This is a genomic window from Pseudomonas sp. Pseusp10 (assembly GCF_059492225.1).
The window spans coordinates 3,272,191-3,329,861 of record NZ_CP168528.1 but is presented as its reverse complement, the minus strand read 5'-3'; the positions used below and the strand labels follow the sequence as shown (position 1 = coordinate 3,329,861).

The 57,671-nt window shown below is 57.9% G+C and carries 52 protein-coding genes and 2 pseudogenes (1 of these 54 running past the window's edge); 28 read left to right on the top strand and 26 right to left on the bottom strand.

All coding sequences use genetic code 11. The annotated features are described in order from the left end of the window. The 6 genes from ACEN8Z_RS15000 to ACEN8Z_RS14975 form a co-directional block, all read left to right on the top strand. Positions 1-207 carry the 3' end of an HlyD family secretion protein gene (locus ACEN8Z_RS15000; RefSeq protein ID WP_495594687.1) on the top strand. 1,011 nt of this gene lie to the left of the window's left edge, so the window shows 207 of its 1,218 coding nt (coding positions 1,012-1,218); its start codon lies off the left edge, out of view; the stop codon is at positions 205-207. Then, a complete protein-coding gene (locus ACEN8Z_RS14995) occupies positions 200-1,738 on the top strand; it encodes a DHA2 family efflux MFS transporter permease subunit (protein WP_007997369.1) in 1,539 nt (512 codons plus the stop codon). The genes ACEN8Z_RS15000 and ACEN8Z_RS14995 overlap by 8 nt, the downstream gene beginning before the upstream one ends. Positions 1,739-1,891: 153 nt before the next feature. Continuing rightward, positions 1,892-3,169: a tyrosine/phenylalanine carboxypeptidase domain-containing protein gene (locus ACEN8Z_RS14990; protein ID WP_495594686.1), complete on the top strand. Its 1,278-nt coding sequence runs from the start codon at positions 1,892-1,894 to the stop codon at positions 3,167-3,169. Between the two features lie 160 nt (positions 3,170-3,329). Continuing rightward, positions 3,330-4,850 carry a DUF3300 domain-containing protein gene (locus ACEN8Z_RS14985; RefSeq protein WP_495594685.1) on the top strand — a complete coding sequence of 507 codons (1,521 nt, stop codon included), beginning with the start codon at positions 3,330-3,332 and terminating at the stop codon, positions 4,848-4,850. Positions 4,851-4,876: 26 nt separating this feature from the next. Continuing rightward, complete coding sequence (locus ACEN8Z_RS14980) at positions 4,877-5,782, top strand: DUF2950 domain-containing protein (RefSeq protein WP_495594684.1); 906 nt, start codon at positions 4,877-4,879, stop codon at positions 5,780-5,782. Between the two features lie 139 nt (positions 5,783-5,921). Beyond that, positions 5,922-6,119 carry a hypothetical protein gene (locus tag ACEN8Z_RS14975; RefSeq protein WP_495594683.1) on the top strand — a complete coding sequence of 66 codons (198 nt, stop codon included), beginning with the start codon at positions 5,922-5,924 and terminating at the stop codon, positions 6,117-6,119. Between the two features lie 64 nt (positions 6,120-6,183). On the opposite strand, the gene ACEN8Z_RS14970 is transcribed toward ACEN8Z_RS14975, so the two are convergent. Next, complete coding sequence (locus ACEN8Z_RS14970; RefSeq protein ID WP_495594682.1) at positions 6,184-7,149, bottom strand: LysR family transcriptional regulator; 966 nt, start codon at positions 7,147-7,149, stop codon at positions 6,184-6,186. A gap of 295 nt (positions 7,150-7,444) precedes the next feature. Here ACEN8Z_RS14970 and argH point away from each other — a divergent pair, with 295 nt between their 5' ends. The 8 genes from argH to ACEN8Z_RS14930 all read left to right on the top strand — a co-directional run bounded on the left by argH (position 7,445) and on the right by ACEN8Z_RS14930 (position 16,099). Then, a complete protein-coding gene (gene argH, locus ACEN8Z_RS14965; protein WP_495594681.1) occupies positions 7,445-8,872 on the top strand; it encodes an argininosuccinate lyase in 1,428 nt (475 codons plus the stop codon). A gap of 140 nt (positions 8,873-9,012) precedes the next feature. Further along, the gene (locus tag ACEN8Z_RS14960) at positions 9,013-9,891 is read left to right on the top strand and encodes an amino acid ABC transporter permease (protein WP_008001410.1); all 879 of its coding nucleotides are present in this window, start codon (positions 9,013-9,015) and stop codon (positions 9,889-9,891) included. 10 nt (positions 9,892-9,901) lie between these two features. Then, positions 9,902-10,666 carry an amino acid ABC transporter ATP-binding protein gene (locus ACEN8Z_RS14955; RefSeq protein ID WP_495594680.1) on the top strand — a complete coding sequence of 255 codons (765 nt, stop codon included), beginning with the start codon at positions 9,902-9,904 and terminating at the stop codon, positions 10,664-10,666. Positions 10,667-10,719: 53 nt separating this feature from the next. Further along, complete coding sequence (locus ACEN8Z_RS14950) at positions 10,720-11,544, top strand: ABC transporter substrate-binding protein (protein WP_495594679.1); 825 nt, start codon at positions 10,720-10,722, stop codon at positions 11,542-11,544. A gap of 153 nt (positions 11,545-11,697) precedes the next feature. Further along, positions 11,698-12,546 (top strand): polysaccharide deacetylase family protein, encoded by an 849-nt coding sequence (locus ACEN8Z_RS14945; RefSeq protein WP_495594678.1) that lies wholly within the window; start codon positions 11,698-11,700, stop codon positions 12,544-12,546. Then, positions 12,539-13,426, top strand: a complete 888-nt coding sequence (locus ACEN8Z_RS14940) for a polysaccharide deacetylase family protein (RefSeq protein ID WP_495594677.1) — start codon at positions 12,539-12,541, stop codon at positions 13,424-13,426. The genes ACEN8Z_RS14945 and ACEN8Z_RS14940 overlap by 8 nt, the downstream gene beginning before the upstream one ends. After that, positions 13,423-14,772, top strand: coding sequence for an MmgE/PrpD family protein (locus tag ACEN8Z_RS14935; protein WP_495594676.1), 1,350 nt, complete (start codon positions 13,423-13,425; stop codon positions 14,770-14,772). The genes ACEN8Z_RS14940 and ACEN8Z_RS14935 overlap by 4 nt, the downstream gene beginning before the upstream one ends. A gap of 148 nt (positions 14,773-14,920) precedes the next feature. Then, the gene (locus ACEN8Z_RS14930) at positions 14,921-16,099 is read left to right on the top strand and encodes an MFS transporter (RefSeq protein WP_495594675.1); all 1,179 of its coding nucleotides are present in this window, start codon (positions 14,921-14,923) and stop codon (positions 16,097-16,099) included. A gap of 27 nt (positions 16,100-16,126) precedes the next feature. Here the strand turns inward: ACEN8Z_RS14930 and ACEN8Z_RS14925 are convergent. The 6 genes and pseudogenes from ACEN8Z_RS14925 to treP form a co-directional block, all read right to left on the bottom strand. Then, positions 16,127-16,240 (bottom strand): annotated as a pseudogene (locus ACEN8Z_RS14925) (aldehyde dehydrogenase family protein); the annotation flags it as partial. 23 nt (positions 16,241-16,263) lie between these two features. Then, on the bottom strand, positions 16,264-16,560 hold the full coding sequence (locus ACEN8Z_RS14920; RefSeq protein ID WP_495594674.1) for a PTS sugar transporter subunit IIB: 297 nt from the start codon (positions 16,558-16,560) through the stop codon (positions 16,264-16,266). Positions 16,561-16,562: 2 nt separating this feature from the next. Next, entirely contained in the window at positions 16,563-19,097 is a 2,535-nt protein-coding gene (ptsP, locus tag ACEN8Z_RS14915; protein WP_495594673.1) for a phosphoenolpyruvate--protein phosphotransferase, read from the bottom strand. A 61-nt stretch (positions 19,098-19,158) separates the two neighbouring features. Continuing rightward, on the bottom strand, positions 19,159-20,382 hold the full coding sequence (locus ACEN8Z_RS14910; RefSeq protein WP_495594672.1) for a maltoporin: 1,224 nt from the start codon (positions 20,380-20,382) through the stop codon (positions 19,159-19,161). 93 nt (positions 20,383-20,475) lie between these two features. After that, complete coding sequence (gene treC / locus ACEN8Z_RS14905) at positions 20,476-22,125, bottom strand: alpha,alpha-phosphotrehalase (RefSeq protein ID WP_495594671.1); 1,650 nt, start codon at positions 22,123-22,125, stop codon at positions 20,476-20,478. Positions 22,126-22,242: 117 nt separating this feature from the next. Further along, positions 22,243-23,685, bottom strand: a complete 1,443-nt coding sequence (gene treP, locus ACEN8Z_RS14900; protein WP_495594670.1) for a PTS system trehalose-specific EIIBC component — start codon at positions 23,683-23,685, stop codon at positions 22,243-22,245. Positions 23,686-23,912: 227 nt separating this feature from the next. On the opposite strand from treP, the gene treR reads away from it, so the two are divergent. Continuing rightward, positions 23,913-24,617, top strand: a complete 705-nt coding sequence (gene treR, locus ACEN8Z_RS14895; RefSeq protein WP_495594669.1) for a trehalose operon repressor — start codon at positions 23,913-23,915, stop codon at positions 24,615-24,617. Positions 24,618-24,649: 32 nt separating this feature from the next. On the opposite strand, the gene ACEN8Z_RS14890 is transcribed toward treR, so the two are convergent. The 3 genes and pseudogenes from ACEN8Z_RS14890 to ACEN8Z_RS14880 all read right to left on the bottom strand — a co-directional run. After that, the gene (locus tag ACEN8Z_RS14890) at positions 24,650-25,213 is read right to left on the bottom strand and encodes a GNAT family N-acetyltransferase (RefSeq protein ID WP_495594668.1); all 564 of its coding nucleotides are present in this window, start codon (positions 25,211-25,213) and stop codon (positions 24,650-24,652) included. 385 nt (positions 25,214-25,598) lie between these two features. Further along, positions 25,599-26,294: a hypothetical protein gene (locus tag ACEN8Z_RS14885; RefSeq protein ID WP_495594667.1), complete on the bottom strand. Its 696-nt coding sequence runs from the start codon at positions 26,292-26,294 to the stop codon at positions 25,599-25,601. Between the two features lie 331 nt (positions 26,295-26,625). Beyond that, positions 26,626-26,901: pseudogene (locus ACEN8Z_RS14880) on the bottom strand (copper-binding protein); the annotation flags it as partial. 259 nt (positions 26,902-27,160) lie between these two features. On the opposite strand from ACEN8Z_RS14880, the gene ACEN8Z_RS14875 reads away from it, so the two are divergent. The 8 genes from ACEN8Z_RS14875 to ACEN8Z_RS14840 all read left to right on the top strand — a co-directional run bounded on the left by ACEN8Z_RS14875 (position 27,161) and on the right by ACEN8Z_RS14840 (position 33,845). After that, positions 27,161-28,243: a 2OG-Fe(II) oxygenase gene (locus tag ACEN8Z_RS14875; RefSeq protein WP_495594666.1), complete on the top strand. Its 1,083-nt coding sequence runs from the start codon at positions 27,161-27,163 to the stop codon at positions 28,241-28,243. Between the two features lie 231 nt (positions 28,244-28,474). After that, on the top strand, positions 28,475-29,419 hold the full coding sequence (locus tag ACEN8Z_RS14870) for a chromate resistance protein ChrB domain-containing protein (protein ID WP_495594665.1): 945 nt from the start codon (positions 28,475-28,477) through the stop codon (positions 29,417-29,419). After that, positions 29,412-30,770: a chromate efflux transporter gene (chrA, locus tag ACEN8Z_RS14865; RefSeq protein WP_442101089.1), complete on the top strand. Its 1,359-nt coding sequence runs from the start codon at positions 29,412-29,414 to the stop codon at positions 30,768-30,770. Before ACEN8Z_RS14870 ends, chrA begins: the two co-directional genes overlap by 8 nt. An 83-nt stretch (positions 30,771-30,853) precedes the next feature. Continuing rightward, entirely contained in the window at positions 30,854-31,306 is a 453-nt protein-coding gene (locus tag ACEN8Z_RS14860) for a chromate resistance protein ChrB domain-containing protein (RefSeq protein WP_108232398.1), read from the top strand. A 439-nt stretch (positions 31,307-31,745) separates the two neighbouring features. Next, complete coding sequence (locus ACEN8Z_RS14855; RefSeq protein ID WP_008000866.1) at positions 31,746-32,024, top strand: DUF2790 domain-containing protein; 279 nt, start codon at positions 31,746-31,748, stop codon at positions 32,022-32,024. Positions 32,025-32,301: 277 nt separating this feature from the next. Continuing rightward, entirely contained in the window at positions 32,302-32,955 is a 654-nt protein-coding gene (locus tag ACEN8Z_RS14850) for a hypothetical protein (RefSeq protein WP_495598133.1), read from the top strand. Between the two features lie 83 nt (positions 32,956-33,038). Continuing rightward, entirely contained in the window at positions 33,039-33,245 is a 207-nt protein-coding gene (locus ACEN8Z_RS14845; RefSeq protein WP_007993354.1) for a co-regulatory protein PtrA N-terminal domain-containing protein, read from the top strand. A 150-nt stretch (positions 33,246-33,395) separates the two neighbouring features. Beyond that, positions 33,396-33,845: a thiol-disulfide oxidoreductase DCC family protein gene (locus ACEN8Z_RS14840; RefSeq protein WP_495598132.1), complete on the top strand. Its 450-nt coding sequence runs from the start codon at positions 33,396-33,398 to the stop codon at positions 33,843-33,845. A gap of 44 nt (positions 33,846-33,889) precedes the next feature. On the opposite strand, the gene ACEN8Z_RS14835 is transcribed toward ACEN8Z_RS14840, so the two are convergent. Continuing rightward, complete coding sequence (locus ACEN8Z_RS14835; RefSeq protein WP_495598131.1) at positions 33,890-36,013, bottom strand: TonB-dependent receptor; 2,124 nt, start codon at positions 36,011-36,013, stop codon at positions 33,890-33,892. 279 nt (positions 36,014-36,292) lie between these two features. Between ACEN8Z_RS14835 and ACEN8Z_RS14830 the strand changes: the two genes are divergently transcribed. Continuing rightward, complete coding sequence (locus ACEN8Z_RS14830; protein ID WP_495594664.1) at positions 36,293-36,709, top strand: hypothetical protein; 417 nt, start codon at positions 36,293-36,295, stop codon at positions 36,707-36,709. An 84-nt stretch (positions 36,710-36,793) separates the two neighbouring features. Here the strand turns inward: ACEN8Z_RS14830 and ACEN8Z_RS14825 are convergent, their stop codons facing one another. Together ACEN8Z_RS14825 and ACEN8Z_RS14820 are read right to left on the bottom strand one after the other, a co-directional pair. After that, complete coding sequence (locus ACEN8Z_RS14825) at positions 36,794-37,492, bottom strand: ion channel (protein ID WP_495594663.1); 699 nt, start codon at positions 37,490-37,492, stop codon at positions 36,794-36,796. An 80-nt stretch (positions 37,493-37,572) separates the two neighbouring features. Beyond that, a complete protein-coding gene (locus tag ACEN8Z_RS14820; RefSeq protein ID WP_495594662.1) occupies positions 37,573-37,941 on the bottom strand; it encodes an NAD(P)-dependent oxidoreductase in 369 nt (122 codons plus the stop codon). 38 nt (positions 37,942-37,979) lie between these two features. On the opposite strand from ACEN8Z_RS14820, the gene ACEN8Z_RS14815 reads away from it, so the two are divergent. Beyond that, positions 37,980-38,291, top strand: a complete 312-nt coding sequence (locus ACEN8Z_RS14815) for a trimeric intracellular cation channel family protein (RefSeq protein ID WP_495594661.1) — start codon at positions 37,980-37,982, stop codon at positions 38,289-38,291. A gap of 628 nt (positions 38,292-38,919) precedes the next feature. On the opposite strand, the gene ACEN8Z_RS14810 is transcribed toward ACEN8Z_RS14815, so the two are convergent. From ACEN8Z_RS14810 to ACEN8Z_RS14750, 13 genes are all read right to left on the bottom strand, one after another. Then, the gene (locus ACEN8Z_RS14810; protein ID WP_495594660.1) at positions 38,920-40,416 is read right to left on the bottom strand and encodes an aldehyde dehydrogenase; all 1,497 of its coding nucleotides are present in this window, start codon (positions 40,414-40,416) and stop codon (positions 38,920-38,922) included. Further along, a complete protein-coding gene (locus ACEN8Z_RS14805) occupies positions 40,413-41,318 on the bottom strand; it encodes a dihydrodipicolinate synthase family protein (protein ID WP_495594659.1) in 906 nt (301 codons plus the stop codon). The genes ACEN8Z_RS14810 and ACEN8Z_RS14805 overlap by 4 nt, the downstream gene beginning before the upstream one ends. An 81-nt stretch (positions 41,319-41,399) precedes the next feature. Next, on the bottom strand, positions 41,400-42,731 hold the full coding sequence (locus ACEN8Z_RS14800) for an MFS transporter (protein WP_495594658.1): 1,332 nt from the start codon (positions 42,729-42,731) through the stop codon (positions 41,400-41,402). A 172-nt stretch (positions 42,732-42,903) separates the two neighbouring features. After that, on the bottom strand, positions 42,904-44,223 hold the full coding sequence (locus ACEN8Z_RS14795) for an NAD(P)/FAD-dependent oxidoreductase (RefSeq protein WP_495594657.1): 1,320 nt from the start codon (positions 44,221-44,223) through the stop codon (positions 42,904-42,906). A 99-nt stretch (positions 44,224-44,322) separates the two neighbouring features. Further along, positions 44,323-45,045: a GntR family transcriptional regulator gene (locus tag ACEN8Z_RS14790; RefSeq protein ID WP_116265415.1), complete on the bottom strand. Its 723-nt coding sequence runs from the start codon at positions 45,043-45,045 to the stop codon at positions 44,323-44,325. Positions 45,046-45,343: 298 nt separating this feature from the next. Continuing rightward, a complete protein-coding gene (locus ACEN8Z_RS14785) occupies positions 45,344-46,327 on the bottom strand; it encodes a GlxA family transcriptional regulator (RefSeq protein ID WP_495598130.1) in 984 nt (327 codons plus the stop codon). A gap of 110 nt (positions 46,328-46,437) precedes the next feature. Further along, positions 46,438-47,436, bottom strand: coding sequence for a 4-hydroxyproline epimerase (locus ACEN8Z_RS14780; RefSeq protein ID WP_495594656.1), 999 nt, complete (start codon positions 47,434-47,436; stop codon positions 46,438-46,440). A gap of 12 nt (positions 47,437-47,448) precedes the next feature. Next, entirely contained in the window at positions 47,449-48,300 is an 852-nt protein-coding gene (locus ACEN8Z_RS14775; RefSeq protein WP_495594655.1) for an ABC transporter permease, read from the bottom strand. Beyond that, positions 48,297-49,145, bottom strand: coding sequence for an ABC transporter permease (locus ACEN8Z_RS14770; RefSeq protein WP_495594654.1), 849 nt, complete (start codon positions 49,143-49,145; stop codon positions 48,297-48,299). Before ACEN8Z_RS14770 ends, ACEN8Z_RS14775 begins: the two co-directional genes overlap by 4 nt. Next, complete coding sequence (locus ACEN8Z_RS14765) at positions 49,142-50,260, bottom strand: quaternary amine ABC transporter ATP-binding protein (RefSeq protein ID WP_495594653.1); 1,119 nt, start codon at positions 50,258-50,260, stop codon at positions 49,142-49,144. Before ACEN8Z_RS14765 ends, ACEN8Z_RS14770 begins: the two co-directional genes overlap by 4 nt. A 78-nt stretch (positions 50,261-50,338) precedes the next feature. After that, entirely contained in the window at positions 50,339-51,187 is an 849-nt protein-coding gene (locus ACEN8Z_RS14760) for a glycine betaine ABC transporter substrate-binding protein (RefSeq protein ID WP_495594652.1), read from the bottom strand. A gap of 170 nt (positions 51,188-51,357) precedes the next feature. Continuing rightward, a complete protein-coding gene (locus tag ACEN8Z_RS14755; RefSeq protein ID WP_495594651.1) occupies positions 51,358-52,044 on the bottom strand; it encodes a GntR family transcriptional regulator in 687 nt (228 codons plus the stop codon). A 492-nt stretch (positions 52,045-52,536) separates the two neighbouring features. Next, positions 52,537-52,884 (bottom strand): hypothetical protein, encoded by a 348-nt coding sequence (locus ACEN8Z_RS14750; protein WP_495594650.1) that lies wholly within the window; start codon positions 52,882-52,884, stop codon positions 52,537-52,539. A 183-nt stretch (positions 52,885-53,067) separates the two neighbouring features. Here ACEN8Z_RS14750 and ACEN8Z_RS14745 point away from each other — a divergent pair, with 183 nt between their 5' ends. Genes ACEN8Z_RS14745 through ACEN8Z_RS14735 form a run of 3 tightly spaced genes read left to right on the top strand, consistent with a single transcriptional unit; the run spans position 53,068 to position 57,230 of the window. Continuing rightward, positions 53,068-53,976 carry a peptidyl-prolyl cis-trans isomerase gene (locus ACEN8Z_RS14745; RefSeq protein ID WP_495594649.1) on the top strand — a complete coding sequence of 303 codons (909 nt, stop codon included), beginning with the start codon at positions 53,068-53,070 and terminating at the stop codon, positions 53,974-53,976. After that, positions 53,976-54,974, top strand: coding sequence for a HupE/UreJ family protein (locus tag ACEN8Z_RS14740; protein WP_495594648.1), 999 nt, complete (start codon positions 53,976-53,978; stop codon positions 54,972-54,974). Before ACEN8Z_RS14745 ends, ACEN8Z_RS14740 begins: the two co-directional genes overlap by 1 nt. Before the next feature lie 39 nt (positions 54,975-55,013). Then, positions 55,014-57,230, top strand: coding sequence for a DUF3604 domain-containing protein (locus ACEN8Z_RS14735; RefSeq protein ID WP_495594647.1), 2,217 nt, complete (start codon positions 55,014-55,016; stop codon positions 57,228-57,230). Positions 57,231-57,671: the final 441 nt, after the last annotated feature.

The window sequence follows — 57,671 nt, the reverse complement described above, 5'->3', positions numbered from 1 at the left end:
GCGCAAAACACCACCGGCAACTGGGTCAAGGTCGTGCAACGGATTCCCGTGCGCATCAGCATCGATGATGCCGGGGATAAACCGCCGCTGCGCACCGGCATGAGTGTGCAGGCCGAGATCGATACAGGCTCGGCACGTGGCTTGCCGCACCTGTTCTCGGGGCTGCTGGCGAGCAAGGTCCCTGCCCCGGCTCTGGCCCATGAATAACCCGGCACCGACCGAAGCGGTGGCCCATCGCGGGATGATCACCGCTTGCGTCGTGCTGGCGGTGATCATGCAAGCGCTCGACACCACCATCGCCAATGTCGCCCTGCCCTACATGCAAGGCAGCATCTCGGCCAGTTCGGACCAGATCAACTGGGTGCTGACGTCATACATCGTCGCCGCGGCAATCATGACGCCGCCGTCTGCCTTCCTGGCCAGGCGCTTCGGGCGCAAACGCGTGCTGCTGTGGGCGATTGTCGGCTTTGTGGTCTCGTCGATCCTTTGCGGCCTGGCGCAATCGCTGGAAGAAATCATCCTCGCCCGCCTGCTGCAGGGCCTGGCGGGCGCGGCGCTGGTGCCCCTTTCCCAGGGCATTCTGCTGGACATCTACAGCCTCAAGGAACGCGGTTCAGCCATGGCGCTGTTCGGCGTGTCGGTCATGGTCGGCCCGGTGCTGGGGCCGATGCTCGGCGGCTGGCTGACCGAGAGTTTCAGCTGGCGCTGGGTGTTCTTCATCAATTTGCCCATTGGTTTGCTGGCGCTGGCCGGGATCGTCTATTACGTCAGTGAAACGACCACCGACACCTCGACCCGCCTGGACTGGCTCGGCTTCGGTTCGCTGAGCGTGGCGATCATGGCCCTGCAACTGTTTCTGGACCGGGGCGAGCAACTGGGCTGGTTCGCCTCCGGGGAAATCCTGGTCGAAGCGGTGGTGGCCGCTGTCGCCCTGTATGTGTTCCTGGTCCACACCTTCACCACCGACACGCCCTTTATCAGCCCGAAGCTGTTCAAGGACCGCAACTTTTCGATCAGCGTCATCTTTATTTTCATCGTCGGCATTACCTACCTGGCCTCACTGGCGCTGATGACCCCCTATCTGCAAACCCTGATGGGCTATCCGGTGCTGACCGCCGGCATGGTGATGGGCCCGCGTGGTCTGGGCACGATGTTGACCATGTTCCTCGCCGGCCGACTGTTGGGCAAAGTCGATACCCGCCTGTTACTGCTGACGGGCCTGGGGTTGTCGGCGCTGTCGATGGGGCTGATGACCGGCTGGACGCCGGATGTGTCGATGCAGACCGTCATCTGGGTCGGCTTCATCCAGGGCACCAGCCTGGGCATGCTGTTTGTGCCACTGACCACGGTTGCCTTCGCGACACTGCCCGCCTCCTTGCGCGCCGAAGGCACCGGGCTTTACAGCCTGTCGCGAAATGTCGGCTCCAGTGTCGGGATCTCCATCGTGACAGTGCTGCTGACCCAGAACATCCAGGCCAACCACGAGCAGATCGGTGCCTACGTCACGCCCTTCAACCGGGCCTTCGACGCAGGGTCGATCAAGAGTTACCTGGACCCGATGGCCGCGTCCGGGCGCGCCACCCTGGATGCATTGGTCACTGTGCAAGCCAGCTGGATCGCTTACGTGGACGACTTCAAGCTGCTGATGCTGTTGTCACTGGCCGTCATGCCATTGTTGCTGATTATCAAAACCCCAAAAACCCAGGTAAATGAAGAGCCGGCACCGGTCGTCGAGTAATCACAACCGCGTACCTGGCCTCTCAAGCGCAGGAACCGGGACCCGCCCGTTTTTTTGGCGAAACCTTTGCCCACGCGGCCCGCCAGCTCAACACGTAACCGCACGCGACGACTAAGCTTTTGTAACGTCACCTCGTCCCTCAAGGAGATATCCATGAGTGCCGCCCTCTTGTCCGAACTCGATGCCGCCCTGCCCGACCTGACCCGCAAGATCCGCGTGCTGGATGCCCTGTCCTGGCCCGATGGCGTCGAGGAAGACTTCCTGGCGAAATGGCGCGGCGGGCGAGCCGAGTTACCCAAGGTCGAGTTGCAGCCCCGCGACCACAGCGCCGACATCGCCGCCCTGGAAACCTTTATCAGCCGTTGCGATGTGGGGCATCCAGCCGGGAATTTCCTCGCCATGACCGCCCGTAGCTATGCCACGGCCGGACACATGCTGGGGGCCATTGGTACTCCCGCCTTTACCCAATACTCGTCAGCGCTGTACCGGCGTCCGGATTTCTACTACACGCGCTTGCAACTGAGCATGCTCGATGCCGCCCGTTTTTTCCTCAAGACCACAGACGCCCTGCTCGGGGGTGCGCGGATTCCACCCTGCCCGGCCGAGATCCCGGCCAAGGCATTCGCCGCCTGGATTCAACCGGAACTGGACCGTTTCTTCGGCGTCGGACAGATCACGGTCGTGCTCGATCCGAACCTGGCCGCCAAGGCCATCGCCGGATCGAGCCGCATTCGCCTGCGGGCCAGCGCGCTGTTCTCCGAGCTGGACAAGCACCAGCTGCTGCAACACGAGGCCTTCGTGCATATCGCCACGGCACAAAACGGTGCGCGGCAGCCCAACCTCATAAGCCTCGGCCTGGGAGCGCCCCGCACAACCCAGACCCAAGAGGGCATTGCCACCCTGGCCGAACTGTTCACCGGCAGCATGGACATCAACCGCCTGCGTCGCCTGGCCCTGCGCGTGCTCGCCGTCCAGCAGGCGCTGGAGGGTGCCGACTTCATCCAGGTGTTCGAAGGTTTCATGGCGGCCGGGCAGTCGCAAGAGGAGTCCTTCCGCTCGACCCAACGGGTGTTCCGCGGCGCCGACCTGCGGGGCGGTTCGGCATTCACCAAGGATGCCGCTTACCTGACCGGGTTGCTCGGTGTCCACACCCTGCTGCGCATTGCAATCCGCGATAACCGGCCGGAACTGGTGGGGCATTTGTTTGCCGGGCGCCTCAGCCTGGCTGACACCGTGCGCCTGGCGCCACTGTTCGAATCCGGCTGGCTCAAGGGACCGACCTATCTTCCGGCCTGGGCCAGCGACCTGCGCCTGCTGGCGGCCAACCTGGCCTTCTCTGCGTTCATCGCCCAGATCAAACTGGACGTGCTGGACCTGAAGGTGTTCATGGCATTTGCCGAGGAACACGAAAGCGATGCCAGCGCCCAGTGATCAGGGTGACACCGAATTAAAGACAACCTGGGACCTTCGAATGAGCTGCTACGCTTATGAAGCGAAATAGAAGCTGCGCTCTGTGGCTTGCAAAGTCAGCTTTCACCTCTGCGGCATTGACTCACTCATTTCAAGCCTGCCTGACTACATAGGGGGTGCAATGCGCATTCCATTTTTTTACGCGTTGTCAGCCGTACTGTTCTTGAGTGGATCTTCCTGCCTGGCACTGGCTGCGGATGCGACCGCCGCACCGGCACCCGCTGCCGATACAGCGCCTGTCACCGCGCCTGCCAAAGATCCCGTGTTTACCCAGGAGCAGCTGGCTCAAATGCTGGCGCCCATTGCGCTGTACCCGGACCCACTGCTGGCACAGGTACTGATGGCCACCACCTACCCGGGGGAAGTCGGCGAGGCGGTCACCTGGTCCAAAGCGCACCCGGACGCCAAGGGCGACGATGCGGTCAAACAGGTGGCGAACCAGCCCTGGGATCCGAGCGTGCAGGCACTGGTCGCCTTCCCGCAGGTCCTGGCAACGCTGGGACAGGATCCCGTCTGGGTACAACGCCTGGGTGATGCCTTCCTGGCGCAACCCGACGATGTCATGCAGGGTGTGCAACGCTTGCGTCATCAGGCGCAGGCCGCCGGCAACCTGCAGAGCAACCAGTATCAGAACGTAACGATCCAGAATGTCGCGGCGCCGGCCCCCGCGACCACAACGTCGGCACCGGCTCCAGCCGCTGAACCGGCCCCGGCCAGCAACTCCACCATCATCATTCAGCCTGCCGATCCGCAGGTGGTGTACGTACCCACCTATAACCCGACAACCACCTACGGCACATGGGCCTATCCGGCGTCGCCGCCCGTGTACTATCCACCGCCACCGGCCTATTACCCTGGTCAAGCCCTGATGGCCGGACTCGCGTTTGGTGCCGGTGTGGCGATCATTGGATCGTTGTGGGGTGAATGTGACTGGGGTAATAACGACGTCGACATCGACGTCAATCGCTACAACAACATCAACGGCAACAACCGGATCACCAACAACAAATGGCAGCACAACCCGGTGCACCGCAATGGCGTGCCCTATCGAGACAGCGCGAGCCGCGCACAGTACGGTCGGCAACTGAACGGCGCCAATCAGCGTGAAGCCTATCGCGGGGACAATGCCCAGCGCGCCCAGGCGCGTGAAAATGCCCGCACCTCAATGGACAGGCACGGTATCGAACGACCTGCCACCAGCAACCGAGAAGCCCGTGATCAAACGCGCAAACTGCAGTCCGGAACCGCGGGCGACAATCGGTTACAGGCGGGTGCAGACAGGCCGAAGGCGGCTGACAGAGGACAGGGCACGGCCAGAAACACCCGGGAGAATCAGCAACCCCGCAAACAAGCCTCTCAAGTCAATCAGCAACCCAGAAACCAGAGCGCTCAGTTGAATCAGCGCAGAGAGGGCCAGGCGCAGACGCGTCAAACGGCGAACCAACGGCCGGCCGCCAGTACCGGCAGTGCCCGCAACAACGCCTTCGCCGGCGCACGCTCACCGTCCCAGGCTAACATCCAGGCCAATCGTGGCCGGGCCAGCCAGGCATCCGCCCAACGCCCAAGTGCCGCACGATCTGCCGGTCACCAGGTCAGTCGGCCATCCAGTCCACCAGCGCGTCAAAGGGGGGGCCGTCGTTGAAAAACCATCCTCGAGTGAAACGACTCATGGGCCTGCTCCCTCATGTCCTTGCGATAGCTGCCGGCCTGGCGTGGTCGTGCCTGGCGACGGCACAACAGGCCTTTCCAACGCCAGAAAAGGCCGCTGAAGCGTTCGTCGAAGCACTGGGTACGGAACACGCCGACCAGGCACACCTGACGAAGCTGCTGGGCAGTGACTGGCACAGTTACATCCCCCGTGAAGGCGTGCAGCGCGAAGATGTGGATGCGTTTTTGCAGCAATACCGCGAGCAACACCACATTGAAAACCCCAGCGAGCGCAAGGCAATCCTGGCGGTCGGCAGCAAGAACTGGACACTGCCCATCCCTATGACAAAAGACGCGAACGGTTGGCGCTTCGACTTGAAGGCCGGCAGTGCCGAGATCCGTGCCCGTCAAATCGGTCGCAATGAACTCGCCGCGGTGCAATCGGTGCTGGCCTATCACGATGCGCAGATGGACTATGCGTCAGTCGATCGTGACGGTGACGGCGCACTCGAGTATGCGCAGAAGATCTTCAGCACTCCCGGCAAACACGACGGACTCTATTGGGCAGAAGACGACAGCGGCCAGATCAGCCCGTTGGGGCCTTCGTTCGGCAAAGCCATTGCCGACGAAGAGTGGCACGGTTACCGCTTCCGCATCCTTGATGGCCAGGGCCCTTCGGCACCGGGTGGCGCCTACAGCTACCTCATCGGTGACAAGATGAGCCGGGGCTTTGCCCTGATCGCCTGGCCGGCGAAATACGACGAAACCGGGGTGATGAGTTTCATGATCAGTCATGAAGGACAGGTGTTCGAGAAAGACCTGGGGCCAGGTGGTGAAAAACTGGCGAAATCGATGAAGCGCTTCGATCCGGATGACAGCTGGAAGGAGGTGCCTGAAGATCAGGCCCCATTTGTCACGATGCATTGACACGTTGTCACGATGACCTGACATGAGAACGCTTTAGCGCATCAATCAGTGCAAAAAAACCACCCAAACCAACGTGCCAAGGTGGTTTTTTCGCATAAAGGTTTTGAGCGTAACCGTCGATCGGGAGCGCATCTGCTGGATGGCTGTGCCTCTCGGTGACTTGGCCAAGACTGTTACGGCCTGGTATTGGATAAACAACACATCAGAAAACGGCCAGCAGTTGCTGGCGATAATTTATCGCGATCTTCACGGCCCGGCATTGGGAACTCTACAAGCAGTATTGAGCGGACGTTTCAATAAAAACGATTTCGTGTTGCTGCAAGTGCTGAAGCCTTAAGCCTGGCCCCATCATCCCCATTGGCCGCCAGTGTTCGTTAGTTAATGTTCAACGCGGTGAACAATCAAACCGAGGCTTTTAAATCCACGCCCAGTGCCTGGGCAAATGCCTTCACCAAGGGGCTGCGCACAGTGTTATGGCGCAGAATCAGACTGAACGGCGTGACGATGTTGATCAGGTCCGGGCGCACCGCGCGAAACTCTCCTCGCGCCACCATCGGCGCGGCGTAATGCTGGGGCAGGAACCCCAGGAAACGACCAGTCTTGATCAGCAGCGCAACGGCCTCCACCTGGGTTGCCGAGGCGGAAAAGCTGTCGTAGTGGGCAAATTTCAGTTTGTCGCGATGAATCGCGTAGCGATGGTTGATGCACTCGTAATCCTTGAGCACATTACCCCCCATGTCCGCGTCCGCCATGGAGAACAGCGGGTGGCCGAGCGCGCAATAAATCTCCGAGCGTTCTTCGTATAGCTCGTAGTAATCGAACTCTTCGCGCTTTTGATAAACCGGCACAATTCCCGCCACCAACCGCCCCTCGACGACACCTCTTTCAACCTCATCAAGCTGCGTGGCCTGAAGTTGAAATCTAACCTTGGGAGATTGTTCGTTAATACGTTTAAGCGCGGCAACTAACGGCGAATTGGCGTCAGAGATTGTGTTATCAATAATCCCCACACCAAGATCACCGACAAGTTCGTTTTGCGCTGAACTAAGGCGATCGCGAAAGTTGTCGACCGAGGCAAATAAGTCTATCGACGCCTGATACACCAGACGCCCTTCTTCCGTCAGGTGAAAGCCCTCTCTCCCCCGCGTGCAAAGGCGCATGCCGATTCGGATTTCCAGGTCGGAAATCTGTTTGCTGATGGCTGCCAGCCCCACATTCAGCTCATTTTGCGCGGCACTGAAGCCACCTGCCTCGACCACGGCCTTGAATACTTTGAGCAGTTTGAAGTCCAGCCCACTGAGGGCTAACGGTGCCCGTTGCAGCGTTTTCGGCGGCGGGTTTCCGGAACTGGAAAGTGGGGTTTCCATAATGCTTATTTACCTCTGGCGCCCTATTCAACAATCTGTGCCCAACAACAAAAACATAGCTGGCCTAATAATAATGAACACAGAAAACCAGGCTTGGCAACCGCCAATAAATCCCGAACATCAGTGCCAAATCACTGATCTCAAAACATTAAAAGCTGACACTTCGATCAGCTCTCGCTCCTTTGCAACTGCCCTCTTGAAAACTGCTCTGGCCTGATTTCGTTCGCTGACTTTGTAGCGACGTTGCGGCCCGGCATACCCATTTCAGTTCGCGTTACCGACGAGGAAAACAACAATGTCTCAAACCACCGACCGTCTCTGGGGTGCTCGCTTCAAAAGCGGCCCTTCCGAAGCCTTGGCGGCCCTGTCCCGTTGCCCTGAGCGCTACTTCCGGCTCACCCCGTACGACCTCGCCGGCTCCAAGGCCCATGCCCGGGAACTGCAGCGCGCCGGACTGCTGAGCGAGCAAGAAACCCGGACCATGCTCGACGCCCTGGAACGTATCGGTGCGGACTACCGCGCCGGCAGCATCGCCCCGACCCTGGACGACGAAGACGTCCACACCTTCATCGAGCGTCTGCTGACCGAACGCCTTGGCACCCTCGGTGGCAAGCTGCGCGCCGGTCGTTCGCGCAACGACCAGACGGCCAACGACCTGCGGCTGTTCCTGCGTGACCACGTGCGCACCCTGGCCGTTGAAGTGCTCGGCTTGCAGCAGGCGCTGGTGGACCAGGCCGAGCATCACATCGAGAGCATCTGCCCCGGCTTCACCCACCTGCAGCAGGCACAACCGATCGTGTTTGCTCATCACCTGCTGGCCCACGCTCAGTCGATGCTGCGCGACGTGCAGCGCCTGGTGGACTGGGACGCGCGTACTTCGCTGTCGCCACTCGGTGCGGCGGCCATGGCTGGCTCGGCTATCGCTCGTTTACCTCAGCAATCGGCAAAAGAAATGGGCTACAGCGGTGTTTGCGAAAACTCCATCGACGCCGTGGCCAGCCGCGATCACGTCGCCGAGTTCCTGTTCATCGCCAGCATGCTCGGCATCAACATCTCGCGCCTCGCCGAAGAGTTTTGCCTGTGGTCGTCGCGGCAATTCCGCTGGGTCGTGCTGGACGATGCCTACGCCACCGGCAGTTCGATCATGCCGCAGAAAAAGAATCCGGACATCGCCGAACTGGCGCGGGGCAAGGCAGGTCGCCTGATCGGCAACCTGACCGGTCTGTTGTCCACCCTCAAATCCCTGCCGCTGTCCTACAACCGCGACTTGAGCGAAGACAAGAACGGCGTGCTCGACAGCGTCGACACCCTGCTGCTGGTGCTGCCGGCCATGGCCGGAATGGTTGCGACCATGAAGGTCAACGTCGAAGAGCTGCGTCGCCAGGCACCGCTGGGCTTCACCCTCGCCACCGAAGTCGCCGACTGGCTGGCGGTGCGCGGCGTGCCGTTCAAGGAAGCCCACGAAATCACCGGTGCGTTGGTCCAGGCTTGCGAGAAACACGACATCGAATTGTGGGAAGCCTCCCCGGCACTGCTGGCGGAAATCGACCCGCGCCTCACACCGGAAGTACGCGAAAGCCTGACCCTCGAAGCCGCCATCGCCGCCCGTAGCGGCTGGGGCGGGACCGCGCCACAACAGGTGCGTGAACAGATCGGCCGCCTGAAAACCGCCCTCGCCGCCCAGCAGCAATGGACCGAGGACTATCAGGGCTTCCGCCTCTGACCCACAACGCAAAACCTTGTAGGAGCGAGCCTGCTCGCGATGGAGGCACAGACACCGCGGGGTGTCAGGCAACCAGCGTCATCGTTGACGACCATCGCGAGCAAGCTCGCTCCTACAGATAACGTGTACGGAGAACCAACATGAGCCAGACACAGGCAGAACGACTCCAGGCGGAGCGCAAACTGGCGGAAAGCCAGTTCGACATCACCCAATACGATCATGTGCCCCGGCGTTACTACGGGCGGATTTTCTTCGCCACGGTGATCGTCGTAGCCATCATCGGCCTGGTACGCGCCTTCGCCGAAGGCAAGATCGAATGGTCGTACATCGGCCAGTTCCTCACCTCCCAGGCGATCATGTGGGGCTTGCTCAACACCATCGTCATGGCGGTGCTGGCGATGGCGCTGGGCATTGTGTTCGGCGTGATCACTGCGATCATGCGCATGTCGGCCAACCCGATCCTGCGCTATGTGGCGCTGACCTACACCTGGCTGTTTCGCGGTACGCCGCTGATTCTGCAACTGCTGTTGTGGTTCAACCTGGCGCTGATCTTCCCCACCATCGGCATCCCCGGCCTGTTCGAAATGGACACCGTGAGCCTGATGACCCCGTTCGTGGCCGCCCTGCTTGGCTTGAGCATCAACCAGGGTGCCTACACCGCCGAAGTGGTGCGTGCCGGCCTGCTCTCGGTGGACACCGGGCAGTATGAAGCCGCCAAGTCGATCGGCATGCCGCGCCTGCAAGCGCTGCGCCGAATCATCCTGCCGCAGGCCATGCGCATCATCATTCCACCAGTGGGCAACGAGTTCATCGGCATGGTGAAAATGACCTCGCTGGCGAGCGTCATCCAGTACTCGGAACTGCTCTACAACGCGCAGAACATCTACTACGCCAACGCCCGCGTGATGGAGCTGCTGATCGTCGCCGGTATCTGGTACCTGGCCACCGTCACGGTCCTGTCCTTTGGTCAAAGCCGCCTGGAGCGTCGTTTCGCCCGCGGCGCCGGCAAGCGTTCCTGAGGAGCCGCACATGAGAAGCATCGTCAAGGCCGTGAGCCTGAACAAGTATTACGACCAATTCCACGCACTCAAGGACATCAACATCGAAGTCGAGCAAGGCGAAGTGCTGTGCATCATCGGCCCGTCCGGCTCCGGCAAAAGTACCTTGCTGCGCTGCGTCAACCAGCTGGAAAAGATCGACAAGGGCGGCCTGTGGGTCGACGGCGAGCTGGTGGGCTACCGGATCGTCGGCAACAAACTGCACGAGCTCAACGAGACACAGATCGCCCGCCAGCGCCTGTCCACCGGCATGGTGTTCCAGCGTTTCAACCTGTTCCCGCACATGACCGTGCTGCAAAACATCGTTGAAGGGCCGTGCCAGGTGCTCAAGCGTTCGCCCAAAGAGGCGAATGAAGAAGCCCTGGAATTGCTCGCCCGCGTCGGCCTGGCCGACAAACGCAACAGCTACCCGATCGAACTGTCGGGTGGTCAGCAACAACGCGTCGCCATTGCTCGTGCATTGGCCATGCGCCCCAAGCTGATGCTGTTCGATGAACCCACTTCGGCACTCGACCCGGAACTGGTCGGTGAGGTGCTGTCGGTGATGCGCGATCTGGCGCAGACCGGCATGACCATGATCGTCGTCACCCATGAACTGGGCTTCGCTCGCGAGGTTTCCAACCGCATGGTGTTCATGGACGGCGGGCAGATCGTGGAGGCTGGAAGCCCCGAAGAAATACTAATAAGTCCGCAAAACCCTCGCACCCAAAGCTTCATTTCTGCCGTTCGAACCTAAGGGCCTGGCTTGCAAATCAAGAGCTGCCTCACAACACTCATAAGAGAACGACCATGAAGAAACTCGTTATCCCAGCAATACTCGCCGGCGTTATGGCATCCGGCTTCACCTTCGCTGCCGAATTGCCGGCCAGCATCAAGGCCAAGGGCGAGATCGTCGTAGCGATCATGCCGAACTACCCGCCGATGGATTTCAAGGACCCGGCCACCAATACCCTCACCGGTCTGGACTATGACCTGGGCAATGCCCTGGCCGAACGTCTGGGCGTGAAGATCAAATGGCAGGAAACCGGTTTCGAGCAAATGATCAACGCCCTGACCACCGACCGCGTGGACATGGTGCTGTCGGGCATGACCGACACCGCCGAACGTCAGGCCAGCGTGACCTTCGTCGACTACTTCACCAGCGGTCCGCAGTTCTACACCCTGCAGAAAAACAAGGACACCCACGAGATCGTCGACCTGTGCGGCAAGAAGGTCGGCACCAGCCGCCGTACCACCTTCCCGGCGGAAATCGCCGAGTGGAGCAAGGTCAACTGTGAAGCCGCCGGCAAGCCTGCGATCAATGTGATCGGCACCGAAGGCTCGGCCGATGCCCGTGCGCAACTGCGCCAGAGCCGCATCGACGCGGCCATGCAGGGCAGCGAAACCCTGCCCTACCTCAAGACCCAGGAAAAGGATATGTACAAAACCGTGGGCCTGCCGATCTCCGAGCAGTACACCGGGATGGGCGTGAGCAAGAAAAAACCTGAGCTCAGTGAAGCGGTGAAGGTTGCGCTGCAGAGCATGATCGACGACGGCAGTTACCAGGCGATCCTGAAGAAGTGGGATCTGGAACTGGGTGCGATCAAGACGGTGACCGTCAACGCCGGGAAGTAAGTTCGCAAGGATAAATGCAATACCTGTGGGAGCGGGCTTGCCCGCGAAGGGGCCATCACATTCAACATTGATGTCGCCTGCGAGTCCGCCATCGCGAGCAAGCTCGCTCCCACAAGGTCTTGTGATTGTTTATAGATCGTCGGAGCACCAACGATGTCCTCCTCCCCCCAACCCACCTGGCCCGGCCGGCACAAAGCCTGTCTGGCCCTGGCCTTCGACCTCGACGGCCCCACCGGCGATGCCATGCTCAACGGCTCGATCTGGCGCAAGCCCGAGTATTTCGGCTTCGGCGGTTATGGCCCGTACCGGGCGCTGCCACGGATTCTCGATCTGCTCGACGAATTCCGTCTGCCGACGACGTTCTTTGTCCCGGCCTGGGTCGTGGAGAACTGGCCGAAACAGTGTCAGGCGATTGTCGAACGCGGGCATGAGGTGGCTTATCACGGCTACAAACACGAATCCTTCTACGCCCTGACGCTGGAACAGCAAAAGGACGTGATGAAACGGTCCCGCGAGGTGTTCTGGAAGCACCTGCACATCCGCGCCGAAGGTTTCCGCACGCCGTCCGGCGACTGGCGGGCCGAAACCCCGGCGATGCTGGTGGAGGCCGGCGTGACTTACTCCAGCAGCATGCGCGGCGATGACCGGCCGTACCTGGTGAATGTACCGGGCCACGCCACGCCGCTGGTGGAAATCCCCGGTCGCTGGGAAATGGACGACTACGCCTCCATCGCCTATACCCGCGCACCGGACTTCCCTTCGGGGCTGGACCGCACCGCCAGCTACGCCCTGACCCTGGACAACTGGTGCCGCGAATACGACGGCGCCATGGATGAAGGGCTGTGCCTGACCACCCTGTTCCACCCCAAGATCGCCGGCAAACCAGGACGCATCCTGTTGCTGGAAAAACTCTTCGAACACATGCGCCAACGCGACGACGTCTGGTTCGCCACCTGCCGCGACGTCGCCCAGTGGTGGCTGAAGGAACATCACCATGGTTGATTCCACTGTCTGGCCCAAGGGCTACCGCTGCGCCGTGGTACTGACCGTCGACTACAACGACATCCACGGCATTCTCACCCAGGCCCCGGAAGTCGCCGGACGCGACAAGACCCTGTCGGTCTGGCGCTACGGCACCCAACGCGGCGTCGAGCGTTTGCTCGCTTTGTTCAAGGAACTCGGTGTTTCCAGCAGCTGGTTCGTACCCGGTATCGTCGCCGAGGAAAACCCCGAGCATATCCGTGCGATCCAGGCGGGCGGGCATGAAATCGCCTGTGCTGGATATCGCCATCAGAACTACGACAACCTCGACCTCGCCGCGCAGAGCGCCGACATCGCCAAAGGATACGCGGCGTTGACGGCGCTGACCGGTCAGAGTCCCACCGGTTTGCGCATCCCCGCCGGCAATGGTGCGCCAGGCTTCATCGAGGCGTTGAGGGATCAAGGCATTCGCTGGTCGTCGTCCTGGCGTGGTGATGATTTGCCGTTCGCTCACCCGACCGCGCCCGACGTAATCGAGTTGCCCCTGCATTACGAGCTGGAGGACGAGCCCTACTTCGCCTTCAATCTCAGCCCGGCGGTGCCGCCGGCGCAATCGCGGATCGCATCCTACAGCCACACCCTGGGCAACCTGCAAATGGACTTCGCCGGGTTTCATCGCTTCGGCCTGTGCTACGTGTTGCGCCTGCATCCGGAAATCATCGCTACACCGGGGCGCATTGGTGTGTTGCGTGAGTTGCTCGAAGGGATTTTGCAGCACGATGACGTATGGATCGCTACCGGTGCTGATGTCGCCCAGTGGTGGGCGGAATCCGCAGCGCCGATCACTGAAGATCATCCGGCGTCGGTGTATGAGCGGCATTACAGGGACTACGTGCAATGACAGAGCGCATGCAACGACTGGCGAAATTTTGTGTGGATACGCGGTTCGAGGACCTGCCGCCCGCACTGGTGGAACAAGCCAAGCGCCACATCCTCGATACTTTCGGCGCGACCCTGGCCGGGGCAGACAGCGAAGTCGCGAAAACGGCTCGGCAGGTATTCGAAGACGAAACGGGCGACACCTTGGTCTGGAGCACTCGCCGGCGGGTCGGCGCCGCCCAGGCAGCCATGCTCAACGGCATCGCCGCCCATGCCCTGGAACTGGACGACACCGGTGGCTGCGATCACTCCGGCGCCGTAGTGCTGCCGGCGGTCATGGCGGCGGTGTCGATGGCCGGGCAACCGGTGAGCGGCCGCGAGTTCATCACGGCCGTGGTGATCGGTTACGAAGTCGGGCGCCGAGTGCTCGAAGCCTGCGGCGGCTACTCAGCCCATAACGGCGCTGGCTGGCACTCCACGGCGACCTGCGGGGTGTTCGGCGCGGCAGCCGCCGGTGCACGGATTTTTCGATTGAATGCCGGGCAAACCTTGTCGGCACTGGGCATCGCCGGCAGCTTCAGCGGTGGCTTGTGGGCTTTCATCCACGACGGCTCGCAAAGTAAAAAACTGCACAGTGGCCGGGCCGCCGAAGGGGGGTTGCTGGCGGTGCGGTTTGCGCAGCAGGGCATCAGTGGTCCAACAAAGTTGTTCGAGGATGTCTGGGGCGGCTTTTTGCAGACACTTGCCAGCGCCAACTCAACCCCCGAAGCACTGGATGCCGATCTCGGCGCCGTATGGAAACTCGCCCGCTGCTCGATCAAGCCCTACGCCTCGTGTCGCGGCACGCATTCGGCCATTGATGCGTTGGGGCTTTTGCTCGACCAATTGAATGTGCCAGTCGATCAGGTTGAAGACATACAGGTTTCGCTATGCAGTTTTCTCAAGGACATGTGTGGCGGCCAGGATGTCGGCACCCTCGCGGCGGCGCAGATGAGCCTGGCGTATGCACTGGCGGCACGGCTGGTACATGGCCACTGTCGATTGCAGGCCTATGACGATGAAGCGCGCAACGATCCACGCATTGTCCAGTGGATGTCACGCATTCGCCTTGAAGTGGACCCGCTACTGTCCGAGGATGGCGAGCCCGTGGTGACACTGCGGACCGTGGACGGTCGGCAAGCGAGCCTGTGCGTTGAAGTGCCGTTGGGCGCGCCGGGTAATCCGCTGAGTGATGTGGCGCTGGAGGAGAAGTTCTTCAGTTTGGCGATGCGGGTCATGTCCCGGGAGCGGGTTGAGGAACTGCTCGGGCAGTTGTGGCGGATTGAAGAATTGGAATCGGTGCGCTCGCTGGATCGGTGGCTGGCTTGAGCACTGTATCGCCCGGTCGGACCTCATCGCGAGCAAGCCCGCTCCCACAGGTACTGCGGCGCTTTTGTGGGAGCGGGCTTGCCCGCGATGGCAGCGACGCGATATTGCGGCGAACACCAACAATCTGAATAAGGACATTTGCACCACCGTGGCCACTTACTCGCTCGTTATCCGCCGCTTGATGATCGTTTCACTGACCATCGTGGTCAGCCGCGCCATCACCAGCCCCTTGCTCACGCTATTCCTGAGCAACAAGCTGGGCCTCAACCAACAGGACGTTGGCTTGCTGCTCGGTATCGCGGTGTTCATCGCCACCCTGCTGGCGCTTTACGGCGGCTATATCATCGACCGCCTGGAAAAGCGCCGGCTGCTGATCCTGGCGATGCTCTCCAGCGCTATCGGCTTCGTGCTGCTGACCTTTGCCGAAAACCTCTACCTGACCACCGCCACCCTGGTGATCACCGAGACCGCGTCAGCGCTGTTCCTCATCGGCTCCAAAGCGATCCTCAGCGAAAACCTGCCCATGGGCCAGCGGGCCAAGGCGTTTTCCCTGCGCTACACGCTGACCAACATCGGCTATGCCACAGGTCCCATGCTCGGCGTGGTGATTGCCGGGGTCTATCCGATCGCACCGTTCCTGATTGCCGGTGGCATCGCGTTCTTCAGCATCTTCCTGATGATCGGCATTCCCGGGGATTCGGCGCAGACACCCGCCATTGGGCAACCCCAGAGTTTCCTGAAAACCCTGGTCACCCTGAAAAACGACCGTACCCTGATCATGTTCACTTGTGGCTGCCTGCTCAGCACCGTGGTGCACGGGCGTTACACCCTCTACTTGTCGCAATACCTGCTGGTGACCCACGATTCCAAACGCGCCCTGGAAATCATGGCCGCCCTGCTCGCCTGCAACGCCATCAGCGTGATCCTGCTGCAGTACCAGATCGGCCGGTTCCTCAATCGCGAGAAGCTGCGCTACTGGATTGCCGCGGGCACCAGCCTGTTCATCCTTGGCCTGATCGGCTTCAGCCTGGCCGGCAGCATGGTGAGTTGGTGCGTGGCGATGTTCATCTTCACCCTCGGTGAAATGATCATTTACCCGGCCGAATTCCTCTTCGTCGACACCCTGGCCCCGGAAGAGCTGCGCGGCAGCTATTACGGAGCCCAGAACCTGGCGGCCCTCGGTGGCGCCCTGAGCCCGGTGATTTGTGGCTTTCTATTGATGCACACCCCCGCGCCCACGATGTTCTATGCCTTGAGCACACTGACCGCGATGGGTGGGTTCCTGTGCTTCATGAGCGGTCGTCGGGTGGCTATAGTGCAAAAATAACGCACTGGAACCGCATTAATATGAACCTTTCAGTGGCACGAGCTTGTGGTTGAACTTCTCCAGAAAGCTGTCGACGACCTGCTCGTGCACAAAGAGGATCTTCAAGGCGGTGCAACGCTGGCCGTTGAACGACAGCGAACCCTGCGCGGATCACGCGCAGACCGTCAGTCCCGCCTTGGGCACCGGGTCAATACGTGCACCACGCCATCCGCCAGCACCATCACCCCCGGCACACCCGCCGCACGCAAGGCCTGTTCGTCCAGTCGGGTTACATCACGCAACCGGACCCGCACTCGCGTTATCGCAATGCGCTGTTGCGACGCCAGGTTATCCAGCCCACCCAGCGCGGCGACCACGCTCGACGGCAGGTCCGTAGAAAGCGGGGCAGCCACCTTCGGCTCATCCACCAGCAGATCCGGGGTCAATGCCCTCCAGAACGCCCGTTGCATTTTCTCGAACATGTTCAGTTCTCCAACACCTGTGAAGTTTCGATCATCGCCTGCTGCTGCAAAGACAAGACCTCACGGACCTGCTCAGCACTCTCCAGCCCGAGTACCTGATGCGCGACAGCCTTACAGTCGCTGAGCTCGACCTCGCGAATCGCGGCCTTGATCGCCGGAATCAGCGGCACGCTGACCGACAGTTCATCCACCCCAAGCCCCAGCAACAGCGGCACCGCCAGAGTCTCCGAGGCCAGCGCGCCACACACCCCGACCCACTTGCCATGGGCATGGGCGGCCTTCACGGTGCTGGCGATCAGACGCAGTACCGAGGGGTGAAAACTGTCGGCCTGGCTGGCCAGACGTGGGTGATCGCGGTCCATGGCCAGGGTGTATTGGGTCAGGTCGTTGGTGCCAATGGAAAAGAAGTCCACCTCGGGGGCAAACAGGTCCGCCATCAATGCCGCGGACGGGACTTCGATCATGATGCCCAGTTTCGGCAGCGCCTTGAGCCCGAGCGCCAGCGCCTCTTCTTCCAGCATCTGCCGCGCCAGGCGCAGTTCCGACAACTGGCTGACCATCGGCAGCATGATGTGCAGACGGGCCAGACCGGCGCTGCTCAGAATTGCCCGGAACTGCTCGCGCAACAGTTGCGGACGCTCCAGGCACAAGCGAATTCCGCGCATGCCCAGAAACGGATTGGCCTCGCTGTCCATTGGCACGTAGGCCAGCGGTTTGTCGCCGCCCACATCCAGCGTGCGCACCACCAGATTGCGCTCTGGCCCAAGGGCCCTGGCAATGGCGCTGTAAGTGACCGCTTGCTCGTCATGGCTGGGCGCGTTGTTGCGCTCCAGATAAAGAAACTCCGAACGCAGCAGACCGACACCCTCGCCGCCTAGCGTCATCGCCTGCTCGACCTCAAGCAGCGAGGCAACGTTGGCCGTCACCTCGAAATGATGGCCGTCACGGGTACAGGCCGCCAGCGAAGCCTGCTCGAGTTCGCGCTGATGTCGTTGCCGTTGCTGCTGACGTTTGCCGTGCAGCTGTTCGATAGCCGACAGATCAGGGTCCAGGTGCAACTCACCCTTGTCCGCATCAAGCAGCACTCGGGTTCCGCTGGCCAGCGACAGCACCTGCACCGGTAAACCACACACCGCCGGCAAACCCAAGGCCTGGGCGAGTATCGCCACATGGCTGGTCGCACCGCCGCCCACAGTAGCGAACCCCAACACCTTGTCGGTATCCAGGGCAGCGGTCTGCGACGGTGTCAGTTGTTCGGCAATCAAAATCGCCTGGTCCGGCAACTCCCAGATACCGTCCGGCACCCCGAGAATCAGCTTGAGCACGCGCTGGCCGACATCCATCAGGTCCAACGCCCGCTCGGCCAACAAGGTGTTGCCCAGCGACTTGAACAGCGTAGCGGTGGCTTGAGTGGCACTGTTCCAGGCAAACGCCGCGCTCTTGCCCTCAGCAACCAGGGCCTGGGCTTGCTCCAGCAGACTCGGGTCTTCCAGTAACTGCTGATGCGCCTTGAAAATATCCTCTTGCGCCTTGCCTTTCGCGTTGTCGCGCAAGTGTTGCAGCGCCTGCGTCGCGCGGGTCAGCGCATGCTCCAGGGACTCGCGCTCCGCGCGTTGATCCGTGGCAAACTCATGCACCTCCAGGGTGCGCTCAGCCACCTGCACCACCTGCCCAAAGGCCGAACCCGCCGAAGCACAGACACCGCGCAACAGCTTCGTCGACACCTCCTGCGCCTGAACCACCGGCGCTACGACCGCCACCGCAGTCACGGCCTCGCCACAGCCATCCGCCAGTAGTTGGGCCAACGTACTGATTGCCAACTCGGCATCTTCGCCCACCGCACTGACCTGCAGCGCATCGCCGTGAACCGTCTGCAACGCCATGATCGCCACCAGGGACTTGGCGTTTGCGCTGTCCTGCTGCTTGTGCAGGCAAATGCTTGCCGCAAAACCTTTCGCCGCCTGCGCAAAGATCGCTGCCGGCCGCGCGTGCAGACCATTGGCGTTGGGCAGGTGGACCGGTTTGGAGAACAGCGCTTCGCCCTCCTCCTGCGCAACGCTGGAACGCGGATCGCCGAGGCTCAGACGCAACACGGGCTGTGCACACGCCACCAGACCATTGTCAGGTGTCAGCAGGCTGAAGGGCTCGCCACTGACCAACAGCATCAAGGTCAACAGGCTGCGGGCATGCAGGGCTACATAGTCGGCATCGAACTCGATCAACGGCTGTCCGGCCTCGACACGCTGGCCCTGCCCGACCAAGGCGTTGAACCCCTTACCCGCCAGGTTCACGGTGTCCAGACCAATGTGCAGCAACACCTGTACGCCGCTGTCATCGGTGATGCTGATCGCATGACCACTGTGTTGAAGGTTGCTGATCACGCCGGCCAACGGCGCGCACAGGGTCTGCGAGGTCGGATCGATGCACAGGCCGTCGCCGATCACCCGGCTGGCGAACACCGGATCCGGCACGTGATCAAGTGGCACCAGCACCCCGGACAGCGGCGCCAGCAATTGCAATGGTTGGGTTATGGTCATGACTTCACCTGCGGTTTTGTTCTTTGAAGTGCCGATGGAGCGCGAGCTCCGACAGCATCGCTTATTTCCACCAGTACTCGACTTGCAATCCGACGTTCGCACCATGCAGCGCCGTGCCGAACGCGCCGGTATCGGACAACGCTGAACCTTGTGCCAGTTCATTGGCCGCACGTTTGGCCGCTTCGTTCCAACTGGCATAGGTGTAGTACAAACGCACCTCGGGACGTTCCCAGAACCCCGGGCCCTTTGGCGACCAGGTCGGGACAAAGGAGAATTTACTCAACTTGCGCGTTCCTCCTGGGGCCTCGACCTGATCGTGTCCCAGTTCAGTCACCAACTTGAATTGATCGGTGATCGCGTAAGCCGGGCGAACGCCCAGGGAAATCCAGTTCTGGCCGTTACCGTCCGGGCGGATATCCTTCTGATAGACCGCTTCGACCTGACCACCAAAACGCGGTGTCACTTGCCAGTCGAAGAACTCCACCAGCCGGTAGCTCTTGTTGCTGTCGTCCAGGCCCACATCGCCGGTGTAACCCAACCCGGTGCCGGGCCCTTCGCCGTATTGCAGCGCCAGTTTGTTCTTACCGCCGAGGAAGTTTTTCTGCACGTGCTGGGCGGTGATTGCCCAACCTGCGTGCGCATCGCTGCGGTCAGGTTTTTCGATGTAACTCAGGCCAAACTCCAGCTCACCGCCCGGGTTGGTCTGAAAACCTGCGACGTTGAAATCCTGCCGGGTGACATAATCCTTCTGGTACAGGTTGTCCTTGCGCGAAAAGGCGTAGCTGTATTTCAGGTCGCCGATCTGCACATCCTCGATACCACCACCCGTGGCGCTCTGGTTCCAGTAGTAGAAGTCGGAAATATGGATGTCGTTTCGTTTGTAGTAACGCCGCCCGGCCCACAACGAACCACCATTGAGACTCGGCAGGTTCGACCATTGTGCGTACATCTGCGGCATGCGCACCGAGCCGTTATCACCGTTGAACGTCAGGTCTTTGTCGTACTGGTTGTACAACGAAGCCATGCCGTCGACGCTCAGCACCGAGCCGTCGTCCAGGGTGTACAAGTCCTGACGCAACTCCAGCTCGGCGTACTGCTCGCATTCGTTGCCCAAGCGGTATTTCGACTGGGCACCCTGCAGTTGAAAACACTGCTGAGGACCGCTGTTGACCGAGGTCCCGACGCCGCTACGCAAGTAACCGGCGAACTCCAAAGCCTGTGCCGAGAACGGCAGCATCAGGCATGCGCACGATGCTGTAAGTTTGCGATTAATTGTGGTTTTCAAGAGCCGCCTCATTATTTTTATTGTGCTCATCCGGTAAAACCTGCGCGCAAGAAAACCCACGCAGTGCTCTGCGAGTTGTTTGAAGATCGTTTTTTAGTGGTTGGTCAGGTGCAGGACGAACGACTCGTAAGGCCGCAGGAATAGCTGCCGATTGCGGGTTGGACAGTCCCCGTAGTTGCTGATCACCAAGCGTTGTCCCATCGCGTCAGTGATCACCCCCTCGGGCAATTCAACTTCACACGCCGCGGCATAGAAGTTGTTCACCACCAGTAAACGCTCACCTTTACCTTCGCGCAGGTAAGCCCAGACTTGCGTGTGTTCGGGCAAGAGCTGGCGATAGACACCGTCCTGGATCAGCGGCTCGCTACGACGCAAGGCAATCAGTTCGCGGTAGTGATACAGCACCGAGGCCGGGTCGTTGAACTGTTGCTCGACGTTGATCTGCGCCGCGTTCTCCGGCACGCCGATCCAGGGTTCGATGCTGCTGAAACCGGCGTGGACTTGATCATTCCAGTGCATCGGTGTGCGGCCGTTATCCCGGGACTTCTGCATGATCGCCGCCATGCTTTGAGCCTCGGACTCACCGGCATCACGCTTGAGCCGGAAGATGTTCAGCGTCTCGACATCGCGATACTGCTCGATGCTCTCAAAGCCCGGGTTGGTCATGCCCAACTCTTCACCCTGATAGATGAACGGCGTGCCCTGAAGAAAATGCAGCGCAGTGCCGAGCATCTTCGCCGACACCACGCGGTGTTCGCCGTCATCACCAAACCGCGAAACCACTCGCGGCTGATCGTGGTTACACCAGAACAGCGCATTCCAGCCGCCACCGGCCTGCATGCCGGTCTGCCAGTCGGAAAGGATGCGCTTGAGTTCGAGGAAGTCGAAGTCAGCACGAACCCACTTTTGCAGGTTCGGGTAATCAACCTTCAGGTGATGAAAGTTGAAGGTCATGGACAACTCTTTCGAGTCAGGCCGCGAGTAACGAATGCAATGCTCAAGGCTGGTGGAAGACATCTCGCCGACGTTGATCAGGTCATGGCCTTCGAAGACTTCGCGATGCATTTCCTGCAAGTAGTCGTGCACGTTCGGGCCGTCGGTGTAGAAACGCCGACCATCGGTGTGGTCCTCGGGAAAATCTGCTGGCTTGGAGATCAGGTTGATCACGTCCAGGCGGAAACCGCCCACGCCCTTGTCACGCCAGAAGCGCATCATCTTGAAGACTTCAGCGCGCACCTGCGGATTATCCCAGTTCAGGTCGGCTTGAGTGTGGTCGAACAGGTGCAGGTAGTACTGACCGGTTTGTGCCTCGAACTCCCAGGCCGAACCGCCGAACTTGGATTCCCAGTTGTTCGGCTGATCGCGCCAGATGTAGAAGTCACGGTACGGGTTATCAAGGCTGCTGCGCGCCTGCTGAAACCAGGTGTGCTCGACGGAAGTGTGGTTGACCACAATATCGAGCATCAGCTTGATACCCCGCCTGCCGGCCTCGGCGATCAGCAACTCGCAGTCAGCCATGGTCCCGTAGCTCGGGTCGATGGCGTAGTAGTCGCTGATGTCGTAGCCATTGTCGCGCTGGGGCGAACGCAGGAACGGGGTGATCCACAGACAATCGACACCCAGCCATTGCAGGTAATCGAGCTTGGCCACCACCCCGAGCAGATCGCCCGTGGGGTTGCCGGCGTGGCTGTGAAAACTCTTCGGGTAGATCTGGTAGATCACCGAGCGTTGCCAGTCTTGCATGACTGAGTTCCTTCAGTAAGTTTTGTATCGGCCTTGCGGGCCTCATCGCGGGCAAGCCCGCTCCCACAGTTGATCGCGTTCCAATGTGGGAGCGAGCTTGCTCGCGATAGCGATCTGTCAGGCGACCCGATACCCCGGCCGGACAATCTTCATGCTCAAGCCACAGGTCAAAACGAACGGTACGACCATGGCGATGACCATCCCGACCACGAACATCGGAATGAACTGCGGAATGATCGAGATGAAACCGGGCAAGCCACCGACACCGATCGCCGAGGCCTGAACCTTGTTCAGCGACAGGAACATGCAGCCCAGCGCCGATCCGATCAACGCTGCGTAGAACGGAAACTTGTAGCGCAGGTTGACGCCGAACATGGCCGGTTCGGTGATGCCGAAATAGGCGGAAATCGCTGAGGTCGAGGCCATGCTTTTATCCCGCGCACTGCGGGTCATGTAGAACACCCCGAGTGCCGCGCTGCCTTGTGCGAGGTTGGACATGACGATCATCGGCCAGATGAAGGTGCCGCCCTGGGTGGAAATAAGCTGCAAATCGACCGCAAGAAACATGTGGTGCATGCCGGTAATCACCAGCGGCGCATACAGCAGACCGAAAATCGCCCCGCCGACCATCGGCGCCAGGTCAAACAAGGTCACCACGCCTTCGGTGATCAGAATCCCCAGGTGACGGGTCACCGGACCGATCACGGCCAGCGCCAACACCCCGGTCACGACGATCGTGGTAATTGGCACTACCAGCAGTTGAATGGCATTGGGTACCCGCGCCCGCAGCCATTTTTCAATGACGCTCATGACATAGGCGGCCATCAGGATCGGCAGAATCTGACCTTGGTAGCCGACCTTCTCGATCTTGAACCAGCCAAAAATATCGAAGTACGGCAGGCTCTGGCCGTCCAGCCCGGCCACCGCTTTGCCGTAGTTCCAGGCGTTGAGCAGGTCCGGGTGAACCAGCATCAGACCCAGCACGATGCCAAGGATTTCACTGCCGCCAAAACGCTTGGCTGCCGACCAGCCGACCAGCGCCGGGAGGAACACGAACGAGGTGTTGGCCATCAGATTGATCAAGCTCCAGACACCGTCCAGCGTCGGGTAGGCCTCAAGCAGGGTCTTGCCGGCAATGAACATGCCTTTGGCGCCGATCAGGTTGTTCACCCCCATCAGCAGGCCGGCAATGATCAGCGCCGGCAGAATCGGCATGAACACATCGGAGAACACCCGCACCAGACGCTGCATGGCGTTGGTTTTATCGACGCCCATTTGTTTCACGTCGGCAATGGTCGACGCAGCAAGCCCTGTCTGCTGGCGCAGCGCGGCGTAAACCTTCTCGACTTCGCCAGGACCTATGACCACCTGAAACAGGCCGCCCGTGAAGAACGAGCCTTTGACCAGGTCGATCTGATTCAGCGTCGTACTGTCGACCCGCTGCGGGTCTTTGAGGGCCAGGCGCAGGCGCGTGACGCAATGTGCGGCCTGTTCAAGGTTGTCAGCACCACCGAGGCTTTGAAGCAGCTCGCTGGCGATAGTCGCGTAGTCATGGCTCATGCTTTTCATCCACTGTGTTTTTTGTTGTTTGGCAGCACACCGAAGCGAAAAATACTCGTCTGTACGAGTTAAAGCAACAACTCGTACAGACGAGTTTGGGTTTATTTATCGATGACTCGTCCAGCGGCGATATTTGCGACAGCCACGACCGCCCCGCCATTTGTGCAATAGACAAACCCTCACGCGTTCCCTAAGGTTCCTGCCTTGAGCACAACGCAGCCATTCCCATGAGCAAATACAACCAGATCTACAGCGATCTGCTGACCAGTATCACCACCGAACGACTGGAACGCGGCGCCCGACTGCCTTCCGAAACCGAGTTGATGGAGAGTTACCGGGCCAGTCGCGGTACCGTGCGCCAAGCCATAGAACTGCTTCAGGAACGCGGTTTCGCGCAAAAAATTCACGGTAAGGGCACCTTCGTGCTGTCGCCCAGTCCGATCGAATTCCAGCTCGGCGGCATCGTCAGTTTCCAGGAAACCCACCCAAGGCTGGGCAACGATGTCAGCACCGAGGTGGTGGCGTTCGAGCAGTTCCCCCTGCAAGGTGCCTTGTGCGAACACCTGAAAGCCGAAGAAGGTAGCCTGATCACGCGGATCAAACGCGTGCGTCGAATCGATGGCAAACGGGTCATCCTCGACATCAACCACTTCGTCGCCGATCTCATTCCGGGGCTGAATTGCGAAATTGCCGAGCATTCGATCTATGCCTTCATCGAACAGACGCTGCACCTGCAAATCAGCTATGCCCAGCGCACCATCGAAGCCGTACCGCGAGGCAAGGACGACCAGCAGCACCTTGATCTTGAGGGGCAAAGCCATGTGATCGTGGTCAGCAACCAGACCTTTTTGCAGGACGGCCGGCAGTTCGAGTACACCGAGTCGCGGCATACTCTGGACAAGTTTTACTTTTCGGATGTGGCTAGACGATGAAAGCATCGGTAGCGACCTGGGACACGTCTGTTTTACAGAGTGACCGGGGTGTCACCGACCTGCTGCCGACGCTCGGAATCGCTGGGGGATCTTCCCTGGATCAACAGGACAAATCGGTCTTCGTTCCCCGTGTTTTCGTTACAGGAGGGTTGTTCCAGTTGGAATCCGCAACGATCGAGAACTTTTCTGGAGCCAACATTTTCCTTGAAGGCATACGCAACCAATTGCGCAAGTCCCCAGTGCGTCTTTGCTTCCTGTATCAGATGCCTCAACGCCAGAGTGGCCAGCCCCTGCCCGCACGCGCTCTGAGCAATCCGATAGCCGACTTCAGCAGAACGGGTCGATGAGTCGATGCTTTTCAGATTGGCTCGCCCCACGATTCTTTGACTGGAATCCTCGATGACAAACGGGTGCCAGGCGCCGATGGCAAAATCGGACAAATAGCTTTCGATATGATCGACGACACCCTGCAACGAGTAAAAAGAAGGGGCACGCGGATCAATATGGGATTCGAACCATTCACGGTTATGGACTTCGAATGCCAGCAACGCTTGAGCGTCAGTCTTTTTCAGCTCGCGAACGTTAAACGATTCCATTCATAACCTCTCCTTTGCCTTGTGCCGAAATGGCTCAAGTTTATCTCATACCTGAACAACCTTGCCGCGCCGAGCCTTCCCCTCCTCGAGTCCGAGCGGCTTGCACAACTTGACCGCGATGCACTGTAGCGGGAACTCGACCGCATCGGCACGTTATAACCACAGCCCTCGTCATCTGCTACCGGGGCGGATATTGGTTGCTCAGGGCGAAGCCAGACTCATTCAACTAACACTGCCGCTCGTTTCGACCGCGCGACACGATGTCGAAAAAAAGTCGCAAACCCCACGACACTTCAGGGCTTGCGACTCTTTACGATACGTCCCTCAAGCTCCCGGGACGTTTTCTACGGGAATGCCTGCCGTATTCATTGCCGAACGTGCAGGCCTAGTTCTCGACCTCAACCGCATCGAAATCCGGGGCGTCCGGGGCGTCTGCCACATCCTCTCGGGCTTCTTTCGCCTCGACTTTGGCAGCCTCTCGGGCGTCGTTCGCCTCAACCTTGGCGGCGTCCCTGGCTGCATCCGCAGCAGCCCGGGCAGCATCCCTGGCGGCATCTGCGTCGGCCTTGGCAGCGTCCCTGGCTGCATCTGCAGCGGCGCGGGCCGCATCTCTGGCTGCATCTGCGCCCGCTACGCCAGCAGCTTTTGCGGCATCCCTGGCTGCATCGGCTTCAGCTCTGGCGGCGTCTCTGGCTGCATTGGCAGTAGCTTTTGCCGCATCCCGGGCTGCATCTGCATCAGCCCTGGCAGCATCCCTGGCGGCATCTGCGGCATCGTTGTCAGCGTCGTTGTCGTTGTCATGCGCATTGCCCGGGCCTCTGTTCCCGGCCATACCATGGTCAGCGTCGCCGCGACCCGGGCCTCCATGACCGTCACCGTCATGGCCTGCAGCTCCATGGTCGCCGCCACTGTGACCGCCTCCGCCGTCGCCACCGTGACCACCGCCTCCGGAGCCGCCTCCACCGCCGCCATCTTTGGCATACACGCTGGAGAAACTACCGATGTAATCGGGCACCAGGACAGTCGATGCCGACAGGACTCCGCCGATTGCCAGAGCCAACAAACATTTTTTGAGCAGCATGATGCACCTCCGCTTGAAGTTGCGTCGTCATCTCCCTATCAAACGCAATATCCAGTGAGTTCCCGGCCGCCCATTGGAGCGGCCGGCCAACCGGCACGGCCATGAATCTGCAGCAATCACTAGCAACTGCGGTTTTTCGCACGATCCCTCAGAGCCAGCTGGCATCGTTACGTGGGAAATAATCCCACATTTTTTTAGATAAGTGCTTTCAACCCGAGTTCAACGAAAGAGAATCCGGACTGACGCATGGGTTGAGCAAAAAACTTCAACCTGACCCGAATGGTTAAAACCGGCACAACGATGGGTGCCGGTCACTTGCAACATCAGTCCTTCATTTTTTTATGGACACAATCGTGGCTCTACCGCCCTCCAGCCGAAAGGAAAACGATACATGGTCTCCAATCTTCAGCCCTTTCATCTGATCTTCCGTCACTGAAAAGGCCACGGTCATGGCCTTGGGACAAACGCGCTGCACAGCGCCTTCACGAATCGCCGCCACCAGCCCGCGCTCAGTGCTGTCGCCGAGGTCTTCACGCTCGGCCCGGGCGTTCTTCAGATAGAGCAGAATGATTACGCCGAACTCGGCAGAAACACCGGCCAAGGCGATGCCAGCATTACTGACACAAAATAGTTCGTCAGCCCGCTCACGGGATCACGTCGCATGGGCAACCGGGCAGCTTCGGCAAGACTGAACTAGCTTTACCTGTAAGCCGCGAGTGCCTGGAGTTCTTCCTGCGTTGGCATCGCAACGAGCGGCACCGTAAGCCCGTTTGTACGCGGCACTTTTTGGAGAAAAGCTGTGCTCAGCATTAGTCTCCTGGCTTTATTCCTGATAGCGGCCCACTGCCTGCCGGCAAGGAGTTGTGATGCGCGCCACAGCGTTTTCGGTCGGTGGACCTGCCCCCTGGTTCAATTGCCGCACCCAGCAAAGAGAGTGCTTTTCTTTCGACACTATTGCCGGTCGGTATGTAGTGCTTTCTTTTTTCGGTTCTGCGGCCGATCCCGCATCAATGAAAGTTCTGGAAGGTGTTCGGGCCCATCGCCAGCGGTTCAATGACGATCACGTCTGCTTCTTTGGTGTGTCCGTAGATCCAGATGATGAAAAGCTGAAGCGGGTAGAAAGTTCGATACCTGGCATGCGCTTCATCTGGGATTTCGATCGGTCAGTCAGTGAGCTCTACGGTACATTGCAGCCAGACGGCAGCATCAGGCAAATGACCTACGTGCTGGATCCTGCACTACGTGTCCTGGCCATCGTCCCGATAGAGACACCGGTTGATAACCATGTACCCTCGTTAATGCGCTTTCTGGATAGATTACCCGCACTGGCGCCGCCACATGCCGCCACTCCACACGCACCAGTCTTGGTGATTCCCCGGATATTCGAGCCCAAACTGTGTAAAGCACTAATAAATTACTACGACGAACGTGGCGGAGAGGAATCCGGGTTTATGGTGGAGCAGTCGGGCAAAACCGTCCACATCACCGACCATGGCCACAAGCAACGTCGTGACTGCACTATTGAAGACAAGGCTCTATCCAAAGCATGTTCGTTGCGTATAGCCAACCGTCTGCTTCCACAGTTGCATAAAGCGTTCCAGTTCAATGCGACCCGAATGGAGCGCTATCTGGTGGCCTGCTACAACAGCGAGGAAGGCGGGCATTTCCGGCCCCATAGGGATAACACCACGAAGGGCACAGCGCATCGCCGTTTTGCCGTTTCCCTGTTTCTTAATTCGGGAGAGTACGAAGGCGGTTTTTTGCATTTTCCAGAGTTTGGAAAAGCGCTTTACAGTGCTCCAGCAGGAGGAGCCGTGGTGTTTTCGTGTTCACTTTTGCACGAAGCCACTCCTGTAACCCAAGGTCGCCGTTATATGTTTCTCCCGTTTCTATACGATGATGCCGCTCGCGTCATTCGAGAAGAGAATCGCCCATTTCTTGGCAGCTGACTCGTGTGCAACACAACTGAATTCTGTGTAAGCAGGAGGCGTGTTGCAGATGAAACAGAGACCTCGGATCTCTTACACCGAAAGCCAGAAAAAATTGATGTGGGATCACTGGCACAAAGGCGACTGCTCTCCAGTTAGCCTCGCCAAAATCCTGTTTCTGAAGGACGGCTTTTCAAGCACTGAAATCAGAGCTAATGTAGCCATCACTACAAAATAATTAGCGACCTCTACATGCCAAGTTGGCTAGCACTGATTCTCGGCTTACCCACCGCCAATGCCACCGAACGCATGCGAGCCTGGCGTGCTCTGAAAACTGCTGGTGCGGCGGTCCTGCGTGATGGTGTCTATCTCTTGCCTGATACCCGTGTCTGCCGCGAAGCGCTCGCAGCTGTCGAGCGCGACATCCTGGCCATCAACGGCACCGCATTTATCCTGCCTGTCACAGATCCTGACGGTGAGCGTTTTGTCCAGTTGTTCGACCGTAGCGATGACTACGGCAAGCTACACGCAGAGATCGAAGAATGCCGTGGGCAGCTCAATCCTGAAAACGCATTGGGCATCACCAAACAGGTGCGCAAACTGCGCAAAGCCTACGACCAGTTGACCAACATCGATTACTTCCCTGGTAAGCCGAAGCAGCAGATTGACGCAGCCTTGCAGGAGCTTGAAATTGCTGTCAGCAGAGCCCTGTCTCCAGACGAGCCACGCAGCCGCAACCAACCCATAACAGCACTCAACCGTGACGATTATCAGGGGCGTGTCTGGGCAACCCGCAAGCGTCCCTGGGTTGACCGCCTGGCCTGTGCCTGGCTGATCCGTCGCTTCATCGACCCTGACGCTCAGATCCTCTGGCTGGACACTCCACAGGACTGTCCGAGCGATGCGTTGGGCTTCGACTTCGATGACGCGGCTTTCAGTCATGTTGGCAACCGCGTGAGCTTCGAAACCTTGCAAGCCAGTTTTGAGCTTCAAGAGTCCGGCCTGAACCGCATTGCGGCTTTGGTGCATTACCTCGATGTCGGAGGCATTCAACCGGTGGAGGCTGCCGGCATCGAGCGCGTGCTTGCGGGGCTACGCGAAACCATTATCCACGACGACCATTTGCTGGCTGCTGCGAGCGCCATCTTCGACGGACTGCTCGCCGGATTCGTGAAAGAGGAACAACCCAATGAGTAAGGTTTTGGCATCAGCAGTTGAAGATAACCTGTCGAAACCTGAACCGATCAGTTTGCGTGAGGCATTCTGGTTCTGGCTGAAGCTGGGGTTCATCAGCTTCGGTGGGCCAGCAGGACAAATTTCGATCATGCACCAGGAGTTGGTAGAGCGGCGGCGCTGGATATCCGAGCGCCGGTTCCTGCATGCCCTCAACTATTGCATGTTGCTGCCTGGGCCGGAGGCCCAGCAGTTGGCAACCTACATCGGCTGGCTGATGCATAGAACCTGGGGCGGAGTGATTGCGGGGTCACTGTTTGTGCTGCCCTCATTGTTCATCCTGATCGCTCTGTCATGGATGTATATCGCGTTCGGCGAAGTGCCCGTGGTGGCCGGGCTCTTCTATGGGATCAAGCCCGCCGTGACGGCCATTGTGGTGCAGGCGGCCCATCGAATCGGCTCTCGGGCTTTGAAAAATAATTGGCTGTGGGCGATAGCGGCGGCGTCATTCACCGCCATCTTCGCGTTCAATGTTCCGTTCCCGCTGATTGTGCTGGGAGCCGCATTGATCGGTTACGTCGGCGGACGTCTGACGCCCGAGAAGTTCAGAACCGGTGGCCATAGCGCTACGGAAAAGTCCTTCGGCCCGGCCTTGATCGATGATGACACCCCCTCCCCGGAACATGCCCGGTTCAGTTGGTTGAAACTGGCAACGCTGGCATTTATTGGCGCCGGTTTATGGGCGTTACCCATGGGAGTTTTGACTGTTGTCTTTGGCTGGGAGGGCACCTTGACCCAAATGGGTTGGTTCTTTACCAAGGCAGCGTTGCTGACCTTTGGTGGAGCCTACGCTGTGCTCCCGTATGTCTACCAAGGCGCGGTCGGTCACTATGGCTGGCTAACCCCGACTCAGATGATCGACGGCCTGGCGCTGGGGGAAACCACACCTGGGCCGCTAATCATGGTGGTGGCCTTCGTGGGTTTTGTCGGGGCCTATGTCTCGCAGGTTTTCGGGGCCGATCAGGTGTTTCTGGCTGGCGCTGTCGCGGCAGCCTTGGTGACATGGTTCACCTTCCTGCCCTCGTTCCTGTTCATCCTCGCGGGTGGCCCGCTGGTGGAGTCGACCCACAACGAACTCAAGTTCACTGCGCCACTGACCGCCATTACCGCCGCAGTGGTTGGAGTGATCCTCAATCTGGCGTGTTTCTTCGGCTATCACGTGCTTTGGCCAAAGGGTTTCAGCGGCAACCTCGACTGGCCTTCAGCGTTGATCGCGATTGGCGCCGCGATTGCCTTGTTTCGCTTCAAGCGGGGCGTCATCCAGGTGTTGATGGGCTGTGCGCTCGTCGGCTTGGCGGTGCATCTGCTGCACTAGAGAACACCCGTTGATTCGCAATCTCTGGCGGGCATTGGGCTCGCCCGATCACCCAGCTTACTGAGCTAGGCAGGAGGTGTCTGATGAGGTGGGTTACCCGTGAACGGCCCAAGATTGACCGTATTGCCTGTCCTTGGCTAATCACCCGGTTTATTGATCCTCAGCCCGAGTTTCTATACGTGCCCAGCGGTGATGTGCTGCGGGTTGCAGCGCAGAAAGATGCAGTTCCCTACGACATTCCGGGCATTGAGCTTACCCACGAGGGCGAATTGTGCAGCTTCGATGCGTTTCTGAAAAAGTACCAACTCAGTGAGCCTGCGTTGCAGTATCTGGCCAGGATCGTGCGCGGCGCAGATACTTCACACTTGGAGCTGACCCCACAATCTGCCGGGCTGTACGCGATTTCACTAGGGTTATCGCGGTGCTTTGCCGACGACCATGAAATGCTGGCACACGGTCTGATCATGTATGACGCGCTCTACACCTGGTGCAAGGAATGCCAGGATGAATCACATAACTGGCCTCCACAGATGTGAGGAAACCCGCTAACCGAAGCCCAGCCTGGCGCTGGGCTTTCTACATCGGTGACAGTGATCGTCATTTGGCTGATTGTTGCAATGGTAAATCTCTGCAATGGGTCGATTTCAGCCCTCCGGGACAGGCAGTAATCGGCCAATATCCGATGTTTCTCCCCTGGTTCGATAGCAGGCGTTTTCGGTCCATGTACTGTCACAACCACCGCGCGAAAAATCCGTCATGACATGTCATGACCTCCTTCAGAAACGGACTTTAGCCAACAAATTCGGGGGTTAAAGGACGAATGGTCGAGAGGCGTCAAGCGCGGGGAATTGCCGGGAGTTTGCAGCCACTACAGGCTTTGCAGACGGGCACGTTCGTCGAGGTAAAGTGAACTTCACGCTCATCATGTGTCACATTAAGTCCCCGTTAAGCGAACTTCAGAAGAGGTACAGCCTTATGAATATAGCTACAGTAGTAAGTGCCGTGATTTCCAGTCTCGCGCCAAGTGTGTTTGACCAGAACGGCCTGCAAGAACCCGGCGCGCATGTCTCAGCCGTCGAATACCACTACGGAATGGACATCGATGTAAAACGGGTACTGCAACGTACCGATACATCCGACAAGACCGGCGTGGTACCGGTGACCCTGGTCTACGAAGACAGCGAGGGCGAAGTTCACAAGATCCGTTTCCTCGAATGGGGTGGAAGTCCCGCCGACCCCACCAGCATTGCCTGATCCGCCCGTCGATCGGGTTCTGGGCCTCGCCGGCCCTCCAGAAGCGGAAGTTAAACCTCATATGCACTCAGTGCGAATGATGTTTTTTGTTACCTGAAAATTGACATGATCGAATGATTAAAAGTTCATTCGCGAAACTCACCATTATCTTGCCAGCGTAATGCCGCAAGATTAACTGATAAAAATTGCTGGATCTAAATGGCAGTCAGCAACGGTAAATTCCAATCAAACCGTGCCGATAGCCATGTTGATTCACTATTTAAGCCAAGAGGCAACCATGGAACTTAGTATGCTTTCTTCGTCCACCGTGGAATATGTGCGTTTGGGCGTTGTATATTTTCATCTTATCGCCTGCTGTGTGGCAATCGGGCTGGTTTTGACCAGTGACATTGCAATGGTCAAGCAACTCCTGAAGGGAGATGCATCAGGTCACCACGATGACGCGCACATGGAAAGCCTTCAGAAAACCGTATCGCTTGCACTTGTAGCGCTTTGGATTACGGGCATTGGTATTGTCGGGATCGATTATGCCGGCAAGGGGATGGAGTATTTCCTCAATCCAAAACTGCAAGCCAAAATCGGCATCGTTGTGCTGTTGACCTTTAACGGTTTCCTGTTGCATAGCGCTGTATTGCCGGCGCTGAAAAAAGCCGGTTCGTTACTCAAACTCTCCTTCAGCCTGCGCATGCTGGCGCTGTTCTCCGGTGCGCTCTCTGGCGTGTCGTGGTTCTATGCCGCCATGCTGGGGGTTGGTCGTCCGCTGGCCTGGAAGTACTCGCTGGTGGAGTTGCTGGCAGCCTATCCGGTTCTCATCGTCGGTGGATTCGGGATGATGGTACTGCTCACTGTCTGGGCAAAAAACAGAGACACCGAAGCGCGCATGGAGCAAGGCACCTGGAAACCAGGAAACGCCGCCCTGGCTGGCTGGTGAAGCCAGGTTGAACAAGGAAGTTCAGCTTCAGTAAATAAGTTCCGTTGTTAGCCGTTCACAAAGTTTCACTTGAGGATACCCAAATGAAATCCATGAAAGTTCTCTTCGTAGTCGCCACTCTGACCGCTTCTTCTCTGGCGATGGCCACAGGTGGTGGTGACCGGACCTTCGCACGCATGGAGTCGGCCCGGAAAGTCTCGATGGAAACCTACCAGGTTGCACAGAAACAGAAGGCTGAAGCCGCTGTCGCTCAAAGCAAAGCCAGGGCAACCGATCGCGCCAATGGCTGATCGGGGCAGCGCATCCCCAGGCCGGCAGAAATGTACGGCCTCAAGCCTCAAATGCAGCACTCAAGGTGCTGCATTTGCCGTTTTGACCGAAATCCCGCCTACACTAAAACCAGTGTTCCGGGATAACCAGGCTCCCTTGGACCCATGCTTATGCCAGCCTCACACACCCGCCCCTCACCCGCGCCGTTGCTCAAACCTGGAGAGACGGTGGTCTTGTTCGACGGTGTCTGCAAGCTGTGCAATGGCTGGGTGAGGTTGTTGATTCGCCATGACCACCAGCGGCGCCTGCGGTTGGCGGCGGTTCAGTCACCCGAGGGGCAGGCCCTGCTCGCGTGGGCGGGTTTGCCCATGGATCAATTCGACACCATGGCGGTGATCCGCGACCGACACTACTGGGAGCGTTCGAATGCATTTTTCGAAATCATCGCCCAGTTTCCCGCACACTGGCGCCCCGTGAGTCTGTTGCGCATTTTCCCACGCAAACTTCGAGACTGGGCATACGACCGCATTGCGCTTAATCGTTATCGGCTCTTCGGGAAATACGACACATGCCTGTTGCCGGATCCTGATCATGAACAGCGCTTTTTGAAAGCACCCTAAACAAACGCCCGACAATGCCGGGCGCCTGTTCTTCAGGTCTGTACTCAGAAGCGATAGTTGGTGCTCAGTTCCAGCGTCCGCGGGGCACCGGGCGTGATCAGATCCACCGAACCATGCGCCGAAGCGTAATAGTCCTTGTCGAAAACGTTGCGCAGACGCAGGGCCATGTCCCATTTCTGCTGGTTGTACAGCAGCGCGGCGTCCACTGTTGTATAGGCCGGCATCACCACATTGTTATCCAGCGCGGTATAGCGATCATCGACATAGTTGGCCCCCATGCCCACACGCCAGGTTTGCGTCAGCGAACGCACCAACCACAGGTTGGCGCTGTGGCGCGGCGTCAAGGTGGGCACCTGGCCTTGGTTGGCGACACCGTTGGTAAAGCTGTTGGACTTGGTGATCTCGGCATCCAGATAGGCATAACCGGCATAGACCTGCCATTTGTCACTCAACTGCCCGCTGGCGGTCAGCTCAAGGCCGTCGGTGCGCTGCTCACCCGCAAGCACCAGGTTGGTCGGGTTCGCCGGATCGCTGGTTTTCATATTGGTGCGTTCCAGGCGGAACAGCGCCGCCGTCAACGCCAGGCGATTGTCGAGCAGGTCCCACTTGCCGCCGATCTCGAAGTTGGTGGTCTCCTCTGGTTCAAGATCCTGGTTCGTCGTACTCAGGGCGAACATCTCGGCGGAGGGTTGGTAAGAACGGCTCACCGAAACGTAATAGGACTGCACTTGATCAGGCTGGTAGACCAGACCGACTCGCGGGCTCCAGGTGGTATCGGTGCGCGACAGCTCGCTGTGCGTCAGGTCATCGGCGTATTCCTGGTCGAACACGTCGTAACGCACACCCAGCAGAGCCTTCCAGTGTGGCGCCAGTTCGATCAGGTCCTGTATGTAGAAGCCGGCGGTGTCCTGGGTATTGGTACCCTTGGCGGTTTGCCGGTTGGCCTGGAACGGTACGTCGACCAAGGCATCGCGATACACCGGCACCCTGGCCACATTGGACTGGCTGAATACGGACTGGTCCTTCACCTGGCGCCCCAGCTCCACACCATAGAGCAGGTTATGGTTCATCCCGGCGAGCACGGCGCGCTGCTTGAGTTCGGTCTGGTTGAACCACCCGTCCTCCTTGCGCTGCACATTGCCGCGGTTGAGTTTTACCAGCAGTTCACCATTGGGAGCAGTGACGAAACGTGTCGGGCTGGAGTCAGCGAGAGTGTTATTGCGATCCAGGTCGTAGTGGTAGTAACGACTGGTATTGCTCAGGGTGAAATCGTCGTTGATCCGATAGTCGACACCCGCCGTGAACGAGAACACTTCGCTGCGGGTGTAGTCATCATCCGGGTCGGCGGCACCGAAGCGCTTGTCACGATCCACATCGACCGGTCGGTCGCCTCGTGCCGGGATGCCGAAGTCAATCAGGCGCTTGTCATACAGATAGGTAGCGCCCAGGTCCAGTTCCAGATCATCCGATAGCTTGAAGTAGGCCGAAGGCGCGATGGCCTTGCGGTCGATGTAGCCGTCATCCCGGAAGGTGTCGCTGTTCTCCAGAGCACCGGTCACACGAAAGGCTTTATCGCCTTGCTGCTGATCGGCCCAACCGGCATCGAACTGAGTGCGTTTTTTGCCCTCGCTGTCGACACTGACGCCGACCTCCTGTTTGGGGGCGAAGTTGGGTGTCTTGCTGATGCTGTTGATCAGTCCCCCCGAAGAGCCTCGGCCATAGAGCACCGCAGCCGGCCCCTTGATCACTTCCACCCGCTCGACGTTGGACAGATCCCGGAAGTACAGCGCATCGTCGCGAATGCCGTCGATGTACATGTCGCCAATGGCACTGAAACCACGGATGGTGACCTGGTCGCGCTGGCCGTCACCATTGGACAGGCCGATACCGGGGACATTCTTCAGCACGTCTTCCATCGACTGAGCCCCCTGATCCTTGATGACGCTCTGGGGAACCACATTGACAGTTTGCGGGATATCCCGTAGCGGGGCATCGATCTTCAGCGCGCTCCTGCTCTCGGTCGACATGTAGCTCTGCTCGCTGTACTCACTGTTCACAGCGGTTGCCGGTAGGGTTAGAGCAGACTCCGTTTCTGCCTGTAAATCAGGTACAACCAGAACACCCAGCAACGACAGAGAGGCTGGGTAAATGCGCGATCGAGCCACTATGGACACCTTCGTATGAATTATCGCGCGAATAATAACGATTATCTTTTGTAAGTAAATACATATCATTCCTATTCAAATAATCGACTCCACTCTGAACGATCGTCTCAATTTGATTGATGGCCCACAGAAGCACTCCGTCCCAAGCAGCGGCTCCCTAGAACTTTTCCCTGTTTATCGGTCTATTTGGACAGGCACATCCGCTCGGTAAGCGCGCCCCCGCAGGCTTCCCGTCGCCAGATGGCCACACGTCCAATTGTCCATCAGAGGTTGTCTTCGTTCATGAAATTCCATGATCCACGGATGGTGCTCTTCAGCCTGTTCGCGTTCGCGGCAGTGGGCTCGGCATCAGCAACACAGATGAAGACCTCAACCCCTGTTTTCGCAACTGAAGTCGCAGCCGTTCAGGCTCCGGTCCAGGCTGCGGGCAACCCTTGGCCGACCTTGGCCAGTATGGCCGACAAGCAGCCAGGGCCGTTGCTTGCCCATGACGATCGATACTGGCATGACGACCGATACTGGCATGACGGCCGTTGGCACGATCGTAGAGACGATTGGCGCCGAGATGAATGGCGTAGAGATAATTGGCGTAGAGAGCAAGCCCGCCGAGAGGCCGAGCGCCGGCGTTATTGGGAGCACCACCAGGATCGGGCCATGCGGTACCGCTACGAGGACGACCATCGCTACTATCGTCGCTAATGCGAAGCCACAGGATCAATCCACCTGCAACACAGGCGCTGCTCCGCTCACTAATGTCCGGAGGTGGCTCAGGCAAATCGAAAGTCACTTAGTCTGATTAGATGGATAAAGACCGGCAAACCTCGCTATCACAACACCAACGTAAAAGACTCCTGAAAACTCTTCGACCATCACAAGTGAGCGGGCATGGTTGGTCATAGGAATAACATCACCGTAACCGGTAGTTGTGAGCGTCGTGAGGCTAAAATAGATCAGCTTGAAGAAAGTGCCGGGCTGTACGAAGTCGAGTTGGCCAGGGCCGAATGAGCCAGCCCTGGACATCTCGACCAGGGCATATACGAACGACCAGACGAAGGCCAGCATGATGTAACCCGCAAGCGCACCATGCAGCTTGTCCGCTGTAATCGGTCCGTGCTTGAGGATATAGCGAAGCACTCCACTGAACGAGACGGCAAGAGACGCCACATAAGCTATCCCGGCAAGCCGAAGAATCGCCGTACTCTCAGCCCACAACGCTCCCCATTGAAGGCCAACCCCAAGCAACGCCAGGCCCAGCTTGAGGATGAGCCCCCGCCGAGTCTGCCTGGTGGCGAAAGCCCCCACGAGCAGAACGATTGAAAAAAGAATTCCAAGCAACGTGCGAGCAAATATACCTTCCTCAAGAAAGGGAAACAGAAGGATCAATCCTAGCAAGAGCAGCAATAGATAGGTGTAGGGACCTTTCCCCATAATCATCTGAGCTAAATCCTCGCCGGATTCGGCTTTATCTTGCGGATTTGTCATATCGGTTTCCCAGAGACGCTCGAGACCAAATGTTGCACGGTTGAATCTGACCGGGCTTTAGATTAGTCGGCAGTGAAACTCTAGTCGCGAATGCATGTGAGAGGATTCTGTACCAGGACGTCCAAAACGGCACTTCTTATGCGGCCTTCGTTTAGAGCTGTAAGCAAATCCCGCTCAACAACGTGGGCACCCCGCCCCACATTAATCAATCCAGCTCCAAAAGGCAGACAAGCTAGCCTCCCAGCATTGAGTATTCCGTTTGTTTCAGGGGTCAGCGGCAACATGTTAACGAGGATGTCGCACTGAGCTAAAAACTCATCCAACTGCTCTGGGCCGACACAACAACGCCCACCAGGAACATCCTTCAAGGAACGATTCCAGCCACTGAGCCGAAACACCAATGGTTCAAGACGATCAAGCGCAGTTCGCCCTGGATTACCCAGCCCCATGACTCCGACACGCCGCTGCGAAGCGTGCACGATCGGCCTTGGCTGCCACCGAAAAAGTCCTGGCACTGCATCTCGCCGCGCCCTTGGCAGTGATGATGGGCGTGCTCACCAGCATCGGCGGCGGCATTGCTCGCGATGTCCTGGCCGGAAGGGTTTCACTTCTGATGTCCCGTGACATCTATGCCACACCACTAATGCTGGGGTGCACGCTCTATGTACTGTTGCGCGACCTGTTCTCATCGATCTGGATCGCTGGTTGGATCGCTTTGTTTTTTACCTTCGGCCTGAGGTTTTTCGCCATTTATAAGCATCTCCAGATGCCGGCGATTCTCTCCACCAGGCAAGGATGAATTCGCAGGTTTTCCACGATGGGCGAAGGCAGCCCAACAAGCGTTCAAAAAACGCGCTTGTTTTTAATTCTGCATCTGAATAGAAAAAAGCTTGCGGATCGCTCCGCAAGCAAAATGCCGCGAAAAATTGGTCGTTTCTGTATCAATGCATAAGCAGCAAGGGCAAGTACCGCAAAACCTGCTCGACCCAATGTAATCACAATCGCGCTGGCATGAATCATGCGCGCCAAAAATACCAGTCAAACCAAACAACAATGCAGTGATGTGGGCAGAAGTTAAGGCAGTGCGATGAGTCGTCATAAAATGGATTCGAGAATGTTGGGTTAATCCGTGGCTATTCTCTTTGGCGGGGGATTATTGTCATGGGCAGTATTGAGCACGGCGTTCTATTATCGATTTCCTTGGCCGAGAAACTAGCCGTTTTTAACATGCATCCGAAAATGCGATATTTATGAAGAGTTAGCATTAACCTGATCTCGTCGTGCTGTTGTTTTTATTGATTGCCAAAAGACAGAGCTGGTGTTTTTTATTTTTTTGCTATCGGTTGTTTCTGAATCAGAGCAGCACCCATCCCGACATTCGTGGTATTCGGGATGAGTGTGCATACCGCTGTCATCGGCCCGGTAAATTAGCGATCAGAGACGTCGATCCATATGGTCTTGATTTCGGTGTACTGGTCGTGAGCCCAGATGGACTTGTCGCGCCCGCCAAATCCGGACTCCTTATATCCGCCAAACGGCGTAGAAGCATCACCCTCACCGAAGCAGTTCACCGTCACGATCCCTGCGCGAATTTCGCGCGAAAGCTTGATCGCGTTGCGCAGGTTGTCGGTGTAGACCGATGCCGCCAGGCCATACACCGAGTCATTGGCCAGGGCGATGGCTTCGTTAACGGTGTTGAACGTGGTAACCGCCAGCACAGGGCCAAAGATCTCTTCCTGGAACAGTCGGCTATCGGCACCTACGCCATCGACAACGGTCGGCTCAACAAAGATATCGCCCTCGGTGTTGCCGCCATAAACAACGTCGAGCTTCTCGACAACGGCTTGCTCGAGGTAGGAGCGAACCTTCTCGAAATGCGCTTTGCTGACCATGGCGCCAAGACGATTGTCCGGATCCAGTGGATTGCCCATCTTCCATTCGCGCATTTGCACGCCGATGCGCTTCAACAACTCGTCCTTGATGTCGGCATGTACGATCAGGCGCGAAGAGGCCGAACAGTTCTCGCCCATGTTCCAGAACGCGCCGTTGACGACGTGGCTCGCGACCAGATCCAGATCTTCAACGTCATCCATCACCACTGCCGGGTTCTTGCCGCCACACTCCAGCACAATACGCTTGAGGTTCGAGTCCGCCGCGTAGTTCAGGAACTTGCGGCCGGTGGCTGTCGAACCGGTGAAGCTGACCATGGACACGTCCATGTGCCGGCCAAGCGGCTCGCCCACTTCACCGCCCCCGCCGGACAGCACGTTGAACACACCGGCCGGCACGCCTGCCTCAAAAGCCAGTTCGACGACGCGCAGTGCCGTCAAGGTGGTTTCCTTGGCCGGTTTGACGATGATGGAGCAGCCCGCGGCCAGCGATGGGCCGATTTTCCACGCCAGCATCAGCAGCGGGAAGTTCCAGGGCAGTACCAGGCCGACGACCCCGATGGCTTCACGCACCACCAGGCTCAACGCGCCGGAACCGACCGGTGCAGTGCTGTCGTAGATCTTGTCGATCAGCTCCGCATGCCAGCGGATCATGTGAATGGTTTCCGGAACATCCGTGAGTTGGCACTCGCGAACGGGTTTCCCGCTGTCCAGGCTTTCCAGGACAGAAAGCTCGTGAGCGTTCTGCTCCAGCAGATCGGCAAAGCGCAACAAGACCTTCTTGCGCTCGCCTGGGCTCAGTTTGTGCCAGCGACCATCTTCGAACGCTTCCTTGGCCTTGGCCACCGCGAAGTCAACGTCTTGAGCGTTGCAGGCGGTAATCTCGGCCAGCACGTCATTGGTCGCCGGGTTGGTTGTCGTAAAGGTTTTGCCCGACACCGATGTGTAAGGCTCACCGTTGACGAAGGACTGAGTCGGGAACTTCAGTTCCCGAGCGATGGCGGCATATTCTGCCGCGCTGAGAAGGCCAGTCATTTTGCGCTCCCGGTCACCTGGGCGACGTCACGTTTCAGAGTGGTGATGATTTCCTGCAGGGCCTGTTTTTCGTGGTCGTACAGAGGTTGCAGCGGCGAACGTACACTGCCGGTACGCAGGCCATTGAATTCGCAGCCAGCCTTGATCGACTGAACGAATTTTCCGCTTTCCAGGAAGTCCATCAGCGGCATGAAGGCGCTCATGATCTTGCGACCTTTATCGAAGTCTTTTTCGACGACACAGGCCTCGTAGAGCGCAACGTGCTCACGCGGAATGAAGTTCGATCCGGCGCAAACCCAGCTACGGGCGCCCCAGGCGAAGAACTCCAGCGCTTGGTCATCCCAGCCACAGGACAGGCTGATATTCGGGTATTCACGTGCCAGACGATGGACTTGCGCCATGTCGCCGGAGCTTTCCTTGATTGCCACGATGTTTTTGCTTTCGGCAACGGCCGCGAAATACTCCGGGCCCATGCTGACGCCCATGCGTGCCGGGTAGTTGTAGAGCATGATCGGCAGGTCGGCAGCGCGATCCACGGTCAGCGCGTGGATGGCGTTTTCTTTCTCGGTAGGCAGCGCGTAGGGCGGTGAACCGACCAAGATGGCATCTGCCTTGATCGAACGAGCGGCCTTGGCATATTCGACCGAGTCTTCAGTGCGGATCGCACCAGTGCCGATGACCAGCGGCAGTCGACCGCCGATGACATCTTTGGCCTGAGCCGCCAGTTCGATGCGCTCTTGAGCGGTGTGGGCGTAGTACTCGCCGGTCGAACCACCAATGATAATGCCGTGCACTTTCGACTCGATCAGATACTCCAGCACCTCGGCGAAAGCGGCCTTGTCGATTTCACCGCTTGCCGTCAAAGGAGTGATTGCCGGGGTATAAATACCTTCGAATTTCATGATTGCCTCTCCATCTCTAAGGGAATGTTTTCCAACCTGGCGTCCACCGCCATTTATCAGGGACAACTCATCGCATGCGGCTCAATTGCTCAGCGCCGCAGCATCACGCAAGTTCAACGAACGTGTTTCAGGTGCCATGGCCCATGCCGCCATCAGCCCGATAAAGGTGACCACAGCGGCCACATACATCGTGTTGCCAATACCCAGCGTCTGTAGCGAAACAGGGACCAGGTAAGTGCCAACCGCTGCTCCCACACGGGAAAGGGAAGTTCCGATGCCTACGGCAAATGCGCGAATCTCTGTAGGGAACAACTCGTTCGGATAAACCAGTTGCAGAACTTGTGCTCCGCCGATAAATACCGCATAGGCGCCGAACAGCAAGAGCACCAGCACTTCATTGCTGTGTGAAAAAGTCGCCAACCCCAACAGAGCCAGACCCGACCATAGAAAGCTGTGAATAAGCATGCAGCGCCGGCCAATCGTGTTAATCAGCCTTGTCGCAAGCACACAACCGACAACAAACAGCATCGTGATGGCCATGGAACCGTATGAGGCCCACTCCCCTTTCAGATTCAACGCCAGGAGAACCTTGGGGGCGAACGCATAGACTGCAAAAACAGGAATGATCGAGCAGGACCAGAAGATGGAAACAAAGAACAAGCGTTTCCCATACCCGGAGTGAAGCAAATCCCGGAATGACATTTTCTTCTGGTCTGGCTCTTCAGGAAGATCTCGAAGCGAATAGTGCTGACCGTACACATGCTTGATCACGCGCTCGGCAGCAGCCTCGCGCCCCTTGCTCAAGAGCCAGCGCGCGGACTCAGGGGTGCCGACACGCAGCAATAACAGCAACAGCCCGATGACGGAGGCACTCGCCAGGGCATAACGCCAGGCGTCATCCCCACCCACATTGAGGATTGAAGTGCCAACAACGTAGGCAAACGCCGCACCGGCAAACCACAGGATGGTCAGCGCCGCGAGCCTGGGGCCGCGTTGTTTCTTCGGCATGAACTCGACCAACAACGAGGTGGCCACCGGGTATTCAATACCCACCGCCAGACCGATGATAAATCTGAGAGCGAACAAAACCGGCGCTGACTCAACCCAAAACTGTGCCAACGAACAAATGATGAATAGCGTAGGCCCAACGAAATAAACCTTTTTGCGACCCAGCCTATCGGTCAACCAGCCACCGATGAAACCACCAAAAAACACCCCCATGAGTGCCGATGCGGCAATCATTCCTTGCCAGAACTCCGACAAGTTCAGGGCGGATGTTATTTGCATCATCGCGATACCGATAATGCTCAGTACATAACCGTCTACAAATGACCCACCCCCGGAACGGGCTGTCAGCAAACGGTGAAAATTATTGAGAGGAACATCCTCAATAGAGGTATTAGGACTTGTCATTATTGTCTCCTATTCCGCTTCGGTCATTCAGAGGGCTGAAGCGCAAACCCAAAATCCAGGCGAATCAAAGCCGCCTCGATAAGAAACCGTCAGCCTTAATGGACTAGCCAATAAGCTAAAAACTTCTAACCAATTATTTAACGTTTAACTTGCCTGTCAGCGTGATGCGTAATCAGCTTTCTTTCCCGGCCCGGCATTGCCCCCACAGCAAGTTCATATTCACACCTGCTGAAAGTAAGGGTTCCGGTGGGTTTCTGTTAGGCCCCGGGGACGACAACAGAAAATCGATCAGTGGATCGCTCTTGCCTGCCAGCCAGTCCGCCAACAAGGTTCCTGTCACCGTGCCACGGGTCACGCCCAGTCCATTGCAGCAAAGTGCACCGTAGACGTTGTTGGCCAGTTGCCCGAAGTGCGCCATGTGGTTGCGCGACAACGCCAGCGACCCGCCCCAGGTGTATTCGAAATTGACATCGGGGAGCATGGGAAACCTGCGATCGAACGAATCCTTGTGTCGCTGGATAAACCGCTCCAGGTATTTCTGATGGCTTCGTCCATCGGCATTGAAGCTGAAGCTGTTACGCACCAACAGGCGGTTATCCGTTGTCCGGCGCAATGTGGTGCCGAAAGGGTCGGCAGGAATAACACCCCAATAAGGTCGGCCTCCCAGGCGTGCCTGCTCTTCTTCCGTCAGCTGCCGGGTCAGGCTGCCGTAGGTGAAGATCGGCAGCATGCGCCCTTTCAGAAAGCCGAAGCTCATGGCGAACGCGTTATTGGTCAGCAGCAACTTGTCCGCAACAATACGACCGTTCTTATGGGTGAGGATGGTTTTGTCGCCATACTCCACTTCGGTAATCGGCGTGTTTTCATAAAGCGTCACGTTGGCCGGCAGGCTGTCGGCCAGGCCCTTTACCAAGGCGGCCGGCTGGATGAGTGCCGTACCCGGGGTGAACAGTGCCTTGCGATAGAAAGGCGTGCCGATGTGGTCCGGCAAGTCTTTCTCTTCGATCACTTCGTAATCTTGACCGAGCTTGTCCAGGCCACGGCGATAAGCATCCAGAACCGCGATGCCCCGGTCTTCAATGGCAGCCTGATACTTCCCGCACATACGCAACTGACAGTCGATCCGGTGTTTTTCCACGAGATCCTTCAGAATGCGCTGCCCTGTCAGGTTCAACGCCATACTGATTTTTGCCGTCTTGATATCGCCGATATAGTCATCGGCACCGATATCGTGTGGCAGGTCGATGGCAAACCCGGCATTTCTGCCTGAGGCCCCGTAACCGACCTCCTGGGCCTCGATCAGGACAATCTCGTCATCCGGGAAGTTCAGCGCCAGTTGGCGAGCCGCCGCTAGTCCGGTAAATCCGGCACCCAGCACGACCCAGCGGGCCGAGCGGATGCCGGAGTGGGACGGACGGGCCACTCTCGGCTGACTTAGGTGGAACCAGCCGCATGTAGAGTCATCTGCAGGTGTGTATCTGATTTTTGCCATTTTTCGCGACCTGGGCTCTTTTATATTTGTAATGACTAAAAGCGTCCCTTCTGCACGTTCTCATCACACGGTTCATGCAAGTGGCATCGGTACTGCTTTTTAGTAGGTAAGTGCTACATCCAACCCTTCCGGCGCGGCGTACTCGGACATTCGGCGGCGCGACAATTCCAGATGCGCTCGCACGATATCTCCCGCCAGAACCTGATCATGGTTTTCAATGGCACTGATCATGTCGTCATGTTGTTGCGCTGCCACCTCCAGGTCTTCTTGCATGTCCACTGTCGTGGGATGGCGATAGAAGATCTTCCCCAGCCGCGCATGGTCGATCAGCAGGCGCTGCAGGCTTGGCATCAAGTAGGCGTTGTGAGCCATCTTGCCGATCTGCAAATGGAACTCGTCGTTGTAGAGCACCCGCTTCTCTACATCTTTTTCTTCGATGGCCGTGCGGAACAACGCCTGAATGCGTTTCAGCTCTGCAATCTCGGATGGCGTTGCATGCGCTGCCGCCAATTGGGTGGTGGCGATGTAAATCAACGGCGCTGCCAGAAAAAAGCTTCTGAGCGACTGGTAACTCATCGACGAAACGCGGGCGGCCCGGTTCGCTTCAAGGTCGATGTATCCCTCAGCAGCCATCTGCCGCATGAGCTCGCGCACAGGGGGCCGGGAAAGGCCGAACTCGTCGCACAAGGCCAGTTCGTCAACGACTGCGCCAGGTGCCAGCTCCATGCTCAGGATCCGGCGACGTAACGCCTCTCCCAGCACCGCTTTACGGTCGACAGGCAGATCCGTGGAAGCCTGCAGATCGAGTTCTTTGATAGCCATTATTAGAAACCTTTGTACGGGTGAGTGAACGCTGTCTACTACCTGTATTCTCACTATAAAACAACATTATTCTTTGTGTCTACAATTAAAATACACACTCAAAACAACCTTTATCCTGAGGCGATGGATGGTTTGGGAGGCGTGGATATCGGGTGGCGCCGCAGCGCCGGATTTTGGTGCAAGCAGGCGTCAGGGCCGCTTCGCTTGCGCAATCAGAAGGGTGATCGTCGTGACACCGCCCAGGCATATCCCTGAGCGTGTTCACCTCACGAATGGCGGGTGCTGAATCACGGCTTCCTTACTTGACCAGCCGGACTTCCTTCGACGGGCGATAGCCAAAGTAAGAGCTGTAGCACTTGCTGAAATGGCTGGGTGAAACAAAGCCACAGGCAACCAGCACATCGACTTGCGAGAGCTCGGTATGCTGCAGGAGCCGACGCGCTTCGGTGATGCGCAACTCCAGGTAATAGCGTTGCGGCGTAGTGCCCAACTGCTCCCTGAACAGGCGTTCGAGTTGCCGGCGTGAACGACCGGCGTAGGCCGCCAGCTGCTCCAGCTCCAGCGGTTCTTCGAGGTTTGCATCCATCAGCTTGACCACCTCCCGTAACGGCGCACTCAAGCAGATGTTTTCTGTCGGTTTGATGCGCCGGTAGCGGGACTCTTCAAAAGCGAGAATGTCCTCGATGCCTTCGACCAGCGCTTTATCGTGCAACCCCTTGATCCAGTCCAGCGCCATGTGGAATGCCCCGGAAGGACTGGAGGCTGTAAGCCGGTCTCGGTCAATCACATAGGGCTCACTGCTGACCTGTGTCGCCTTGCAGAACTCGGCCAGTGCGGGACGGTGCTCGGGGTGAATGGCGCACCGGTAACCAGCGAGCAGTCCGGCACGCCCGAGGAACCATGCGCCATTCCATAATCCGGCGAGCGTGATGCCTAGCCCGGCAGCGGTCTTTAGTAATTGGATGAACTCATCTGAAGCCTTGAGCTCTGTCCTGTAACCGCCACAAATGACCAACAGATCCAGGTCTTTAAGCTCCGAACAATTGATACGGGCATCTGGCCGGATAACCAGGCCCAGGTCACTGACGACCTCCCCATCGTTCAAGCCGAACGTCTGGGACGAGAACAACTTTGGACGCAGAAGATTGGCGGTGACAATCGTATCCAGCGCCTGGGTGAACGCGGGTAGCGAGAAGTGCTCGAGCAATAGAAATCCGGCTCGAACCATTTGCGTCGGCTGGTTGGGGTTGTCATTCACATAGCGAAGATTCTTCCCCTTCATGCCCCCGCTAAACTGGCGTCTTTCGATCAATCTTCAATCCACTCTTTTACGTTCGAGAATGCGTCATTGGTCGTTGAGATGCCCATCTTCCTGACGCCACTCCTGCCGGGTCAAGCAAGCTGAAAGCCATGACGAAGGGGATCCTTGTCATCGACAAAAATGGTGTTGTGCCCGGTGATTTGCGCCCAGCCACCGATACTCGGCCTGATTCCGTCAAAGGTTCCCACTTTCACCGACGCTTCGACTTTGCCTTCGAAGATCGTACCGATCAGGCTTTCGTTGCGGTATGTCTCCCCGACCTTCAACCGCCCTTTGCCAAACAGTTGCGCCATTCGGGCCGAAGTACCTGTGCCACCGGGCGAGCGATCAATCGCCTTGTCACCGTAGAATACAGCACCGCGCCCGTCTGCTGCCGTCGAGTGTTCCTCGTCACACCAGATGACATGGTGAACGCCACTGATTCTGCTGTTCTCTGGATGCACGGGCTCACTGACTTCAGCCAGGGCGGCGCGCAGTTTCTGACTCAGGCTGACGATGTCTGCCGACGTCAAACCTTTCAAACCCGGCCAGTTTTCCTGCGGCTCGACCACCGCATAAAAATTACCGCCATAGGCAATGTCGACGATGAGCACGCCAATGCCAGGTACATCCACCACCACATCGGCACTGTGCAGATAACTGGCCACGTTGAACAGGCGGATGGAGTCAACATATTCACCGTTCATGGTGTAGTCGACATCCACGCGACCTGCCGGGGTCTCGATGACCAGCCGACCAGTTTCGCGAGGTGTGACCAGGCCTTCCTCAATGACAACCGTGGACAACCCGATGGTGCCCGCCCCGCACATGGGCAGGCACCCGCTGACCTCGATAAACAGGGCTCCGAAGTCGCAATCCTCACGGGAAGACGGATAGATGATCACGCCGGACATGATGTCGTGCCCTCGCGGCTCAAACATCAACGCCGTGCGTACCCAGTCATGATCGCGAACGAAAATCTCGCGGCGCTCCGCCATCGACACGGATGGCAACAACGGCCCGCCACCCGTCACGACGCGAACCGGGTTCCCGCACGCATGGGAATCAACACAAAAAAAGCTACGTCTCATTCTGAAAATCTCTCACACGAGCTTGCGTGGGGAATGACGCTGCAACGCGCCGCGAGACAGGCGATCCAGAAGGAGTGCGACAGCGACAATCGCCAGGCCGGCACGCAGGCCCAACCCCATCTCCATCCTGGTGAGGCCTCGGGTAACTTCAGCACCCAGCCCACCTGCCCCCACCAGACCGGCCAACACCACCATTGCCAGCGACAGGAGGATGCATTGGTTCAGTCCCACCAACAGCGTCGGCGCGGCAGTCGGCAATTCGATCTTGAACAGGATCGACCTCGGCGAAGCACCAATGGCCTGGCCCAGTTCAAGGAACTCCTTGGGCAGTTGCTTGAAGGCAAGGGTCGTCAATCTGAGCATCGGAGGAATGCCGTAGACGATGGTCGCAATGATCGCGGGCACCCGTCCCAGGCTGAACAGCATCACAGCCGGGATCAGGTAAACCCAAGGCGGTACGGTTTGCATGATGTTGAGGATCGGTAAGAACGCCTCGTCGACCCGCTTCACCCGTGCTGCCAGAACGCCGAGCGGAAAGGCGATGGATACCGAAATCAGCACCGCAACCGAGACCAGGGCAATAGTCTGCATGGAGGCGACCCACAGCCCGGAGAACAGACAGAATGCCAACATCAACCCGGCAAACAGGGCCACTTTTTTGTTGGCGAAAAAGAATGCCAACACCACTACCCCACCGATCAGGGCATAGGGATGCGGCGCAAGCAGTGCACCCTCAACGCCGCCCAGTACCGCCTCGATCACCTGGCTGATGACTTTGAACAGCCCATGCAAATTGGCGTTGAGCCAATCGACTGCGGGTGCGAGAAATGCGCCTGGTGAAAAATGGATTTCTGCTGAACTCATTTCGATTCTCCCATCCGGGAACGTGCAGCGCTCTGCGCTAATCGATCCAGAATCATGGTCAGGATCACGATGGCAATGGCGGCATTGATCGACTTGGCGATGTCCAGCGTGCGCACGGCACCATAGATCGATTCACCCAGGCCGCCGGAACCGACGATGCCGGCGATGACCACCATGCCGAAGGCCATCATCAGACTCTGGTTGACCCCGGCCATGATGCTTGGCATGGCAAACGGCAAACGGATCTTGAAAAACATCTGCCACCCGGTGACTCCGCTTGCGTCCCCCAGTTCGATGAACTCTTTTGGCGTCATGCGAATCCCCAGGGAGGTCAGGCGCATGGCGGGTGGCACAGCCACGATAAAAGTCGCCAACAGTGCCGTGGCGGTGCCATAGCCCAGCAACGCAATGGCCGGCAGCAAGTAGATGTAGGGTGGCATGGTCTGGATCAGATCCAGGAACGGATCGACGACCCGATCAAATGAAGGCGCCAGCCCCGCCAGCACGCCCAATGGAATCGCGACCACCAGGGCAAGCACGGTAGCGGTAAGCACCAGGGCAAGCGTGCTGACTGTTTCTGGCCACAAACCAATGACATCACAAAACAACAAGGCCAGCCCGGTAAGAATCGCGAAACGTAAACCGACAGCCCGCCAGCCGATCAGGGCAATGACAAGCGCAATGACGTAGTAAGGTGGGTAGGCGATGCACCACTGCACGCCTTCGTAAACGCCCTTCAAAAACGCATTGGTCGTGTCGAACACGGACTCTCCATTGTCCATCAGCCATTCAAGGCTCGAGTCGACGACCGAATCGAATTGGTTGGAAAAGTCAGGCGTGCTCATGTCGACGCCTCCAGTGCAGTAGCGGCCTTTGATACCGCAAACTCGTTGGGAATACCCTGGACGCCACGCAGTAAATCACGCGGGGTAATGATCCCCACCACCGCTCCGTTATCAACCACCGCGAGTGCGTCGCGCTCGGACTTCATCGTCAAGCCGATAAGCTCGTTGATATCCGCATCGACTGAGGTTTTGGTGAGCCTGGCGATGTCGCAGCCGGGGTTTGCCACCTTGAACGGCTCGACGGGCGTCATGACGGAATTTGCCCTGACCAGATGCAACCTGGAGATACCGGCGACAAATTCCGCGACATAATCGTCCGCAGGGTTTAGCACGATCTCCTCGGCGGTCCCCACCTGAATGATCGCGCCGTCCTTCATGATCGCGATGCGGTCGCCGATACGAATCGCTTCGTCCAGGTCGTGGGTGATGAATACAGCAGATTTGCCCAGCTCCTTGGTCAGTTGGCGGAACTCATCCTGCAACTGCCGGCGAATCAACGGATCGAGCGCACTGAAAGGCTCATCCATGAGAATCACTTCCGGGTCTGCGGTGATTGCCCGGGCCAGCCCTACCCGTTGCTGCATGCCTCCGGACAGTTCGCTGGGGTAGCGCGACATCCAGTCACTCAAACCGACTTTGGCCAAGGCCTGCTCGGCAACCTTGTAGCGCTCGACTTTACCCACGCCTTGAACTTCCAGGCCAAACGCCGTGTTCTCCAGAACCGTACGGTTAGGCAGCAACGCAACGCTCTGAAAAACCATGCCGATATGACGCGCTCTCACCTCACGCAGTTGTGCGGCATTCAACGACGAGAGTTCTTTGCCTTTGACTACGATCTTGCCGGCGCTGGGTGTGATGAGTTTGTTCAACAGCCTTATCAGGGTAGATTTGCCACTGCCTGACAATCCCATGATGCAGAAGATCTCTCCCCGGCGAACCTGGAGACTGACGTCCGAGACCCCGACCACGCAGCCGTAGTTTTGCAGGATCTGAGTCTTGGTGAGCCCCTGCTGAACAACGGCATTCATCGCAGCAGGTGCGGCTTTCCCGAAGACTTTCCAGACTGACTGGCAATCTATCAGCACTTCGTTGGTATCAATGTTGGGCGTTGTCATTTTTCGTACCCGTCGAACCAGTTTTTCTGGTTTTTCTAATGAATCAAAGGGCGGCAGTGGCGTTTAAAAAAGCACTCGTTACTTCTTTATGTTTTCCCAGCGCTTCAAAAGCTCTGCGTGCCCATCAGTCCAGCCCTGAATGGCTTGCTCCATGGTTTTGCCGTCCTTCACTTCACCGTTGATTGCAGTGATATCTGAAATCGGCACGTATACGCTGGCCATTACTTCACGTGCACGTGGGTATTCCTTTGAGAAATCCTTGTGGCCAATCCAGTAGTAACCCTGTGGCGGTGGGAAGACCCCCTTTGGATCCTTGAGGAACTTCAGGTCAAACTTCTGCGCCATCCATGACGGCTCCCACACAGTGACGGCAACCCACTCTTTACGATCGACCGCCGACTTCAATGCGGCTGTCATGGCAGCAGTACTGCCTTCGAGCAGTTGCAACTTGATGCCGTAGTCCTTGACTGCCTTGCTCGCGTCATTCATCAAGCCCGAACCAGGCTCGATACCGATGATCTTGTTGCCGAACTTTTCGGCGTTGTCATTGAGTTGCTCGATTGAATTGATGTCGACGTATTTTGGTACGGCGATCGCTTGGTAAAGGCCATAGGAAACCGGAGACAGTTTTTCCAGACGGTTTTTGTTTTTGTTCCAGTAGTCATTCGCCGCGTAGTCGGTTTGTGAGGCAAGAACCTGAATATCACCTTTGGTCAGAGCGGCATAAGCAATGCCCCACTCGGAAAACTCGATGACTTTTACGCTATAACCGGAGTCTTCAAGCACCTTTTTGGTAATACCGGTAATGGGTGTCAAGTCTTCCCAGGTCAACGTGCCCATGGTGATTGTTTTTTCTTCTGCGTGAACAGGCAGCATTACCATGCCCATCATCGCGACCGCGCAGACTGCCTTCCAAATCTTTTTCATGGCGTTCCTCGACCTACATTAATACTTTTTATATTAGTCTCTAAACAATAGAGACCCGTGGTGCACAGCTATAAGCTCACCATTTGTTTCAGTTGTTGTTGCCTATCAATCCGTAACCGGATTGATATCAACCCGTATCGATCCTCAAGCCAACTAAGCGAGAACCGGTATTATTTAAATGGAGATGGCAGGTCTGCCTTCATTCCATGGGGGGCGATAAACATTTCCATGTTTTCGCGAGAGAGTTCCCAATGTTCAAAGACGAGGTCAACCACAGCGCTCTCGTCACGCTTCTCAATGGCTTCAATAAAAGAATCGTGGTGCTCTGCGGAAAGCTGTAGTCGTTGCTCCATGTCCTCATCTCGAGGGCGGAAAAATGTATGGCCAATCCGCGCGTGATCAATCAGCAGCCTTTCGAGGCTGGGTTCAAGGTACTGATTACCTGACATTTCACCCATGATTGCGTGGAATCGATTGTTTTCCACGACCATCATCAGGGCATCACGCGACACCGTCGCAGCACGGAAACGGCGTTGCGTTTCCTTTAGGTCAACCAGTTGATGAGCCTTGAAATTCTGAACGGCCAGGCGACCTATCGCGGCGTACACCATGGGGGCAACCAGGAAAAAGTTTCGCAGTGTCGAGTGGTTCATGGGAATCACCCGGGCACCGCGGTTCTCCCTGATATCGATGTACCCCTCACCGGCAAGACGTCGAAACACTTCCCGTACCGGGGTTCTCGAAAGCCCGTACCGCTCGCTGATAGCGACCTCATCCAACGCCTCGTCCGGATCCAGTTCCATCGTGAGGATCTGGCGCTTGAGGTCGTCATAAAGAATGCTCTTGCCGTTTTTCACAATGACCTCCCAAGGCAGTCAAATCAGCGGTTACGGCTTGTTGTTGAATTCAGATTCGCACGGGGCTCGGGTGTCGTCAATGCTTTGTATTTTTTATGTATACACAGAAAATACTGTAAGAACACACATAGAAAATCAATTTATTGCTTAAAAATCAGCTTGTTATATTTTTTTATCGGATTCGCGTCGTCGTTAACAGAAATGTCACCTGTCGCAAATTGAACGGCTCTTCGGCCCCTCGATCAGGCAGAGATCCAAATCGGATGTCCGCAGACGCCATGGACAAGGCCGCAAGCGACATGCTCTTTCCGGGACACAAAGGCATGGAACGATTTAGCCAATCTGTTGCGTCGACCGGTTGAATCCACAGCCAATAGCAGTGATTGAACTGTTGCCCTGACTTCGAATCATCAGGAGTACTGCAACCGACAAGGAGCCCCCTGTAACCGTCGGATTTGTCGGCGCCTGAAAACGCATATAACCAGGTGCTGACTACGTCTGTGAGTTCCTCTTCTGGCTTGTCATTGCCCGAATCAAAAGTACCGTCATGATCCCGTGCAAGACGACCACTGGCCACAAAAGTACCCCACTCGATTCGCCCGAGATGCCAACGTAGGCGAGATAAAGCGCAACCGCTGCGTTATAGATCAACATCCCGAACATTGCTGGTCCGGGCCAGCAGGCGACCGCCAATGCGATGAGGGCGATGCCGGCCACGCGGACGATGACGCCCGTCAGTTCGATGCCGAGCAGAAGTTGCCCGACCAGCGATGGGACAAGTATCAGCGCCACGCCAGTGGCTGCCTCGATGATCGCGGCGAAAACCAGCAGTCCTTTCATTACATGGACGCTCCATCCCGGGCTGTATAGGTGCAAGACTGCACGGGCTCGGGAAATTGATTAATCCGATTGCGACTAATGCTTATTGCTTATCGTGATTAACCCCGGTGGAAAGTTCCGGCCCAGCAGCAATACTCCACTCTGCTTCGAAAACCATTCGAGTATAGCGTGGAGCAATAAGTCATGAACTTAAGCGTCTGCGAAGCGAAAGAATCTCGACTTTCGTTGATCAAGCGATGCCTTCGCCAGCCGTTACTGCACTTTTTAATCGCCGGTTTTGCACTCTTTGTGTTGTATGGAGGTTTGCACCGTTCAACGGTCAATCAAGATCCACAACGCATCGAAATCACTCCTGAAGTTGTTCAGCGGATCGCGATTTCCTGGCTGGCGCGATGGCAACGCCCCGCCTCGGAGCAACAGTTGCAGGGCCTGATTGATGAATATGTGAAAGAGGAAATCCTCTATCGCGAAGCACTGAAACTTGGCCTGGATAAAGACGACACCATCATTCGCCGCCGACTGGCGCAAAAAATGGATTTCCTCGCCGAAGATGCAGCGTCACTTCGCGAACCGGCACCCGGTGTACTTGAAGCCTGGTACAACCAGCATCAGGACCAATATGCCCCGCCGCCACTGGCGACCTTCCATCATGTGTTCTTCGCCCTGGATAAACGTGGTGCGGATGCGCAGGCCCAGGCTCAGGCCGCGCTAAGAGAGTTGACTGACAAGAATAGCGGTGAAGGCGATGCCTTCATGTTTAAAAGCGCCTACACGGAGCAATCACAGGATCAAGTGGCGCGGGTCTTTGGTTCAAAGTTCGCCCTTTCGTTGTTCCAGCAAACGCCGGGTAGTTGGGTGGGGCCTGTGGAGTCAGGTTTTGGCTGGCATCTGGTGTGGATCGATACGCTGGCCAAACCACCGGCACCGTCTTTCGAAACCGTAGCCCAACAGGTCAAGTCCGATTGGTTGTCCGGGCAACGCAGCGAATCGAAACGCGCGAATTTCGATGCGCTCAAAGCACGCTATGAAGTCGTGGTGATGATGCCGACGACCACCAGCGCCATTGCCGCCACTCAAGCCGAGCGGCCGTGATGAGGCGCACGGTCTGGCTGCTGTTGCTGCTCGGGTTTATCGGGCTGACCGCCATGGCCCATGAGTCGCGCCCTGCTTACCTGGAACTCAACGAAACAACTGCCGGGCGCTATGACGTTGTGTGGCGCACGCCGGTGCTGTCAGGCATGCGATTGCCGATTGCGCTGCGGTTTGCCGAAGGTGTGCGTACTGTCGCTGACCCGGTGGAAAGCGAACTGAACGATTCACTGATCGAGCGCCGGATCATTGATGCCGGTCCCGCAGGCCTGGTCGGGCAGCGCATCGAATTCATTGGCCTGCAAGCGAGCATCACCGACGTGCTGGTGCGTGTCTCGCGCCTGGATGGCAGCCTGGCGACCACCCTCGTCCACCCTGCGCAACCCTGGATAGAAATCGCTGCCACGCCGGAAGCGTTCTCGGTGGCCGGTGCGTTTCTGGTCCATGGCATCCAGCACATCCTGGGGGGCTTCGATCACCTGCTGTTCGTCTTCGGTCTCCTGCTGCTGGTGGGTAATGGCTGGATGCTGGTGAAGACCATTACCGCGTTCACCCTCGCCCACTCCATCACCCTGGCGCTCGCAGCATTGGGTGCGGTGCGGCTTCCCGGCCCGCCTGTGGAAGCGACGATTGCGCTGAGCATTCTGTTGCTGGCGGTGGAAATCGCCCGCAAGAACCGTGGTGACGTCAGCTTCACCCTCCAATGGCCATGGGTGGTGGCGTTCTGTTTTGGCTTGTTGCATGGCTTTGGTTTTGCCGGTGCGCTGGCGCAAATCGGCCTGCCCCAGCGCGACCTGCCACTGGCGCTGTTCACTTTCAATGTCGGCGTCGAAATCGGCCAGTTGATGTTTGTCGCCGCCGTGCTGAGCCTGCGAGCGCTGTTGCTGCGTTGTCGGCTGCCACGGCCCGCGCTCCTGTATGCCCGGCCTGTTGCTTCCTACGGGTTGGGAACGCTGGCTGCCTTCTGGTTTTTCGAACGAGTCTTGGGCTTCTGGGCCTGAACTTCACCCTGTCACTGCCGTTTTCCGGAGACGTGGAATATGAAAACCCTTACACACTTCACCACGCCGTCACTGCTCGGTTGCGCCGTGCTGACTGTCAGCACATTGGCATTGGCGGAGGGCAACCCGGATCGCGAGGTTTACTTTGGCCAGACGCACTCGCACAGCTCCTGGTCGATTGATGCCTATCTGATCGGCAACCATCAGGTCGATCCCGAGCAAGCCTACCAGTACTCGCTTGGCATGCCGGTCAAGCATCCGATGGGGTTTGAAGTGAAGCTCAAAGGCCGACCGCTGGATTTCCATGGCGTGACCGATCATTCGGAATACGTGGGCGTGATCGCGCTGGCCAACGATCCGAAGTCAGACTTCAGTAAACTGCCCATCGCGCAAAAACTGATAGCCAAGACTCCGGAGGATTTCAACCGGGTGTTCAAATGGATCGCCGGCAGCTTGAACAATCCCATCAAGGAGCTGATTGATCCGAAGGTTGCCGGCAACATCTGGCAGCAGAACATCGCCATCGCCGACAAGTATTACAAGCCCGGCAAGTTCACCACCTTCGTCGCCTATGAATGGACCTCGGCACCGAACAATCAAAACATGCACCGCAACGTGTTTTTCCGCGACTCGAAGAAGGTGCCGGACCTGCCCTTCACGGCGCTCGACTCGAGCAAACCCGAGGACTTGTGGGGCTGGATGGACGATCAACGCAAAAAGGGCAACGAGGTGCTGGCGATCTCCCACAATGCCAACCTCAGCAACGGCCTGATGTTTCCGGTGGACGTCGATGACCGTGGCCGCCCCATCGATGCCGCGTGGGCCGAAACGCGGATGCGCAATGAATCCCTCACCGAAATTCACCAGGTCAAGGGCACCTCCGAAACCCACCCCGAGCTGTCGCCGACCGACGAATTCGCCAATTACGAAATCATGAGTTTCCTGATCGGCATCGACAACAGCACGTCGAAACTCAACGGCAGCTACATCAGGCAAGCCTGGCAAAACGGCATGGCCTTGCAGGAAGCCCGTGGATACAACCCGTACAAAATGGGCGTGGTCGGCGCCAGCGACTCGCACAACGGGGTGATTCCCTATTCGCAGAGCAACAACTTCGGCTCCCACGGTTTCACCGACAGCACCCCGGCGGCGCGTCTTTCCGGCAAACAGAACTCGGGCATGTTGGCCCTGCAAACCAGCACGTCCGGGCTGGCCGGCGTCTGGGCGGAAGAAAACACCCGTGAATCGATCTTCGATGCCATGAAGCGTAAAGAAGTCTACGGCACCAGCGGCGTGCGCATCCCCGTGCGCATCTTTGGTGGCTGGGGTTTCGACAACAGTCTGTGGAACGACAAAGACTGGGTGCATGCCGCCTACGCCAAGGGCGTTCCCATGGGCGGCGACTTGCCGGCAAAATCGGGCAAACAGGCACCGTCCTTCGTGGTGTGGGCCGTCAAGGATGCCGACGATGGCAACCTCGACCGAATCCAGATCATCAAGGGCTGGACCAGAAACGGCCAGACCTTCGAGAAGATCTACGACGTCGCCTGGTCCGGTGATCGCCAACCGGACCAGGTCACCGGCAAGGTCCCACCGGTGGGCTCGACGGTCGATGTTTCCAAAGCGACCTACACCAACACCATCGGTGCCACCGAGCTGAAAAAAGTCTGGGTCGATCCGGATTTCGATCCGGCCCAGCACGCGTTCTACTACGCCCGTGTGCTACAGATTCCGACACCGCGCTGGAGCACCTATGACGCGGCCAAGTTGCAAGTACCGCCACCGGCCGACGTCTCCCCCACCGTCCAGGAGCGCGCGTGGACCTCACCGATCTGGTACACGCCGACAGCCGAGGACAGCAAGTCTGTCGCTGGCGGCAAAACCATCGATCAACTGAAAACCGATGGCGCCAAAGCGCTCACCAACGAGCAGTTGCAAGCCTTCGTGGTGGGCAAAACCATCAAGGTGCGCAATACCGTCACCGGCCAGACCTTCGAAATCGTCTATGGCACCGACGGCCAACGCCTGGTCGCCAGCGTCGACGGCAAGCCGCCCGCCGAGGGGGAATACCTGAACATGCTGCATGGCGGTCAGTTCGGCGTGCCGGCCAAGTATGAAATCAAGGACGGACATCTGCTGACAACACTCGGCGGCACGCCCTTCGAGGCCACGGTATTCGAGCAGAACGGCAAGTACGTAGTGGCTCGCAGCAACGAATTCGGTTATGTGAATTATGAGGTTGAGCAGGTCAAGTAGCGCCGAGGCCAGCACCGGTGCTTTGCATCCATCGGTGCTGGCAGATTGTCGCGCAATGACAGGCATTACCGCAGATCCAAAAGAAAGCCGTTCGCGTATCGGCCCTGATATCCAGACATTGATGTCTGAATGGACACTGTTGCCGATAGCAGGCATCGATGGACCGCTATATTGGGTCGGTTTGAGGTTTTTTGCTTCGTGCAGGCACGCCTATCCCGTAGCAGGCGGCCCTTGAGATGTAAGTTTGGTCAGACGCCGGAGGTTCTGTGCCGCGGCCGCCAGCGTGAACTCATCGGTCGCGCCACCAACTCCACGGACTTGCGCGCCGGCACCAACACCGCGATAGCGCAGGCGGTCACGGCGTCTGGTGCAGCGCAGCCGCGTTGTGTGCTTTTTTGTTTGCCAACCGTCGCACCAATCATTTGAAAGTGCTAGTCCATC

Coding starts and splice junctions, on each gene's coding strand:
- ACEN8Z_RS14760 (WP_495594652.1), bottom strand. CDS start 51,187: ATGAAAAAGATTTGGAAGGCAGTCTGCGCGGTCGCGATGATGGGCATG.
- chrA (WP_442101089.1), top strand. CDS start 29,412: ATGAGTAAGGTTTTGGCATCAGCAGTTGAAGATAACCTGTCGAAACCT.
- ACEN8Z_RS14795 (WP_495594657.1), bottom strand. CDS start 44,223: ATGGCAAAAATCAGATACACACCTGCAGATGACTCTACATGCGGCTGG.
- ACEN8Z_RS14770 (WP_495594654.1), bottom strand. CDS start 49,145: ATGAGCACGCCTGACTTTTCCAACCAATTCGATTCGGTCGTCGACTCG.
- ACEN8Z_RS14920 (WP_495594674.1), bottom strand. CDS start 16,560: ATGTTCGAGAAAATGCAACGGGCGTTCTGGAGGGCATTGACCCCGGAT.
- ACEN8Z_RS14995 (WP_007997369.1), top strand. CDS start 200: ATGAATAACCCGGCACCGACCGAAGCGGTGGCCCATCGCGGGATGATC.
- ptsP (WP_495594673.1), bottom strand. CDS start 19,097: ATGACCATAACCCAACCATTGCAATTGCTGGCGCCGCTGTCCGGGGTG.
- ACEN8Z_RS14745 (WP_495594649.1), top strand. CDS start 53,068: ATGAACTTAAGCGTCTGCGAAGCGAAAGAATCTCGACTTTCGTTGATC.
- ACEN8Z_RS14765 (WP_495594653.1), bottom strand. CDS start 50,260: ATGACAACGCCCAACATTGATACCAACGAAGTGCTGATAGATTGCCAG.
- ACEN8Z_RS14855 (WP_008000866.1), top strand. CDS start 31,746: ATGAATATAGCTACAGTAGTAAGTGCCGTGATTTCCAGTCTCGCGCCA.
- ACEN8Z_RS14950 (WP_495594679.1), top strand. CDS start 10,720: ATGAAGAAACTCGTTATCCCAGCAATACTCGCCGGCGTTATGGCATCC.
- treP (WP_495594670.1), bottom strand. CDS start 23,685: ATGAGCCATGACTACGCGACTATCGCCAGCGAGCTGCTTCAAAGCCTC.
- ACEN8Z_RS14990 (WP_495594686.1), top strand. CDS start 1,892: ATGAGTGCCGCCCTCTTGTCCGAACTCGATGCCGCCCTGCCCGACCTG.
- ACEN8Z_RS14850 (WP_495598133.1), top strand. CDS start 32,302: ATGGAACTTAGTATGCTTTCTTCGTCCACCGTGGAATATGTGCGTTTG.
- ACEN8Z_RS14870 (WP_495594665.1), top strand. CDS start 28,475: ATGCCAAGTTGGCTAGCACTGATTCTCGGCTTACCCACCGCCAATGCC.
- ACEN8Z_RS14830 (WP_495594664.1), top strand. CDS start 36,293: ATGAAATTCCATGATCCACGGATGGTGCTCTTCAGCCTGTTCGCGTTC.
- ACEN8Z_RS14955 (WP_495594680.1), top strand. CDS start 9,902: ATGAGAAGCATCGTCAAGGCCGTGAGCCTGAACAAGTATTACGACCAA.
- ACEN8Z_RS14935 (WP_495594676.1), top strand. CDS start 13,423: ATGACAGAGCGCATGCAACGACTGGCGAAATTTTGTGTGGATACGCGG.
- ACEN8Z_RS14860 (WP_108232398.1), top strand. CDS start 30,854: ATGAGGTGGGTTACCCGTGAACGGCCCAAGATTGACCGTATTGCCTGT.
- treC (WP_495594671.1), bottom strand. CDS start 22,125: ATGCAAGACTGGCAACGCTCGGTGATCTACCAGATCTACCCGAAGAGT.
- ACEN8Z_RS14980 (WP_495594684.1), top strand. CDS start 4,877: ATGGGCCTGCTCCCTCATGTCCTTGCGATAGCTGCCGGCCTGGCGTGG.
- ACEN8Z_RS14975 (WP_495594683.1), top strand. CDS start 5,922: ATGGCTGTGCCTCTCGGTGACTTGGCCAAGACTGTTACGGCCTGGTAT.
- ACEN8Z_RS14790 (WP_116265415.1), bottom strand. CDS start 45,045: ATGGCTATCAAAGAACTCGATCTGCAGGCTTCCACGGATCTGCCTGTC.
- ACEN8Z_RS14985 (WP_495594685.1), top strand. CDS start 3,330: ATGCGCATTCCATTTTTTTACGCGTTGTCAGCCGTACTGTTCTTGAGT.
- ACEN8Z_RS14780 (WP_495594656.1), bottom strand. CDS start 47,436: ATGAGACGTAGCTTTTTTTGTGTTGATTCCCATGCGTGCGGGAACCCG.
- ACEN8Z_RS14885 (WP_495594667.1), bottom strand. CDS start 26,294: ATGCTGCTCAAAAAATGTTTGTTGGCTCTGGCAATCGGCGGAGTCCTG.
- ACEN8Z_RS14775 (WP_495594655.1), bottom strand. CDS start 48,300: ATGAGTTCAGCAGAAATCCATTTTTCACCAGGCGCATTTCTCGCACCC.
- ACEN8Z_RS14845 (WP_007993354.1), top strand. CDS start 33,039: ATGAAATCCATGAAAGTTCTCTTCGTAGTCGCCACTCTGACCGCTTCT.
- ACEN8Z_RS14785 (WP_495598130.1), bottom strand. CDS start 46,327: ATGAAGGGGAAGAATCTTCGCTATGTGAATGACAACCCCAACCAGCCG.
- ACEN8Z_RS14875 (WP_495594666.1), top strand. CDS start 27,161: ATGCGCGCCACAGCGTTTTCGGTCGGTGGACCTGCCCCCTGGTTCAAT.
- ACEN8Z_RS14740 (WP_495594648.1), top strand. CDS start 53,976: ATGAGGCGCACGGTCTGGCTGCTGTTGCTGCTCGGGTTTATCGGGCTG.
- argH (WP_495594681.1), top strand. CDS start 7,445: ATGTCTCAAACCACCGACCGTCTCTGGGGTGCTCGCTTCAAAAGCGGC.
- ACEN8Z_RS14945 (WP_495594678.1), top strand. CDS start 11,698: ATGTCCTCCTCCCCCCAACCCACCTGGCCCGGCCGGCACAAAGCCTGT.
- ACEN8Z_RS14940 (WP_495594677.1), top strand. CDS start 12,539: ATGGTTGATTCCACTGTCTGGCCCAAGGGCTACCGCTGCGCCGTGGTA.
- ACEN8Z_RS14750 (WP_495594650.1), bottom strand. CDS start 52,884: ATGAAAGGACTGCTGGTTTTCGCCGCGATCATCGAGGCAGCCACTGGC.
- ACEN8Z_RS14820 (WP_495594662.1), bottom strand. CDS start 37,941: ATGGGGCTGGGTAATCCAGGGCGAACTGCGCTTGATCGTCTTGAACCA.
- ACEN8Z_RS14840 (WP_495598132.1), top strand. CDS start 33,396: ATGCCAGCCTCACACACCCGCCCCTCACCCGCGCCGTTGCTCAAACCT.
- ACEN8Z_RS14800 (WP_495594658.1), bottom strand. CDS start 42,731: ATGACAAGTCCTAATACCTCTATTGAGGATGTTCCTCTCAATAATTTT.
- ACEN8Z_RS14960 (WP_008001410.1), top strand. CDS start 9,013: ATGAGCCAGACACAGGCAGAACGACTCCAGGCGGAGCGCAAACTGGCG.
- ACEN8Z_RS14970 (WP_495594682.1), bottom strand. CDS start 7,149: ATGGAAACCCCACTTTCCAGTTCCGGAAACCCGCCGCCGAAAACGCTG.
- treR (WP_495594669.1), top strand. CDS start 23,913: ATGAGCAAATACAACCAGATCTACAGCGATCTGCTGACCAGTATCACC.
- ACEN8Z_RS14825 (WP_495594663.1), bottom strand. CDS start 37,492: ATGACAAATCCGCAAGATAAAGCCGAATCCGGCGAGGATTTAGCTCAG.
- ACEN8Z_RS14805 (WP_495594659.1), bottom strand. CDS start 41,318: ATGAAATTCGAAGGTATTTATACCCCGGCAATCACTCCTTTGACGGCA.
- ACEN8Z_RS14890 (WP_495594668.1), bottom strand. CDS start 25,213: ATGGAATCGTTTAACGTTCGCGAGCTGAAAAAGACTGACGCTCAAGCG.
- ACEN8Z_RS14810 (WP_495594660.1), bottom strand. CDS start 40,416: ATGACTGGCCTTCTCAGCGCGGCAGAATATGCCGCCATCGCTCGGGAA.
- ACEN8Z_RS14735 (WP_495594647.1), top strand. CDS start 55,014: ATGAAAACCCTTACACACTTCACCACGCCGTCACTGCTCGGTTGCGCC.